Origin of the sequence: Streptomyces alboflavus (genome assembly GCF_000716675.1) — a bacterium.
Classification (GTDB): domain Bacteria; phylum Actinomycetota; class Actinomycetes; order Streptomycetales; family Streptomycetaceae; genus Streptomyces; species Streptomyces alboflavus.
Genome location: NZ_JNXT01000036.1, coordinates 1 through 56,400 on the forward strand (window position 1 = coordinate 1; position 56,400 = coordinate 56,400).

Here is a 56,400-nt window from a genome sequence, read left to right on the forward strand (position 1 = left end):
GGTGGGAGCCACGCCGCGCGCAGCGCGGCGCAACCGACCACCGGACCCGCACGCGAAGCTCCCGAGCGGAATGTTTGGGGTGAACGGGTGGGCGGGTGGGACGCACGTCGCGCGCAGCGCGGCGAAAAACGACCACCGGCCCGCACCCGAGACTCACCCCCCAGCGGGACGCGATACCGTCGCCCCCCGACGACGACCACGACCACCACCACCAGCCCGCGGCCGCAGGCCCCGCAGGCAGAGGGAGAGCGACCACGTGAGCAAGACCGTGCGGCCGGCCGACGAGGGCACCGACCCGTTCGGCACCGCCCGCCTGCGCCGCTCAGTCCTGGAGGCCTGGGCGGCGAGCCCGGCCCGGTTCCGCGAGGACGCGAACGCCGAGGAGGACATGGCCCTCGGCGGCTACCGCGACCGCCTGGTCGTGGAGCTGGCCCAGAACGCCTCGGACGCCGCCGCCCGCGCGGGCGTACCGGGCCGTCTGGCCCTCACCCTCCAGGACGGAGTCCTCGCCGCGGCGAACACGGGTGCCCCCCTGGACGCGACGGGCGTCGAGTCGCTGTCCACCCTGCGGGCCTCCGCGAAGCGGGAGGACCGCGACAACCGCCTGGACCGGCAGGACGGGCCGCGGGCCGCCGGGCCGGGCCGGCCCGGTGAGGACCCCGCCGCCAGGCGGACGACCGGCCGCTTCGGCGTGGGCTTCGCCGCCGTCCTCGCCGTCTCCGACGCCCCCGCCGTCGTCGGCCGCACCGGCGGTGTCCGGTTCTCGCTCGCGGAGGCGCGTGACCTGGCGGCCGAGACGGCCAGGTTCAGTCCGGGCCTTGGGGACGAGATCCGGCGCAGGGAGGGCCACGTACCGCTGCTGCGGCTGCCGCTGCCCGCGGAGGGCACTGCTCCGGCGGGGTACGACACCGTCGTGATCCTGCCGCTCAGGGACGCCGCAGCGGAGGACTTGGTGGCCCGGCTCCTGGAAGGGGTCGACGACGCGCTGCTGCTGGCCCTGCCGGGCCTGGAGGAGGTCACGATCACGGTGCCGGGCGGCCCGGTCCGCACGATGCGCCGCGCGGCCGACGGACCGTACACCGTCGTGGCGGACAGCCGTGACGGCACGACCCGCTGGCGTACCGTCAGCAGCCAGGGCACGCTGGCCCCCGAGCTGCTCGCGGACCGCCCCGTCGAGGAGCGGCAGCGGCCGTACTGGCATCTGACGTGGGCCGTGCCCGCGGGCCCGGACGGCGCCCCGGAGCGGCCCCGGACGAGCGCGGTCGTGCACGCGCCCACCCCCAGCGACGAGCCCCTCGGCGTACCGGCCCTGCTCATCGCGTCGTTCCCGCTGGACACCAGCCGACGGCACGCCGCGCCGGGCCCGCTCACGGACTTCCTGGTGGAGCGCGCGGCGGACGCGTACGCCGAACTCCTCGCCTCCTGGCGGCCGGTGACCGAGGGCGTCATCGGCCTGGTGCCGGGGCCGCTCGGCCAGAGCGAGCTGGACGGGGCGCTGCGGGGCGCCGTGCTCGACCGGCTGCCGCGCACCGCGTTCCTGCCGCCCGCCGTGCCGCCCGCGCGGACGGACGGCGCTGCCGGTGACGAGTGGCTGGACGCCGAGGCCGCCGCCGTCCCCGAGACGCTGCGGCCGCGCGACGCGGAGGTGGTGGAGGGCGCGGGCGCCGACACCGTGCGGGTCCTCGCCGAGGTGCTGCCGAGCCTACTGCCCGCGGGCCTGGAGCGGCGCGGTGAGCTGCGTACGCTCGGCGTCGCCCGGGTCCCGCTGACCGAGGCCGTCGACCGGCTCGCCGGTCTTGAGCGGGAGCCGTCCTGGTGGCGGCGGCTCTACGACACCCTCGCCGGGGTCGACCCCGATCGGCTGTCGGGCCTGCCGGTGCCGCTCGCCGACGGCCGCACCACCATCGGCCCCCGCCAGGTCCTGCTGCCCGCGCCGGGCACGAGCACCGCCGACGAGAGCGGCTCCGCGGCCCTGGCCAGGATCGGCCTGAAGGTCGCGCACGCCGACGCCGCCCACCCGCTCCTGGAGAAGCTGGGCGCCCTGCCCGCCACGCCCCGCGCGGTCCTGACGACCCCGCAGGTGCGGGCGGCCGTCGCGGGGTCCCTGGACGACGACAGCTGGTACGGCGACGGTGACGGGCCCGGCGGCGAAGGGGCCCTGGACGCCGAGGAGCTGGCCGAGCTGGTCCTCACGCTCGTACGGGACGCGGATCTCGCGCCCGGTGACGAGCCCTGGCTCGGGGCGCTCGCGCTGCCCGACGAGGACGGTGAACTCGCGCCCGCCGGGGAGCTGGTGCTGCCCGGCAGCGCGTTCGAGTCCGTCATGCGGGAGGGTGAACTCGCCGGGGTGGACGCCGACCTGGCGGAGCGGTGGGGGGAGCAGCCGCTCGCCGCGTGCGGGGTGCTCGCCTCGTTCGCGCTCGTACGGGCCACCGACGTCGTCCTCGACCCCGACGAACTGGAGCCCCGCGACGGTGACTTCGCCGAGCCCGACGACGCGGGTCTGCTCGACGCCGTCGACGTGTGGTGCGAGGACATCCTGGACCGGCTGCCGGACACCCCGGTGCCGCCGGTCGCGACGGAGGTCGTCGCCGTCCGTGACCTCGACCTCGTCGACGACGACGCCTGGCCGCGGGCCCTCGCCCTGCTGTCCCGGCCGCCGCTGCGCGACGCGCTGACCCAGCCGGTGCGGGTGCTGCTTCCGGACGGTACGACGGAGAGCGTGCGGTCCTACACGGCGTGGTGGCTGCGCGGTCACCCGGTGCTCGGCGGGCGGCGCCCGGCGGGCCTGCGGGCGGCGGGCGGCGACCCGCTGCTCGACGGCCTCTACGACGACGCCGACGCGTCCGGGTTCGACGACGAGCAGGTCCTCAGGACGCTCGGCGTGCGGACGTCGGTCGCCTCGCTGCTCGCGGAGCCGGGCGGGGCGGCCGAGCTGCTCGACCGGCTCGCGGACCCGGAGCGGACCGTTTCCGCGGCGCAGCTGCACGCGCTGTACGGGGCGCTCGCGGACCTCGACCCGGAGCAGGTGACGCTGCCGGACGAGGTGCGGGCGGTCCTGGGCGGCGGCCCGGACGGGGAGGTGGGGGAGATCGTGATCGTCGACGCGGCGGACGCGGTCGTCGCCGACGCGCCTGACCTGCTGCCCTTCGCCTCCGGCGTGCCGCTGCTTCCCGTCGCCCCGTCCCGCGCGGCCGACCTGGCCGAGCTGTTCCAGGTGCGGCGCCTGAGCGAGCGGGTGGCGGCGGAGGTCGACCCGGAGGGCGGGGTGGAGCACGAGGTGCCGGAGTCCGTGCGGGTGCTGCTCGGTCCGGCGACCCCGGCGACGTACCGGGAGTACGAGGAGCTGGTGGCCGACGGCGTCGACCTGGAGTGGCGCCGCACCTCCGACGGGGTCGTGCACGCGGCGACCGTGGAGGGCGTGGCCGCGGGTCTCGCGTGGGCGGCACGGCAGTGGCCGCGGCGGTTCGAGGTGGCGGCGCTCCTGGAGGATCCTTCGCGTACGGAGGAGCTGGCGCGGGACCGGTGGTTCGACTAGGGGCCGTGCACACCGGTCCCCGACATGAACTTCACCCCTCGTACAACCTATGGCCAGGGTTGTGGGTCTGATCTGCCGAGTCAATCAGACTCCTAGATCACCGGGACCTCGCGAGCGGGCTTCAACACCGCGCGGCCCCCTTCTCCACCTGGGGAAAACACATGCGTATCCGTGCCACTGTCGCCGCTGTGTCCGGCACCCTGGCTCTGTCCGCTCTCGCTGTTCCGGCCGCCCACGCGGGTGACGAGCCGGTGGCCCCCAAGGCGTCCGCCGCCGTCGCCGACGTCTCCGAGGCCGTGGGCGCGCAGCGTGCCGCCGCGGGCGACATCAAGGTCACCGACGTCACCGTCAACGGCGGCAAGGACGTCACGCTCGGCACGACCGCGAAGAAGAAGTTCAAGCTCTCCATCACGGCCACCGACCCGTCCGGGATCAAGCTCTCCAGCGGCTTCCTCTTCCTCGGTGACGACTCCGACGCCCCGACCGGGCTCATCACCCCGGCGACCGAGGCCGAGTACAACCCCACCTGCGTCGAGCTGGACGACACCACCAAGACCTGCACCGTGAACGTCACCGCGGACCCGGCGCGGCTCCGCAACGTGGGCGCCGGTGTCCGCTGGAACGTCTTCGCCGCCGTGACCAACAAGAGCGAAGAGCAGGTCACGATGGACGACCTCAAGTCGGACATCCGCATCAAGCGCGCGTCCCGCCTGACCGTCAACGCCTCCCCGGAGCCGGTGAAGAAGGGCAAGACCATCACGGTCTCCGGTGCCCTGACCCGCGCCAACTGGGACACGAAGAAGTACGCGGGCTACACGAAGCAGTCCGTGCAGCTGCAGTTCAAGAAGAAGGGCGCTTCGTCCTACTCGACCGTGAAGACGGTGAAGTCGGACAGCAAGGGCAACCTGAAGACCACGGTGAAGGCGTCGGTCGACGGCACCTTCCGCTACGTCTTCGCGGGTACGTCGACGACCCCGGCCGTGACCTCCGCGGGCGACGCCGTCGACGTCCGCTGACCTGGCCCTACAGCTCCCCCGGGCCCCAGGGCCCCCAGCTCGTCCGGGCCGCCGAAGGCCCCCGGTTCACCCTGCCCCGCGGCGCCGCCACCCCGGCGCGCCGCGGGGCCCGCACCACCCGAGGAACACCATGCGTACCCGCGCCACCGCCACCGTCGTCGCCGTCTCCGGCGCCCTCGCCCTGTCCGCACTCGCCGTGCCCGCCGCGCAGGCCGCCGACTCGGTCAAGGGCGACACCAAGATCACGAAGGTCGTCGTGAACGGCGGCAAGGACATCGTGGTCGGCACGTCCACCAAGAAGGTCACGGTCACCGTCACGGGCACCGACCCCAAGGGGATCAAGGACGCCATGGCCATCCTGTGGCGCGGCACGGAGTTCGAGCCGGGGCGCCTGACGGGCGTCATCGCCCCGGACGACGAGGCCAAGTGCACCAAGGTCGACGCGACCACCGGCACGTGCAAGGTCGTCCTCAGCGCGTCCCCGCGCGAGCTGGCGAACGGCAACGCGGGCCGCTGGAAGGTGATGGCCGGTCTGCTGGCCAAGGGCAGCGCCGAGAACCACGTCATCAAGGAGACGTACACGACCGTCTCCGTGAAGCGCGCCGCGAAGCTGACGGTCAACGCGTCCCCGGAGCCCGTGAAGAAGGGCAAGACCATCACGGTGGCCGGTGCGCTGACCCGTGCGAACTGGGACACGAAGAAGTACGCGGGCTACACCCAGCAGCCGGTGAAGCTGCAGTTCAAGAAGAAGGGCGCGAGCGCCTACTCCACGGTCAAGACGGTGAAGTCGGGCAGCAAGGGCAACTTGAAGACCACGGTGAAGGCGTCGGCCGACGGCACCTTCCGTTACGTCTTCGCGGGGACGTCGACCACCCCGGCCGTCACGTCGACCGGGGACTTCGTCGACGTACGCTGAGCCCCGCGCCCCACAAGGGGCGCGGGGAACTGCGCGACAAGCCCCCACCGGCCAGCGGGGAAGAAACCGCCCAAGGCCCAGGGGCCAGAGCTACGCCGCGAAGCGGCGGTCGACCCAGCGGAAGGCGAACTCGATCGCCGCCGCCGCGACCGCCGCGATCGCGACCGCCGCCCACGGCATCGTCGTGCCGACCAGCTTCAGGGCGAAGAAGTCCTGGAGCCAGGGGATGACGAGGACGAGCAGGAAGCCGAGGCCCATGGCGGCGACCAGGGCGATGCGCCACCAGGTGTAGGGGCGGGCGATGATCGCGAGGACCCACAGGGAGACCAGGAAGAGCGCGAGGGTGGCCGCGCTGGTCTCGGCCTCGCGGGCGCCCTCGCCGGTGTAGTGGTGGCGGGCCAGGAGGTACGTGGCGAAGGTGGCGACCGCCGCGATGATGCCGCCCGGCAGGGCGTAGCGCATGACCCTGCGGACGAAGTGCGGTTTCGCGCGCTCCTTGTTGGGGGCCAGGGCGAGGAAGAACGCGGGGACGCCGATGGTGAGGGTGGAGAGCAGGGTCAGGTGGCGGGGCAGGAAGAGGTACTCCACCTGGGAGCAGACCACGAGCAGGGCGATCACTACTGAGTAGACCGTCTTGACCAGGAACAGGGTCGCCACGCGCGTGATGTTGCCGATGACGCGGCGGCCCTCCGCGACCACGGAAGGCAGCGTCGCGAAGCTGTTGTTCAGGAGGACGATCTGGGCGACCGCCCGGGTCGCCTCGGAGCCCGAGCCCATCGAGACGCCGATGTCGGCGTCCTTCAGGGCGAGGACGTCGTTCACGCCGTCGCCGGTCATCGCGACCGTGTGGCCCTTGGACTGGAGCGCCCCGACCATGTCCCGCTTCTGCTGCGGGGTGACGCGGCCGAAGACGGAGTTGGCGTCGAGGGCCTCGGCCATCTCGTCCTGGTCGGTGGGGAGCTGCCGGGCGTCGACGGTGTTCTCGGCGCCGGGCAGGCCGAGCTTGCCCGCGACGGCGCTGACGGAGACCGCGTTGTCGCCGGAGATGACCTTCGCCTGGACGTTCTGCTCCTCGAAGTACCGCAGGGTGTCGGCGGCGTCGGGGCGCAGGCGCTGTTCGAGGACGACGAGGGCGGTGGCGTGGGCGCCGGCCGCGATGTCGGGGGCGTCGAGGTCGCCCGCGGCGCGGGCCAGGAGCAGGACGCGCAGGCCCTGGTGGTTCAGGTGCTCGATCTCGTCGAGGGTCGGGTCGCCGGTGGGCAGCAGCACGTCGGGGGCGCCGAGCAGCCAGGTGGAGTTCTCGCCGTCGCCCTCGCTGAAGCTGGCGCCGCTGTACTTGCGGGCGGAGGAGAAGGGCAGCGACTCCGTGCAGCGCCACTCGTCGCTGTCGGGGTAGGCGTCGATGATGGCCTGGAGGGAGGCGTTGGGGCGCGGGTCGGACTCGCCGAGGGCGCCGAGGACCTTGCGTACGTAGGCCTCGTCGGAGCCGTTCAGGGGGCGCAGCTCGGTGACGTCCATGCCGCCCTCGGTGAGCGTGCCCGTCTTGTCGAGGCAGACGGTGTCGACGCGCGCGAGGCCCTCGATGGCGGGGAGTTCCTGCACCAGGCACTGCTTGCGGCCGAGGCGGATGACGCCGATCGCGAAGGCCACGGAGGTCAGCAGGACCAGGCCCTCGGGGATCATCGGGACGATGCCGCCGACGGTGTAGGCGATCGACTCCTTGAAGTTGTCGTCCTTCACGACCAGCTGGGAGATGATCAGGCCGATCGAGGTCGGGACCATCAGCCACGTCACGTACTTGAGGATCGTGGAGATGCCCGAGCGCAGTTCGGAGTGGACGAGCGTGAAGCGGCTGGCCTCCTCGGCGAGCTGCGCCGCGTACGCCTCGCGGCCCACCTTCGTGGCGGTGAAGGCGCCGCCGCCCGCGACCACGAACGAGCCCGACATCATCTTGTCGCCGGGCTTCTTCAGGACCGGGTCGGCCTCACCGGTGAGCAGCGACTCGTCGACTTCGAGGCCGTCGGCCTCGACCGTCTCGCCGTCGACCACGATCTTGTCGCCGGGGCCGAGTTCGACGAGGTCGCCGAGGACGATGTCGGAGGTGGAGATCTCCGCGGCCACGCCGTCGCGCCGGACCGTGGGCTTGGCCTCGCCGATGACGGCGAGCCCGTCGAGGGTCTTCTTGGCGCGCAGCTCCTGGATGATGCCGATGCCCGTGTTGGCGACGATCACGAAGCCGAAGAGGCTGTCCTGGATCGGCGCCACGAACAGCATGATCACCCAGAGCACGCCGATGATGGCGTTGAAGCGGGTGAAGACGTTGGCGCGGACGATCTCGGTGGTGGACCGGCTGCTGCGGACGGGTACGTCGTTGATCTCGCCGCGGGCGACCCGCTCGGCGACCTCGGCGGCCGTGAGGCCGGTGGCCCGTGCCGTCGGCGGCGCCACCGGGTGGACCGGGTCCAGCTCGGCGCCCGCGTCGATATGCGTCATGCAGACGACGGTACGGGGGGAGTGGGGGGTTCACCCCTTGAGTACCGGAAAGATCCGACCACGGTAGGACGGGGTTTGCCCTCAGGTCGTATGCCGTACTGCCGACGTACTACACCGGCTCGGAATCCTCCGACTGCACCGGCTCGGCGGTCTCCGCGGCCGCCTGCGCCCGCTTGATCGCCGCGTCGCGCGAGCGGACGTACCAGATGCCGATGAGGCCGAGGCCGCCGCCGGCGAGGCACGTCCACACCCACCAGGTGAGGTCGCGGTCGTCGAACCAGCCGTAGAACGGCATCTGCACGACGAAGAGGACGAACCAGATGATCGTGCCGCCGGTGATGGTGGCGACGATCGGGCCCTCCAGGGGCTCCGGCGCCTCGTGCTTGGGTGTCCACTTCGCCATGACCCCTAGCTTAGTCGGGGCCGATTCCGGCCTCCGGCGCGCGCCCGCGCCCCTTGTGCCACAAGGCTCTACGCGCGGAGATGGCCATTTCTCGTTCATGTATTCATACTGAAACGGCTTCTTAATGGCCAGTTGCTTTCGTACGAAGACACAAGCTCGCGCAGGCGAAGACATCATCTCGTGCAAGCCAGGCCCATCCCGTTCACAGGCCCATCCCGTTCAACAGAGGTCATGAGGTCCCGCATGTCCCCCTCGGCCAGCGCTCCGGTCGACGCCAAGCAGCCCCCGAATTCCCCGCAGGGCGGGCTCGACGGCTTCTTCAAGATCTCGGAGCGGGGCTCGACCCTGGCCAGGGAAGTACGGGGCGGCTTCGCCACCTTCTTCGCGATGGCCTACATCATCGTGCTGAACCCGATCATCCTCGGCAGCGCCAAGGACATGTACGGCCACCAGCTCGACAACAAGCAGCTGGTCACCGCCACCGTCCTCACGGCCGCGTTCACCACGCTGCTGATGGGCGTCATCGGCAACGTCCCCATCGCCCTCGCCGCCGGTCTCGGCGTGAACACCGTGGTCGCCCTGCAGCTGGCGCCCCGGATGTCCTGGCCGGACGCCATGGGCATGGTCGTCCTCGCGGGCTTCGTGGTGATGCTCCTGGTGGCCACGGGCCTGCGGGAGCGTGTGATGAGCGCCGTGCCGCTGGGCCTGCGCAAGGGCATCGCGATCGGCATCGGCCTGTTCATCATGCTGATCGGCCTCGTCGACGCGGGCTTCGTCTCGCGCATCCCCGACGCCGCGCACACCACCGTGCCGCTCCAGCTCGGCGGCGACGGTCACCTCAACGGCTGGCCGGTCCTGGTCTTCGTCCTCGGCGTGCTGCTCACGCTGGCGCTCCTGGTGCGGAAGGTGCCGGGCGCGATCCTGCTGTCCATCGTCGTCATGACGGTTCTGGCCATGATCATCCACGCGGTCGCGGATGTGCCGTCCTGGGGTCTGACGACGCCGGAGTGGCCCGGCAACCCGGTCTCCACGCCCGACTTCGGCCTGGTCGGTGAGATCAGCCTGTTCGGCGGCTTCGGCAAGGTCGGCGTCCTGACCGGCGTGCTGTTCGTCTTCACCGTGCTGCTCTCGTGCTTCTTCGACGCGATGGGCACGATCATGGGCGTCGGCGACGAGGCCAAGCTGACCGACGACAAGGGGAACTTCCCCGGCATCAACAAGGTCCTGTTCGTCGACGGCATCGCCGTCGCGGCGGGCGGCGCCTCGTCCTCCTCGGCCACCACCTGCTTCGTGGAGTCCACGGCGGGCGTCGGCGAGGGCGCGCGGACCGGCCTCGCCAACGTCGTCACCGGCGGTCTGTTCGCCGTGGCGCTGTTCCTCACGCCGCTCGCCACGATGGTGCCCTCGCAGGCGGCCACGCCCGCGCTGCTCGCGGTCGGCTTCCTGATCCTGTCCGGCTCGATCGGCGCGATCGACTGGAGCGACTACACGATCGCGATCCCGGCGTTCGTGACGATGCTGATGATGCCGTTCACGTACTCGATCACGAACGGCATCGGCATGGGCTTCATCGCCTTCACCGTGCTGCGGCTCGCGGCCGGGCGGGGCCGTGAGGTGCCGGTCGCGATGTACGCGGTGTCCGCCGTGTTCGCCTTCTACTACCTGATGCCGGCGCTCGATCTCACGTAGCCCGCCGCGGGGGCGGGGCCGGGGGCGGGGGCCCCGGCGGTGCCTCTGGGTGCCCCCTAGGCGTAGAACTTCTCCGTCGCCTCGACGGACGACTTGAACCGCTCGTCGAAGTCATCACGGATGAGCGTCCGGGCCACATAGTCCTGGACGCTCATTCCTCTTTTCGCGGCGTGCTGCCGGATCCGGTCGAGCAGATCGCCGTCTATCCGCAGGCTGAGCACTGTCGATGCCATGCGTACAGCGTTGCCGCCCTCGCGTGGGGGACGCCCGGCTTTCCGAATCCAGCTCACTCATTTGGGTGACGAAAGGGTTCTGTGTGCCAGATCACGGGCAACCCGGGCTTCCCCGGCCGGTAACCGAGTGGTCTTTAGTTAGGGTAATGAGTTACGCTAAAGAACATGCCGGACCTCTCCCATGGCGACAACGCTGCCGCCGTGAACTCGCTGCGCTCCGCCGTGATGCGCCTCTCCCGTCGACTCAAGCACCAGCGGGTCGACGAGTCGCTGAGCCCCACCGAGATGTCGGTGCTCGGCACCCTCGCCCGCTGTGGCAGCGCCACCCCGGGCGAGCTCGCCCGCAAGGAGCATGTGCAGCCGCCGTCGATGACCCGCATCGTCGCGCTCCTCGAAGCCAAGGGCCTGGTCAGGCTCGAACCGCACCCGGAGGACCGCCGCCAGAAGGTAGTGACCCAGACGGAGCAGGCCGAGGCCATGCTCGAGGAGAGCCGCCGCAAGCGGAACGCCTGGCTCGCGAACCTCGCCGCCGACCTCGACGAGGACGAGTGGGAGGCCCTGCGCGCCGCCGCTCCGGTCCTGGAGAAGCTGGCCCACCTCTGACCTGACGCCAAGGAGGCGAACCTTTTGAGTACGGGATCCGGAGCAGACTCCGCCCCCGCACCAACCGCCCTCGACACCACCCGTCCCCACAAGACCTCGATGTTCAGCTCGCTGCGCATCCGGAACTACCGGCTGTTCGCAGCGGGAGCCGCCGTCTCCAACACCGGCACCTGGATGGCCCGCATCACCCAGGACTGGCTGGTGCTCAGCCTCACCGGGTCGTCCGCCGCCGTCGGCGTGACGACCGCGATGCAGTTCCTGCCGATGCTGCTCTTCGGCCTGTACGGCGGCGTCATCGCCGACCGGTTCGCCAAGCGGAACCTGCTCTTCCTCACCCAGGGCGCCATGGGCATGGGCGGCCTCTTCCTGGCCGCGATGACGCTCTCCGGCCACGTCCAGGTCTGGCACGTCTACGTCACCGCGTTCTTCACCGGCCTGGTGACCGTCGTCGACAACCCGACCCGGCAGTCCTTCGTGTCCGAGCTCGTCGGCCCCGACCAGCTCCGCAACGCCGTCTCGCTGAACTCCGCGAACTTCCAGTCCGCGCGCCTCATCGGACCGGCCGTCGCGGGCCTCGTCACGGCCGCCGTCGGCCCCGGCTGGGCGTTCCTCGCCAACGGCCTGTCCTTCCTCGCGCCGCTGACCGGACTCCTGCTCATCCGCACCGCCGAGCTGACCCGCAGCCCGCTCGCGCCGCGCGGCCGCAAGGGGCAGCTCCGCGAGGGCCTCAACTACGTCTCCCGGCACCCGGAGCTGATCTGGCCGATCGTCCTCATCGGCTTCATCGGCACGTTCGGCTTCAACTTCCCGATCTGGCTGAGCGCGTACGCCGACGACGTCTTCCACGGCGGCTCCGGCATGTACGCCCTGTTCACCACGCTGATGGGGGCGGGGTCCCTGATCGGGGCGCTGCTCGCCGCGCGGCGGCGGTCCTCGCGCCTGCGGATGCTCGCGGGCGCGGCCGGTCTGTTCGGCGTCGCGCTGATCGCCGTCGCCGCGGTGCCCAGCGCCTACGTCTTCGCCGCGCTGCTCGTGCCCGTCGGCGCGATCGGGCTCACCGTCAACGTCACCGCCAACTCCTCGGTGCAGATGGCCACCGACCCCGAGATGCGGGGGCGGGTGATGAGCCTGTTCATGATGGTGTTCGTGGGCGGTACGCCGCTGGGCGGGCCGCTGTTCGGCTGGCTCACCGACGCGTACGGCGTGCGGGTCAGCTTCGCGCTGGGCGGGCTGATCGTGGCTGTCGCCGCGCTCGGGGTCGGCTTGATGTTGGCGCGCGCGGCCAACCTCCGGTTGAAGGTGGACCTGCGGCGGGGCCGCACCCACGTGGAGTTTGTCGCCCGGGAGCGGGAGTTGGCGCCTGCGGCGTAGCGGATGGTGGGGGGACTGCGCGTTCTCGTCGGGCTGCTGCCCCGGTGGGGGCTGGGCGCGCGGTTCCCCGCGCCCCTTACGGGGCGCCCCCACCTGGGCCGGGAGTCAGACCCGGCGTTCCAGGACCTGACCCGGCCACGTGCCGTCCTTCGCCGTGAAGGACTCCGTCCGCACGAAGCCGTTGCTCTCGTAGTACGCGACGAGGCGGCCCTCGTTGCCCGCGTAGCAGTCGACCCGGAGCAGGGAGATGCCCTTCCTCCGGGTCTCGGCCGCGGCGTGGGCCAGGAGGGCGCGGCCCACGCCCAGGCCGCCGAAGCGGTGGTCGGTGGCCAGGTAGTGGACGTACTGCTCGGGCTCGGCGACCGGGGGAATGTAGGAGCCGGGGCCGTCGGTGAGCATCAGCATCCCCGCGGGCTCCCCGCCGACCTCGGCGATCCACGGCGAGCCGGTGGCCACGTACTTCTCGATCGCCTCGACGACCTTCGGGTTCCGCGACAGCGGCTCGGTGCCCCACTGCTTCGTGTGGCCCCGGGAGACCAGCCAGGCGACGGCGCTGTCGAGGATGCCGAGGAAGGCGGGGACGTCGGCGGGTCCGGCGGCGCGGATGCGTACGGAGTCGGAGCGATCCGTATCCGAGTGACCCGCACCGGAGCGATCTATATCGGGGTGATCCAAGTCGTCCATGGAGGCAGGCTAGTCGCATGAGACTTTTCGCGGCGGTGCTGCCCCCGGAGCAGGTGGCGGACGAACTGGCCGGTGTGGTGGCGGGGTTGAGGCGGCTGCCGGGCCCCGACGGGGTGCGGTGGTCCAGCCGGGAGAACTGGCACTTCACGCTGGCGTTCCTGGCCGAGGTGGACGAGGAGGTGGTGCCGGGGGTGTGTGAGCGCATGGAGCGGGCGGCGCGGCGCACGGCGCCGTTCGCGCTGTCGCTGCGCGGCGGTGGTCACTTCGGCGGCCGGGCGCTGTGGGCCGGGGCGGGCGGCGCGGTCGCCGAGCTGCGGATCCTGGCGGGCCGGGCGGAGGCGGCCGCGCGGAAGGCGGGCGTCACGATGACCGAGCACCGGCCCTACCGCCCGCACCTGACGCTGGCCCGCTCGCGCGGCGACGCGGACTTCACGCCGTACGTGGCGGCCCTGAGCTCCTTCACCGGCACCCCCTGGACCGTGTCCGAGCTGGTGCTCGTCCGCAGCAACCTGCCGACGAGCGGGGTGCCGGGGGAGCGGCCGCGGTACGAGGCGGTGGGGCGGTGGCCGCTGGGAGGCGCCGCGAAGGACGCGGACGCGGCCGGTTAACCTCGATGGCGTGAACCCCAAGACCAGGAACCGGATCATGGCCGGTGTGCTCGTGCTGATGTTCGTCGTCGTGGCGCTCGCGGCGGCGCTCGGCCAGTAGCCGGGGCCGCCGCGGGCGTGCGTCCTGCCGTTGTCGCCGGAGTGAGGGCCTCTCACCGGAGCGACGGCCCCTTCACCAGGCGAAGGCCTCCGGGGACGGGCCCGGGCCCGGGAAGATCTCGTCGAGTGACAGCAGCACGTCCTTGCTCAGCTTCAGCTCGACGGCGCGCACGGCCGAGTCGAGCTGCTCCGCGGTGCGCGGGCCGACGATGGGTCCGGTGACGCCGGGGCGGGTGAGCAGCCACGCCAGAGCGACCTCGCCGGGGTGCAGGCCGTGCTTGTCGAGCAGGTCCTCGTACGCCTGGACCTGTGCGCGCGTCGCCGGGTCGGCGAGGGCGGACGCGGCCCGGCCCGAGGCGCGGCGGCTGCCCTCGACCTCCTTCTTCAGGACGCCGCCGAGCAGCCCGCCGTGCAGCGGCGACCAGGGGATGACGCCGAGGCCGTAGTCCCGGGCGGCGGGCAGGACCTCCATCTCGGCGCGGCGCTCCGCGAGGTTGTAGAGGCACTGCTCGGTGACCAGGCCGTAGCTGCCCCGGCGCGCGGCCAGCTCGTTCGCCTGGGCGATCTTGTAGCCGGGGAAGTTGCTCGATCCCGCGTAAAGGATCTTGCCCTGCTGGACGAGGACGTCGACGGCCTGCCAGATCTCCTCGAACGGGGTGTTCCGGTCGATGTGGTGGAACTGGTAGATGTCGATGTAGTCGGTCTGCAGGCGCTTGAGGGAGGCCTCCACGGAGCGGCGGATGTTGACCGCCGAGAGCTTGTCGTGGTTCGGCCAGGGGGCGACGCCGTCCGGCGTCATGTTCCCGTACACCTTCGTGGCGAGGACGACCTTGTCGCGTCGGTCGCCGCCCTGCGCGAACCAGGTGCCGATGATCTCCTCGGTGCGGCCCTTGTTCTCGTGCCAGCCGTAGGTGTTGGCGGTGTCGAAGAAGTTGATGCCCGCGGCGAGCGCGGCATCCATGATCGCGTGACTCTCCGCCTCCCCGGTCTGCGGCCCGAAGTTCATCGTGCCGAGAGTGAGGCGGCTGACCTTGAGTCCGGTGCGTCCCAGCTGCGTGTACTTCATGGGGTCTTAGCCAACGGGGTGGAGTGTGCTCTAGGCAAGGGGGTGGGGGGGAGGGGGTGGTCAGTCGCGGGGGAAGTGAGTGGTGGTGAGGGTGAGGTCGAGGAGGCCGTGGGTGACGCGGATCTCCTCGCCGAAGGCGACCGTGAGCCGACGCGCGTAGTCGGTGCCTGTGGGGGCCGAGTAGAGGTGGCAGCGTGCCGTACTCGGGTCGACGACGAGGTAGAGCGGGATCTTCGCCGTGGCGTAGGCGGTCAGCTTGGGGCCATAGTCCATGTAGTGGGTGGCGCGGCTGACGACTTCGGCGACGATCTCGATGTCCCGGCTGCTCCAGGGCGAAGCCGCGTCCGCCCGGTAGCGGACCACGTCGGGTACGAGGATGTCCGCACACCCCGGCAGGGCGACCTGGAAGGCTCGGACGCCGGATTTCCGGGGAGGGCCCACGCCCAGCTGGGCGGCCAGGATCCGGATGATCCGAATGTGGTTCGCCGGCTCCGGCGCGATGACCCCACAGTCGTCGACGATCTGTACGCGGTAGCCCCGGCGTGCCCAGACCCTCCACATGAGCGCCCGGTGTAACTCCACGGCCTCGATCATGGTTCTCCCCCTCCTTGGCCGGGACCGCCGTATGCGGCCCCGGAGGCACAACGGGGCGGCGGCCCGCGACGTCACGCCCCGCCCAGCCACCCCGCCGCGTCCAGGCGGAACGCCTCCGGGGGTACGACCGCGCGCAGGTCGTCCTCCAGGGCCGCGAGGCGGTGGGCGCCGACCGTGTGGGCCCACTCCGCCCGCAGCTCGTCGAAGACCGCCGCCGAGCGGGCCAGGGCGTCCAGGCCGTGCGGGGTGAGACGGACCAGTTTGCGGCGGGCGTCGGCCGGGTCGTCGGCGCGCTCGGCGTAACCGAGGGCGACCAGGCGGTCCACGGTCTTGCCCGCCGCCTGCTTGGTGACGCCGAGCCGCCGCCCGATCTCGCTGGCGCTCGCCCCGCCCGCGCCCACGGCCTGCATCGCGAAGCCGTGCGCGGGGCGCAGGTCGGGGTGGCCCTGGCGGGCGAGGTCGGCGTGCAGACGGTCGATGAGGGTGCGGAAACCGGCGAAGAGGAGGAGGGGCAGCTCGTAGCCGGGGCGGTCCGGGGGCGACCCCTTCCCCTTTTCGACAACCTGGTTTACCTTTTCATCGTCAACCATGTTGTCCATTTTAGGGGGATGGAATGTTCGCCGCACACACCGTGGAGACCGCGCCAGAAGGATCCCGGGCAGCTATGGAGGACGTCGTACGCGCCTTCGGCGTGCTGCCGGACGCCGTCGCCCGGCTCGCCGCCTCGCCCGAACTGCTCACCGGATTCCTGGAGTTGAGCGCGAAGTTCGAGCGCACGACGCTGGACCCGCTGGCCCGCGAGACCGTCATCATGACGATCGCCGTGCGCAACGACTGCCATGTGTGCGTCACCCTGCACACCGGCAAGCTGCACAAGCTCGGCGCCGACGCGGCGCTCGTGGCCGCGCTCCGGGCGGGCGGCGAACTGCCCGAGGAGCACGAACACCTCGAAGCCGTACGACAGTTCACGCTGCGGGTCCTCGAGCGCGCCGGCGGCGTGGACGACGCCGACGTGAAGGCGTTCCTCGCGCACGGCTACACGGAGCGGAACGCCCTGGAGGTCGTCATGGGCATCGGCGCGTACACGATGTCGACCCTCGCAAACCGGCTGACGGGGGCCGTCTGAGCGACAGCCCGGTGAGCGGCCCGGCGACTGGTCAGGATTCGAGAAGCGCCGGTCACCGGGCCGCAGTTAAATATCAGCCATGGACATCACCATTCACACCACGGCCCTTCCGCACACCGACCCGGACGCCTCCGTCGCCTTCTACCGCGACGCCCTCGGCTTCGAGGTCCGTACCGACGTCGGCGAGGGCGCGATGCGCTGGATCACCGTCGGCCCCGCCGGTCAGCCCGACATGTCCATCCTGCTCGCGCCGCCCGCCGTCGACCCCGGGATCACCGAGGACGAGCGCCGCGTCATCGCCGAGATGATGGCCAAGGGCACGTACGGCTGGATCCTGCTGGCCACCCACGACCTCGACGGCACCTTCGCGAAGGTCCAGGCCGCCGACGCCGAAGTCGTCCAGGAGCCCACCGAGCAGCCCTACGGCGTGCGTGACTGCGCCTTCCGTGACCCCGCGGGCAACCTCATCCGCATCCAGGAACTCCAGCGCTGAGAGGGGTGCCCCATGTGCCGTCCCGAGTGGTCACGTGCGCTGACCGCCGCGTACGTCGCAAGTGAGATCAGCGGGTCCAGTCAGTCCAGCCAGTCCTGTGAGAGGGGAACCGTCATGGCTGCCGAGAAGCACGAAGGATTCACCGAGGACGAGCGGAGCGCCATGAAGGAGCGCGCCAAGGAGCTGAAGACCTCCTCGCGGCGCGGCCCGCGCTCGGCCAAGGCGGCCAAGGCGGACGGCGAGACCGACGTGCTCGCGAAGATCGCCGAGATGCCGGAGGCGGACCGGGTGCTCGCGGCCCGTGTCCACGAGATCGTCAAGGCGAACGCGCCGGAGCTGACGCCGAAGCTCTGGTACGGCATGCCCGCGTACGCCAGGAACGGCAAGGTCCTGTGCTTCTTCCAGGCCGCGCACAAGTTCAAGTCGCGCTACGCCACGCTGGGCTTCAGCGACGAGGCGACCGGGCTCGACGACGGCACCATGTGGCCGACCGTCTTCGCCCTGACGGAGCTGACCGCCGCCGACGAGGCCCGCATCGGGCAGCTCGTCAAGACGGCCGTCGGCTGAGATGGCCGTCGGCTGAGGCGGCCGTCGGCTGAGATGGCCATCGGCTGAGGCGGCCGTCGGCTGAGGCGGCCGCCGGACGTGCCCCGTCCTCAGCTGTAGGTCCCCCACCGGCGCCCCACGGTGTCGTACGCGTACCGGGGCAGGCCCTTGATGGCGCTGGTGCGGAACGGGCGGCCGTCGTCGTCGACGCGCACGGTGCCCTTGCGGCCCTGGGACGACCAGTCCAGCTCCAGGTACCAGCGGCAGTCGCACGAGCTGGTCGCGGCCGTGACCAGCAGGACCTCGGGGTCCTTCGCCGAGACGCGGTAGGGCATGCGGACGGCCGGGATGGGTGTGCCGGAGTCGTTCCCGGCGACCGCGCGGGCGAGGGGGCGGTCCTTGTCCAGATCCACGGCGAAGGACCGGGGCGTGACCGCGCCGCCGCATCCCCCGTCCATGGCGTACGCGTTGCCCTCGACCGGCGCCGTACGGCCGACCACGCGCACGCGCAGCGCCTCCAGTACGACGGCTGTGTCGCCGCGGCCCTGCACCGACAGTTGGACGAGCGTCTCGCCGCCGTGCACCGCTCCCTGTGTCGCCGCCCAGGGCGCGGCGTCCTGCGGGACCGGGGGAGGGGGGACCTGGCTCGGCGGCTTGGCGACGACGTAGTCGTGATCGCAGCCGAGCTTCCAGGCCTGGGAGTTGACGGACCAGGTGAGGGGCTGCCCGGCGGGCTTCTCGCCGCGGGGCGGGGTGGAGGTCGCGCCGGGCGGGCGAGAGGTGCCCTTCTTCTCCGCGTTCTCGGAATTCTCGGGGTGCTTGGAGTTCTTGGAGTTCTTCGGGGCGGTGGAGCCGGAGGGCCGCTCGGAGGCGGGGGCGGTGCCGCTCGGGTCGGGCGCGCCGCCCCGCCGCTCCGGCGCCGCGGCCTCCGTCGTACCGGCGCCCCGGCCGGGGCCGTCGGCGGACGCCCGCCGCCCGTCCGGCAGCACGGAGAAGGCCCCGAGCGACGCGAGGACGGCGCAGGCGGAGGCCAACGCGACGACGAGGCGTCTGCGGCGGTACCAGGGGCGGTGCGGGGGCGGGTCCGGGAGCGGGGGCGAGTTCGGGGGCGTGGGTGCGTCGGGCGGTCCGGGCGGTCCGGCTTCGGGGTCCGATGCGACGACCGGGCTGCCGGTGGGCTTCGGCGCCGTGTCCGGGGCGGCGACCGGGGCGGTGACCGGGCCGCCGTCGGCCTTCGGCTCCGTGCCCGGGGCGGTGGTGACCTCCACTCCCGCGTCCGGGGCGGCTGTGCCCTCCGTCGCCGCGTCCGCTCCCGCCGTACGAGGCCGACGGCGGGCCTCCACTGCCAGGAGCCAACGGCGGTGGAGTTCCAGGCGTTGTTCCGAGGTCGCCCCGCACAGGGCCGCGAAGCGTTCCACGGGGGCGAAGTCGAGCGGCACCGCGTCGCCCGCGCAGTAGCGGTGCAGCGTCGAGGTGTTCATGCCGAGGCGGCGGGCCAGCGAGCCGTAGCTCCGGTCCGTGCGTTCCTTCATCTCCCGCAGCAGCGCCGCGAACTCCGCCACCGCGTCGATGCCGTCGCCGTCGTCCTGTGCCGACACGGGTCCCCCGTCCTCGTACGACCCCGACCGGCCCGGGACGGTATCCCAGGCACCCCATGTACCTGCACGTCAGACGGGCTGGGATGGTTCCACCGCCGCAGGTTGTTGCGCCCGGACGCCGTGACCGCTGATGCTCTTGGTGCCGCACCGACCAGGCCCGCACCGATCAGACCCGGGCCGATCAGACCCGGGCCGACCGGTCGACCTCTTCGCGGCATCCACATCCACGCACTCACCCTCGGGGGAACTCCCATGTCCCTGCGCATCCGTACGAGCGCCTGCACCGCACTCGCCGTCGCCGCCCTCGCGGCGGGCACGGTCCTCACCGCACCGTCCGCCGGCGCCGCGCCGAACGCCGCCGCGCCCAAGTTCCTGTCGGCGTCCCAGCTGCCGCCGCACGCGTCGTCGTCGTGGACCGCCGGGCCGGTCAAGGAAGGGTTCCCGGAGGGCCTCGGCACCTGTGTGAGCACGGAGGGCGTGCCCTCCTTCGACTACCGGCACCGGGAGTTCCGCACCGACCTGGACACCAACGCCGTGCAGCTGACCGTCGTGACGGGCTCGGCCGCCCGGGCCAAGGCCCTGGCGAAGCACTACGACGACCTGATCCGCACCTGCGCCGACCGCATCGAGCAGGGCTCGCCCGACGTCGAGGCCGAGGGCCGGGACTACGGCAAGCTGCCGGTCGAGGAGGGCGCCCGCGTCCGTGGCGTGCACACCGAGTCGTCCGGGGGCGCCACCGACATCGCGCTGCTGTCGGTCGGGCGGGACGGCAGGACCGTCACCGTCGTGCAGTGGGCGCAGCTGGGCGACTTCGGGGACGCGCCCGTGGCCGCCTTCAAGAAGACCACGACCACGGCCGTCAACAAGCTGTACTGACCGGCGGCCACCGAGGGGTGGTGCCGGGGCCGTCCTCCCGTCACGGGGGCGGGAGGACGGCCCCGTATCCGTCATGTCCCCGGGGCGGGGACCGTGTGTCCGTCATGTCCCCGGGGACCGTCAGGAAGCGGGCTAGCCCAGGGAAGCCCACTGCTTCCAGTACGGCGCGTCGCCGAATGCGACGCGGTTGGCGAACGTCCCGTCGCCCTTGCCCGCGTTGAGCCACAGGCGGCCGCTCGTGTCACGCGCCAGCAGGTCGTGCTTGCCGTCGCCGTTGACGTCACCGGCGCCTATGACGTCCTTGTACGAGGCGCCCCAGTCCTTGAAGACGCGGACGCGGTCCTTCAGCTTGCCGGTGCGCAGGCCGTCGTAGCGCCACAGCTCGCCGGACTTGTCGCGGGCGAGGACGTCGCCTGTGCCGTCGCCGTCGAGGTCGCCCGCGCCGACGACGTGGGTGTATCCGGTCCAGGCCGAACGGATCTTCACCCGGGGCTTGAAGCCGCCCGCGCTTCCTGTGCCGCCCGTGCCGTCGTGGGCGTACAGATACACATTCCCGGTGGCCTTGTCGCGGGCCAGCAGGTCCGGGCGGCCGTCCCCGGTCTGGTCGCCGCTCGCGAGGAGCGTGTCGTACTTGCTCCAGTCCCGGGCGAGCCGCTTGTACGGCGAGTCCGGGTTGGGCAGGCCGCCGCACACCGGGGTGTAGAGGCGGGCCTCGCCGCCGGGCAGCCGCACGACCAGGTCGTTGCAGCGGTCCCCGTCGGCGTCGCCGAACGGCACGACGCGCGTCCTGTCGTCCCAGGGGGAGGCGTAGAACGTCTCCGTGGGGTTGGTGGCATCGCCCGTGTACAGCTTCATCGAGGCGCTGAACGACAGGCCCACGACGTCCCCGCGGGAGTCGTCGGCGTAGTCGTGCCACTTCGGCTTGGCGCGGGTGCCCGTGGTCGCCGTGTACGCGCCGCGCTTGCCGTCGACGGTGTGCTGCGCCCACACCGCGACCGGGCGGCCCTTGTCGTCGGCGGCCACGAGGCCCGCGCTGGTGCTGTACTTCGTCAGCGCGCTCAACGTGCGCGGCTTGGCCGGGTCACCGCCCTCGACGGTCTGCGCGACGAAGTCCCTGCGGACCGTGCGGCCGAGCTCGAAGCGCCGCTGGGTGTACGTGACGACGACCGCGCCGTCGCCCGTCGCCGCCGCGCCCAGCGAGTCCGCGTCGACGTACGGGGCGAGCTTGCGGGTCGCGCCCCAACTGCCCTTGCGGGCAGGGCGGTTGGCTGCGCCCACGGTGTCCTTGCCGATGAAGCCGACCGCCGTGACGTCGCCGTCCGGGGTGGTGACCAGCTCGGCGGGCGCGTACGCCCGTGCCCCCACGCCGGTCTGCTCGACCGCGCCCCACTCGGCCGCTCCGGCCGCCTTGCGGGCGTAGTCGCCGCCCGCGAGCAGGTGGAACCCGCCCTTCGGGTGGGCGGCGAACGCGACCTTCTTCGGCTTCTCGCCGAGCTGCGGCAGGTCGCGCGGCGTGCTCCAGGAGGAGCCGTCGGCGGCGGGCTTCTCCAGGTACTTGTAGTGCCACTTGTACGCCGACGGGTCCGGGTCGACGCCGTCGCCGGTGTAGTAGCTGTTGCCGCCCCAGATCACGCCGACGGTGCCCGCGGGGTCCACGGCGACGCGCAGGTCCCACAGGACGTAGTCGTAGACGTTGTCGTCGCGGACGATCGGGTCGGGGAGCCGGTCGAGGGTCCTGGGCGCGGACCACTGGCCGTCGGGTCCGGTGCGGTCGACGACCGTCAGGCGGTGCTCGGCGTCCATCCACGCGACGGCCTGGTGGCCCTCGGCGTTGGCGGCGAACGTGGTCACCTGCGTGCGCGCGTGCACCCAGTCTCGGGCGAGCGTGCCGGTGGCGACGTCCTCGGCGGGCCCGAACTCCTTGCCGTCGGCGGCGAGTCGGGACAGCTTCAGGGTGCGGCTGCCGCCGTCGCCCGCGTCCGTCCACGACAGCAGGGAGAGCGCGCCGTCGTCGGTGCGCTGGAGCGTGGCGCCGTCCGGTGCGGGGACGGCGGTGCCCCAGGTGGTGCTGCCCGCGGGCCGCACCGCCAGGACCGTCTTGCCGTCCTGCGTGAACAGCCCGGCGACCGTGCCGCCCGAGGTCGCCTTCAGGTCCACGACGCCGCTGACGCCGGGCAGTTGCGTGGGTGCGGCCCAGGGGCCGAGCCCGGCCGGGACGGCGTTCGCGGGCGTGGGCGCGGGCGCCTTGGCGGCGGTGGTGGGCGCGGTGGGTGTGGCCGCCTGGGCGCCGGGTGCGGCGGCGCCGAGGGCGAGGGCGGAGATGAGGGCTCCGCCCAGGAGTGCCGAGCTGCCGGTCCCCTGGGCTCGCCCGGCCCTGTCGGCTCTGTTGAGTCTGCTGCTTCTTCTCTTGCTTCTGCTGGTCATGGTCAGCCCGCCATCCGGTACCCGAAGTTGCCGCCGGTCGCGGGGCCGCCGACCGTGCCGAGGTGGAAGCTGGTGGCGCCCTCGCCGGTGACACCGGAGGCGCCGGTGGCGAGCTTCCAGACGCGGCCCTTGAAGCCGTCCTCGCCGTTGCCGCCGACGTACACCTCCGTGGCGCCGTCCGTGCCCGAGCCGACCACGGCCACCGAGGCGCCGAAGTGGTCGTCCTTCTCCGAAGTGCTCGGTATGCCACGGGAGTTCTGCGTGAACGACGCGGCGCCCGTCGTGGTGATTCCGTCCGCGCTGCCGCGCAGCACCGTGATCGCGCCCGAGCCCGTGGCGGCCGGGTCGGAGCCGGTCTCGTACGAGGCGCCGACGATCAGGTCCCCGTACCCGTCGCCGTCGGTGTCGCCGATGGCGAGCGACGAGCCGAACTTGTCGCCCGCCTCCTCGACGCCGGGGACGCCCGCGCTGGCCTGCGTGTACGCGCGGGACTTCACGGTGGTGCTGACGCCGTCCTTGCCGCCGTACGTCACGTACACCTTGTTCTGGCCGGGGTAGCCCGTGACCAGGTCCTGGTAACCGTCCTTGTTCAGGTCGCCGAACGCGGAGGGCATGGAGTCCTCGCGCTTGTACGGGCCGGGGAACTCGCTGCCCTTCACCAAGCCGTCCGGGGAGCCCTTCAGGACCACGCCGCCCGGCGTGCCGCTGCCGAGGTTGGCGCTGCCGCTGGCCACGATGTCGGCGGTGCCGTCGCCAGTGAGGTCGCCCACGTAGACCGTGCCGATGAGGAACTTGTCCAGCGTGCCGGTGTCCCGGTGCCACACCCCGGCGGGCTTGCCCGTGGTGCGGTTCAGCGGGCCGAGCAGGGTCGTGACGCCGTAGGAGAGGCCGTTGTTGGCGCGGCTCACGAAGTCGTCGACGCCGTCGCCGTTGACGTCACCCACGCCCATGCCGCCGCCGAGCAGCCTCGGGGAGGTCGCGGTGTAGTCGCCGGACGGCAGGGCGGTGCCCTCGCCGGTGATGCCGTCCTTGCTCCCCCACAGCACCATGTTCTTCTGGAGGTAGTGCACGACCAGGTCGTCGTACCCGTCGCCGTCCAGGTCGCCCGCGGCGCTGACCTCGCGCCACTTCCCGTCCGCGACCGGCTCGCCCGGGACGCCCGGCGTGGCCTGGCTGAGAATGCCCGCCGTCTCGTACTTCAGGCCCGTCGCCGAGCCGTACGCCACGGTGACGACGCCCGCGCGCTTGATGTCGCCCACGGTGGCGGTGTGGGCGCCGATGGCAAGGTCCTGGTAGCCGTCGCCGTTGAAGTCGGCCTTGTCGCCGCCCTTGGCGGCTGCCGAGTCTCCCCGCTCGGCCGCCGTGCCCGCCTGCTTGCTCGATGTGTTGTCCGCCGTCGGTGCGGCCAGAGCCGCGGGTGCCAGCCCTGTCGTCCCGACGAGTGCGGCCGCGCATACGGCGGCCGCGGTGAGCGCTCTGCGGCGCATGTGGTCCCCCCACTTCCCATGGCGGACCGGGCGAACCGGAGGTCCGGATGCCCGGAATAGTCGCCAAAAGATCAAATCCAGCCAGATGATAAGCGGAGATGGGCGGGAACGCTCACGTCCGTTTCCCGTACATCAGGCGCCGCAGCAGTGTCTCCGCGGGGCCGCGCTTCCCCCGTATCTCCAGTGCGTACGCCCCCGCGACCGTCACCAGCCACACCCCGAAGGCGAAGAGCACCATCGTCGCGCTGGTCAGATGCTCGCCGAGGCCGAGGCCCCAGGCGGCGAGGATCGGGGCGAAGAGGAGGGAGTGGGTGAGGTAGCAGGAGAGGGAGCGCTTGCCGACCGCGGAGATCGCTGTGACCGCGGTGGCGACCGGGGCCGAGGTGAACGTCGTCGTTGGCGTGGCCGCCGTGGCCGCCGTGGCCGCCGTGGCCGCCGTGCTCGCCGTGGCCGGCGTGGCCGACGTGGGTGTGGTCGCCGTCGCCGGACCCGGAGTTGCCTCCCGCGGCCAGTCCTGCCGCTCCCGCCGCCCCCGCCGCTCCTGCCGCCGCGTCCACCAGTGCACGAACAGGGCCACCAGCGCCACATAGCCGAGACCCGCCGCACTGCCTGTGACGTCCCGCAGCGCCATCAGCGCACCCGTCTCGCTCTGCGCGTCCGCCGATACGTCCAGCGCCCCCACGTGCGCCAGCGCCGCGGGCAGTCCGCCCAGCCAGCCGATCGCGATCCCGATGATCGCCGTGCCCCGCAGCAGCCTCAGGTGCTCGCCCGGCTCCTCCAGGATGCGGCGCCGTGCCGCCCAGAACCCCAGCAGGAAGATGAAGCCGCCGCCCGTCACAAGGACCAGTGGTGCGGCCGCGCCCACCAGGAACAGGCCCGTCATCATGCGCGTGCCCGCCGCCGCGAGCCAGCTCTCCTTGCCCGCCGCGTACGCCTCGCTGCCCGCGTCGGCCCCCGCGTCCCCCAGCGAGCTCAACTCGCCCTGGAGCGCTGCCGTCACGACCGGCTGCGCCGCCGCCGCGACGCTCACCGTCACGGATATCCAGATCCACCACTTCAGCGCCCGGTCCCCGCGCCGCAGGAACAGCCAGCCGAGGCCCAGGCTCAGCAGCCCGTAGTACCCGACGATGTCCCCCGCCATCAGCAGGCCCGCGTGCGCCAGCCCTATGACGATCATCCACAGGCTCCGCTTGCGCAGCAGCGCGGCCGCCTTCCGCTCCGGCGTCCCGGTCGCCGTCTGGCGCAGATACAGCTGCATCATTCCGTACCCGAACAGGAATGCGAACAGCGGATAGATCCGGAGGTCCAGGCCCACGATCATCGCGAACTGCACCGTGTGATCCAGCCAGCCCCCGTTCGTCGGCTGCCACCCCGACGGCCCGTAGTCCGAATTCCACAGGTGGAAAGCCGTGTTCGACATCGCGATGAACAGCAGCATCAGCCCTCTGGCGAGGTCTGGTGCGAGGGCGCGCTCGGCGGCGCGGACCCCTGTCGGGCGGGGGGCCACAGGTCGGTTCGCCTCGGCGGCAGCGGTGTCGAAGGTCATGCTTCGACGCTATTGCTGGCCCCTGGGCCTGGCGTCAGCCGATCGGCTATCTACGGCTACCCAAAGGTGAGTGTGCGGCGAGGAAGGCGGTCCAGGTGGCGGGGTGGAGGTGGAGGATCGGACCGGTTGGGTTCTTGGAGCCAGTGGGCGCCGAAAGACCGCGTGCGCGTAGCCCGCCTTTGCGGGATGGCCCGAGGGCGCGTGGTCCGTCTGGCGGGCGCTGCCGACTCGGGAGGGACCGCACGGCACGAGACCCATTGCGCGCATTCTTCACGGTAGCTCCACGACCTGGCCGTCGCCGACGGGGATCCGACGCCGCTCACCGACCCCACGCAGGCCGCAGAGTTGGCGTCGCAACTCGGAGACGACCGGACCGGCGGCACGTACTACAAGGACGGACGCCTCGTAGTCGCGGTCACCGACCCGGCAGCCGCGCAAACCGTCCGGGATGCGGGTGGAATCCCGAGGCTCGTGACCCGTAGTGCAGCCGAACTCACCTCCATCCAGAGGGAGCTCGACGAGTTGGCCGGAATTCCCAACACGGCCTGGGGTGTCGAGGCGAGCAGCAATCAGGTTTCTGTGGAGATCTTCGACGGTGTCTCCGCTGCCGACCGAGCGCGCATCGAACAGGTGGCGGAGGCGCACCCCGGTGCAGTGCGCATCGACAGGCTCGACGGCAAGATGGAGACCGCCACCACCCTCCGCGGCGCCAATGGGATCACCTCCAACGGCTCGGTCTGCAGCGCCGCGTTCAACACCAAGAACTCATCGGGGAAGGTGTACACGCTCACGGCCGGGCACTGCGTACCTGGTACCGGCAACGTGTGGCGCGTCGCGCACGACAGCACCCGCATCGGCACGCAGACCGCGTACCGAGCCCAGGGCGGCGATGCCAATCGTGGAGCGGACTGGGCGACCATCAAGAAGGACAACGCGAACCTCACCACGCACGGGACTGTGAGGTACTGGGGCGGCGTCTACAAGCAGATCGACAACTCCCGGTTCGCGGCTGAGAACGAAGACGCAGACCGGATCGGACGCACCAGTCAGGACAAGGTCGGCCACATAACCAAGACCAGTGTCACCGTCACTTACGACGACGGAACCACGATGTACAACATGTACGAGTCCAGCCACTGCGCCAAGCGCGGCGACAGCGGAGGGCCTCTCCTCCACGGTAAGACGGCCCTCGGCATCGTTTCCGGTGGCAACCACGTAGACGAGCCCTGTGGGGACTCCGACGGGCAGGACGACCGCCGTACCATCTCCACGAAGGTGCAACTGGTGTTGAACGAGCGCGGCCTCCGCGTCTACTGACGCGTTTCCTCCACTGCTGTCGCAGCCGGTGAACCCATCCAGGGCCAACTACGTCCGAGGGGTGTCACTGTCGTCACACCGTCGTGTTCCGGAGGTCGAAATGCGTATCAGGGCGTCCCGCACCACGGTCCTGCTTGCCTTGGTGGCCGCGTCCGTCACTGTGGCGGGCACTCTCTCCGGTTGCGGCAGCGAGAAGAAGGAGGCCGCCGACGGCTCGGAGGTCGGGGACCGCGCCCGGCAGGTCGCTGCGGCATGGGACGGGTCTAACGCCGCCGGGGCATGGCAACACGGCTACTTCCCCATGGGGGAGGCCGTCCAACTGCCGAAGGGCGGCCTACGCGGCCACGCCGATCAGCGGGCCTATCGAAACGAGACGTACATTCTGCGAGGCGAGTTGCCCGCCACCGCACCGAAGGGCGGTCGGGTGACCTGGGCGAACGGCGGATCGCTCACACGCCCTCTGGCAGAGGCGGACAAGGCGTACAAGGCTCTGGCCCGCGCCCGCGTCGACGGACCACACCTCACCGTGACCGGGGCGAAGCTGGGCAGGATGACGCTGCCGACCAGCCGCGGGCCGGCGAAGGTTCCTGCCTGGCTCTTCACCCTGGAAGGCTACGACTCTCCCCTCAAGAGAGCCGCTGCCATCCCGTCGAAGCTTCCCGCTCCGCCGGTCGAACCAGTCCGTGACCTCCCCGGCGGCCCGCTCGACCAACTGGTCCGGATTGCGGCTGACCGCCGCGCGGTGACTGTGGTCGCCCTTCACGGCGCCTGCGACGACGGGCCCAAAGTCGACGTGCTGGAAACGCGCGGCAGCGTAGTCCTGTCGGCCTCCGTCAAGAACCCGGAGGAGGGCGACTGCACCAAACAGGCGAAGAAGAGGCGGGTGACGGTGCGGCTGGAGCGCCCTCTGGGCGACCGCGTTCTGCTCGATGCGCACACGGGTCGACCGTTGGCGTACGGGCAGCCGCAGGGGCCTTCGCCCAGTTGGAGCTGAGCGTTTCCAGTACATCGCTCAGGTGAGACGTCTTTGCGCGGAGAGGAAGGCGGTCCAGGTGGCCCGCCCTATGCGGAGGATCGGACCGGTTGGGTTCTTGGAGTCGCGTATGTGGACGGCGGCGGTCGCGTCGAGGGTGGGGCAGGGGGCCACTTCCACGCACTCGCCGCCCTGCTCACTGCTGTAGGACGACTTGGCCCAGGCGAGGGCCACCTCCAAGCACTCCCCGCCTTGGCTGCCGCTGTAGCTGCTCTTGAACCAGTTCAGGTCAGTGCTCATAGGGCCTTTGCCACCTGCTCGATGAATTTGGCGGACTCTTCGGGGCTGAGAGCCTGAGCTCGCAGAATGCCATAGCGTGCGAACAAGTTGCCGAGCTCAGGGTGTTCGCTGACGAAGTACCCGCCACTCGGCCCCTCGACGTATGCGAGTTGGTTGCGCTCGGAGGTCTCCAGCAGAATCATCGGCCCGTCCAGCCCGGCGTGCTCCTCACGCTTGTGCGGCATCACCTGAATCTCGACATTGCGCCTGTGGCCAACATCGAGCAGATTCTCCAACTGCCCTTTGAGTGCCTGTCGGCCGCCGAGCGGCCGAGTCAGCGTGATCTCCTCCAGCACGAAGCCGACGATTGGTGCGGGCTTACGCCACAGAACCTGCTGACGCTCAAGTCGGGCCGCAACGCGCGCTTCGATCTCGTCGTCCTCCATGGGCGGGCAGTGGGTGCCGAAGATCGCACGCGCGTAGTCCTCGGTCTGGAGAAGCCCCGAGATCACGTGGTTCGCGTACATGTAGATGGCGACCGCCCTTGCCTCCTCCTCGGCGTACTCCTCGAACCACGCAGGGAACCGGCTGGCCTTCAGGTTCGCGCCCGCGGCCAAGAGTGCACCCTGTGCACCCAGCACGTCGTCCGCGATCTCCACGAACTGCCCCTTGGGCGCCCGCTCTCCCCGCTCCACCATGGCCACTTGGGACTTGGAGTACTTCACGTATGCCCCCAGGCTGTCCTGGGTCATCCCGGCCCGCTCCCGGAAGAAGCGCAGCAACGCGCCGAACATCTTGAGGTTCCCCGACCCTCGTTCACCGGAGTGCACAGCGACCTCCTCAGGTGCACAACACAGCACAGCCTCCACCAGGCCCTGGTCACAGTATGTGAGCGCCCGTGATCATGTGCTCCATGAACCTGGAAAATCCCCCCACCCTCGTCCACCCCTGGATCCCGGCCCACGGCCACGCCCTGCGCCACACCGGCGTCCTCTTCGACGCGATCCGGATCCCCGGCGAACTGGGCGACCAAGTCGCGTACGAACTGATCCAGTTCACCGACTTCAAGGCGGGCCCGATCATCCGCGAGACGGCGGGCGCCCGGAACATGTACTTCGTCCTGCGCGCGGGCACAGCCGCCCTGCACGTCTGGCGAGGTGGCGCCCGCGCGCTGGGCCGCGACGGCCGGGGCGTCGCCTTCGTCGGCGTACCCGCCCTGGACGGCAACACCTGGCCACTTGACTGGCGCTCGCTGCCGACCTGGGAAGCGCCGTTCGTGGAGGGGGAGTTGCTGCAACAAATGGTGGATCGGGTGTTGGCTACGGTACGGTGACCGCGCAATCACGCTCTGTGCGGTAGCGCGCATGGAGCGGTCCCCGGAGGTGCTAGCAACACCGCCCGAGGACCTACACCACCGAGTGGATCTGGAGTCCATCGGGATGCTTCGGCATGCTATCGCGCCCTTGCGGCGCTACACGAAGGCCAAGCGACTCCTCGCCGACGGCGGCTACTTGCACGAGTGGCGGTGGCAAGGCGAGCGGGGGCGCTGGATCACGGAACAGTTGCTGGCGAACGTCACCCTCACGCGTGAGGAGGCGGGGGTGGTTCGGGAGGGAGGTTGCCCGGAGATCCAGGAGATCCAGGAGATCCCGGCGCCCCCGGATCCGCCGGTGTCGCCGGTGTCGCCGAGTGCGCGGCGACGGACGGTCGGTCGGCCGAGGGGTCGGGAAGTCGGTGGCTCTTACCCGGACAAGAACGTGGGGGAAGAACCTTCCCCCCTCCCACCCGAACCCGGTCCCGAACCTGAACCTGACCCTGAACCTGAAGCGCAGGCCGAGCCGGAAGTCGCCGAAGCCGAGCGGGTGTTGCTGTCGCTGCGGCACGTCAGCCAGGAGCTGCTGCTCGGGGTGCGGGAGGCCAGAGGGCTCGCGGACCAGGCGGCGGAGTGGCTGCGTCGGGGTGTGTCGGCGGCCGAGCTGCGGCTCGCGCTGACGGCCGGGTTACCTGCGGAGGGCGTGCGGTCGGCCGCCGGGTTCGTACGTCATCGGCTGGAGCGGAAGCTTCCGGCGGCGGTGGAGGTGGCGGCCGCGCCCGGGGCGGGAGTTGGGGTGCTGGTGACGTGCGAGGGGCCCGGGGATGAGCACGTGTTCCGACGGGTGGGGGAGGAGCGGGAGTGCGGGCGGTGTCGGGTGGGGGCGGCAGCGGGACAGGTGGGGGTTGTGAGGGGGGTGGTGTGGAGGGAGCGGGTTGCGGGGCTGGTCGGGGGTGTGGGGTGAGGGATCAGTCCGGGGCGCTGTTGGTGAACTGGCTGCGGAGGGCCTCCGCTTCATCCGTGCGCCCCGTGGCAGCCAGCAGGTTGGCGAGGCCGGGCGCGGCATAGGGGTTGCCTCGGTCGAGTGCCTGACGGTAGAGCGTTTCGGCTTCCTCGGCGCGATCGGTCAGTCTCAGGAGGAGCGCGAGGTTGGTCGTGGCAGTGAGGTCGCCCTTTTCGTGCTCCTGGCGACAGAGGGTTTCGGCTTCTTCGGTACGGCCGGTCTGCGCCAGGAGTACGGCGAGATTGGCCGTGGCGTAGAGATGGCCCTTTGCGTGGCCTTGGCGGTAGAGGGTTTCGGCTTCTTCAGTGCGGCCGGTCTCGTCCAGGAGTACGGCGAGGTTGACTGTGGCGTCGGGGTGGCCCTTCGCGTGGGCTTGGCGGTAGAGGGTTTCGGCTTCTTCGGCGCGGTCGGTCCCCTCCAGCAGGAGCGCGAGGTTGCACATGGCACGCCAGTCGCCCTTCTCGGCCAGTGGCCGCACGGCCGCCTCCGCGACCTGGAGCGCACCGCCCTGGTAGGCGCTCGTCGCGACGGCGAAGCGCTCGGCGTCATCGCCCGCGTACGCGAGCGCAGCCTCCCGTACCCAGTCCGGCACCGCCGCCTCCGCCCCGTCCACGAGATAGTCGAACGCCGACCACCACCCCTCCTTCACCGGCACCAACGGACTCGTCACCCCCAGCCGCACCCGCGAAGCCCACGCGAACGCCTCCTCGATCCCTTCCGGCCGCAGCACCGAACCACCCGCGTCCGCCAGGGACCGCTCGTGCACCTCCACCAGCAACCCTTGCGAGTACGGTCCTCGCAACCCAGCCCGCGACAGATCCACGGCCGCCGTCACGAGCGCCGCCCCACGCGCATGCCCGCACGCTCGGCGCGCACGCTGCCACTCCCGCAACAGCACCGGCCCGGCCGCCATGTACTCGGCGATTCCGTACGTCCCGTGGCGCGCGACCGCATCCGCGATCCGCGAGTCGTCACTGTCCCGGGCGCGGGACAACTCTCCCTCGCTCCATAGCCGCTCCAGGTCGACCGCCTCGGCCTTCCTCAGTACCCGAGCCCCCAGCCCGGCCCAACTCTGCGTGGCGCCCCCGGCATCGGCGCCGCCGTCCTCGCCCACACTGAACGTCTCGTACGGCTTCAGCCGCATCGTCGCCACCACCGGCACCCGCAGCCGTACGAACTCCGCGAGCACCTCCGGTTCAAGCCCCTCCGGCCCGAGGTACTGCTCCAGGTCGTCCAGCCACACCACGCACCGCAGATCCCCGTGATCCCCGGAGCCCTCCAGCACCTCCGGAGCAGGCCGCAGCTTCGCGCCCACCGGGGGCGCCAACACCCGGTACCCCGGCAGGAGTTCCCGCACCGCCTCGAACGCCGCCCGCGTCTTCCCCGCCGTGGAATCCCCTACCACCAGTACGAGGCCGCCGTCCTCCGCCGCCTCCTGGATCCGCTCCCGCAACTCCCCGTCGACGTCCCGCGCGACGTACGGCGGCAACTTGCTGCCGTCCTCGCCGGGCCGCGCCCGATGCGCCCCGGCGTCCAGGGCGTCCCAGTCGCGGGCGACCGGCCAGCGGTCGGGGTCCTGCAAGTACCGCTGCTGCGGCGCCCCCGCCCGTTCCCCGCCGAACGTGACGGACCCGATCGACTGCGCCTGGATGACGTCGCGCTGCTCGCCGCCGGAGATGTGGTTGTCGCCCGTCATGCCTACCTACGGTAGTCGGGGAGGCGTGCCCAACTTCCCTGTTCCGGTAGGAGATTCGGGCTGGTGGTTCAGTCGGTCGTGAAGTCGGCCATGTGGTCGGCGGCCCATGTCGTGAACGGGCGTGCCGGGTGGCCCGTCAGCTCCTCGACCGTGGAGGTCAGGGCTACCGGCTTGCCGTCGTTGGACTCCCACCAGTTCAGGAGCGCGTCCGCGTACTTGCCGGGGATGTACTCTGCCATTTCCTCCTTCCACTCCTCGCGTGTGACCCGCTTGATCGAGGCCGGGCGGCCCGTGACCGTGGAGAGCTGGTCGATCTGCTCGGTGAACGACAGCGACTCGGGGCCACTCAGGGTGAACGTGCCGCCATGGTGCCGGAGTTCCCGGATGACGGCTCGGGCCGCCTCCGCCACGTCCAGCTCGTGGATCGGGTCGTTGTGCGCGTCCGGGAACGGCAGGCTCACCGGGCGGCCGGCCTTGATGGGCCACGCCCAGGCTGAGGCGTTCGAGGCGAAGGAGCCCGGGCGGAGAATCGTCGTGGTGATCCCGGACGCCAACAGGGCGTTCTCCACGGTCAGGTGGGACGCGGCGAGCGGGTCGTCCTCGGGGGCGGGGCCGAGGACGCTCGACGAGGACAGCAGGACGATGTGCTCGACTCCGGCCTGTTCGGCGTGGGTGACGAAGTCGGTGACGCGGTCGGGGGAGGCGTAGAGGAAGACCGTCTTCACGCCGGTCAGGGCGGCGGGGAAGTCGGCCGGGTCGGTGAGGGCGAGGCGGGTCGTGGGGACTCCGGAGGGCGGGGCGAGGTCGTCGGGGTGGGCCGAGCCGAGGCGCAGGGGGAGGCCGTCGGCGTGGAGGAGGGCGGTGAGGCGGGTGGCTACGGCGCCGCGGGCGCCGGTGATGAGGATCATGGGGGATGGTTCCTTTGGGGTGGTGAGGGCTGAGTGGGCCGGGCAGGCCGGGCTGGGCCTGGGTGGGCCGAGCGGGCCGGGCCGGGCAGGCGAGTCGGGCGGGCCGGTGGCCCAGGCGGGCCGGTGGCCGGGGCGGGCCGTGAGGCCGACGAGTGCCTTGGTCGTCGTACCGCCGCCAGGAAACCGTGACGATTGCCGTTCGTCACGAACGGCGTTCGTTGTCGTGCCTCCAAGCTAGGTAACGAACGCTGTTCGTGTCAAACGGCGTTCGCCCGCAGCTACGCTTCCCCCATGACCACCCCGCCGACCAGCCGCCGCGCGCGCCCCGCCAAGGCCCCCCTGAGCCGCGACGTCATCGTGCGGACCGGCCTGGAGATCCTGGACCGCGACGGCCTGGACGCCCTGACGATGCGCCGCGTGGCCAAGGAACTCGACACCGGCCCGGCCTCGCTCTACGTCTACGTAGCCAATCGCGACGACCTCATGACGGCCATGCTGGACGCGGCCCTCGCGCAGGTCCCTGTCGCCGCGGAGGGCACCTGGCAGGAGCGGCTCCGGGCGCTGATGGCCGCCGCTACGGAGGCGATGAGCCGCCATGAGGGCCTGGCGGCCGTGGCCCTCGGGGCGATCCCCACCGGCGACAACGCGCTGCTCGTCCTGGATCGCATGCTCGCGCTGCTCAAGGAGGGCGGCCTGGACGACACGACGGCCGGGTGGGCCGTGGACCTGCTCTTCCTCCACGTCGCCGCGGCGGCGGCCGAGCAGAGCGTGTACAACACCAAGGACATCGGCAAGGTGGACGCCATCACCGCGGCGGACCGCCGCTACGCGTCCCTTCCTGCCGACGAGTACCCCATGATCACCGCACTCCGCGCGTCCCTGTTCGCCCACGGCGACCGCGGCACATGGCACCTGAACGTCCTGATCAACGGCATCCTTCACACGCCCGCGCGCTGAGGCGCGCGCCTTCGCGCTCCCCGGTGGGGGTAGCGCCGGGGCGACGGCGGCGGTAGTACGCGATGGCGAGGGCGATGATGGCGGGCCCCCACACGGCGGTCGGCGAGATGCACACGGTGGCGAGCGCCTGCCAGGCGCTGTTGGAGTACTCGACGGTTTCGGTGACGCCGAACAGCGTGAGCCTGCGGCGCTCGCCGATCGGCACGCCGGTGAACAACGCGGTGAGGATCAGACCGCCGACGACGGCGGGCACGAACGCCGCGAGCGGCCGCACGCGCTTCCCGCCGATGACCGGGATCCAGGCGGGCGCCACCTCTCCCCATCCCCGCACGAGCCCGATGGCCAGGATCGCGGTCACCTCGCTCAGCACGCTGAGCGCCACCACGTACGGGACGCTCACCCAGTACGGCGGCATGCCCAGATCCTGCGCCTGCCCCATCTCGAAGTGCACCGCGAACGGCAGCCGCCACAGGCATGACGGCAACAGAAGCAGCGGAAGCGCGTACGCAAGCCGCGTCGCCCAGCGCGGAACGGGCCGCTCCGTGTCCGGGACCTGCGGGCGGGTGTGAATGATCTTCAGCGTCATGGGTCCAGCGTCGCGGGGCGGTCGCGGTGAGCAATCGCCTACAGGGGTGAAGGCGCTCCGCCGCGCGGGGGAGGTGTGTGTCGCCCTGGGGCGTGCGTTCTCGCCGGTCGACGGCCAGGTGACGCTGTGCCTCCGTGGTCGGGATCTCCATATGGGAACTCGCCCTGCGGACTCGTACGTTCAATGGCTTGAGCGGCTTGAGCGGCTTGAGCGGCTTGAGCGGCTTCAGTAGCTTCAACAGCTTTCTCGCTGCCACGTCCAGCGGCGCTCTCGTTGCCGCCAAGTGCGGTGCCGGGCGTGCCCGCCCGCTTCCGGTACCGGCCCGGCGTCACCCCGAACTCCCTGTTGAACGCGTGCGACAGGGCGTACGGCGAGCCGTAGCCCACCCGGCGCGCGATCGCGTCCAGGGGCGCCTCGCTGTCCCGCAGCAGCGCCGCCGCCCGCGTCATCCGCCACCAGCTCAGGTACGCCATCGGCGGGCGGCCGACCAGCGTCGTGAACCTGCGGGCAAGCGTGGCCCGGGAGACGCCCGCGCGGGCCGCGAGGGTCTCGTTCGTCCAGGGGTGGGCCGGGTCCCTGTGCAGCACGCGCAGGGCCGTCGCCACCGCCGGGTCGCCGAGCGCGCACGCCCAGCCCGGCGTCCCCGCCTCCGCCCGGTCGGCCAGCCACGCCCGGATCAGGTAGACGAGGAGCAGGTCCAGGAGGCCCGGTACGGCGATGTCCGTCCCGGGGCGCGTGCCTGTCGTCTCGTGCGCCAACAGGGCCAGCGCCGAGTGCAGTTCGGGGTGGCGGTCCGGGGCGGCCGGGAGGTGGACCACGTCGGGCAGCTCGGTGAGGAGGGGGTGGGCGCGGGCGCGGTCGAGGCGGTACTTGCCGCACATCAGCTCTGTGGTGGGGGTTTTCGGGTCGGGGGTGCCTGATCCGGGGGCACCCGGGCCGGGGGCGCTCGGCTCGTCTCGGCCCGACCAGCTCTCGAAGTTCACCGCCCGCCTCGCCGCCGCCGGCCCCTCCGCCGCCGCGTCCGCGAGTACGTGCTCCGAGCCGTGCGGAAGCAGCACCACATCGCCCCGGCCCAGCGCGACCGGGCGGCGGCCCTCGTCGAGGAGGAGCTGGCAGCTGCCCGCCAGGACCACGTGGAAGCCTGCTCCCTCGTACGCGGACAGCCGGGCGCACCAACTGCCCGCCGCCCGCACCCGGTTCGCCGACGGGGCGCCGACCCGGACCGCCGCGATCGCGTCGCTCACCACGTCCATGCGGTCAGCGTACGCGGAGAGTGAGACGTTTGCGTATGTGCATGAGGCCTTCGCGCATTGAGGCGCTCATGGCCGTCTCCTAGCGTGGGGTGCGGCGGTCGAAGACCGACGCGAGGCTGATGGAGGGCGGGGTCATGGAGCGGTTCATGCTGGGGGACGTCGAGGTGCTGCGGGTCGAGGAGCTGCGCGGGCGCTTCGGGTCCGGGCGGGTGCTCGTGCCCGACTGCCCGCCCGAGGTGTGGGACGCCCATCGGAAGTGGCTGGAGCCGGACTTCTGGGAGCCCGAGGACGACCAGGTCGTCGGCGTCGTACAGACGTGGGTGCTGCGCAGCGAGGGGCGGACGATCCTCGTCGACACGGGGGTCGGCAACGGGCGGCGGCGGCCCGGATCGCCGCACTTCGACCAGCTGGAGACGGACTACCTGGGGCGGCTCGCGGCCGTCGGCGTACGCCCCGAGGACGTGGACGTCGTCGTCAACACCCATCTGCACGGGGACCACGTCGGCTGGAACACGCGCGCGGAGGACGACAGTTGGGTGCCCACATTCCCCAACGCCTCGTACCTCATGCCCGCCGCCGACCACGCGTACTTCTCGCCGGAGGGCGCCGCCGACCGGCCCGTGCCCCGCGACGACGCCGGGCGCGCCCGCCGCGAGGAGCAGCGGAACATCTTCGCGGACAGCGTGGAGCCGGTGGTGCGGGCCGGGCAGGCCGTGCTGTGGGAGGGCGGCCACCGCGTCGACGGGCACCTCACCCTCGAACCCGCCTCCGGCCACACCCCGGGCTCCGCCGTGCTGCGGCTCGCCTCCGGCGCGGACCGGGCCGTCTTCGTGGGCGATCTGCTGCACACCCCGGTGCAGATCCTGGAGCCGGAGTGCAGCAGCTGTCTGTGCGAGGACCCGGTGGGGGCGGCCGCCAGCCGTCGGCGGGTGCTGGAACGGGCCGCTGACGAGGGGGAGTTGCTCGTGCCCGCGCACTTCGGGGGGTCCGGGGTGGCTGAAGTGCGGCGGGAGGGCGGGAAGTTCGGGATCCGGGGGTGGGGGGAGCAGGGCTCGGGTGCCGGGAGCGGGCGGGGATCAGGGGTGGGGGCGTAGGGCCCCTAGTGTGTTCCCCTGAGCGATCTCCGGGGGATTCCTGATGGAGCGGGGTGGGCCCGGCTGATGAGCTGGATCCATGAATCACAACTCGCTGCGCTCACCCTCTCGTCGTCGCCCGGCCGTCCTCGGTGTGGTCCTCGGTGCCGTGTGCGCGCTCACCGCTGCCGCGCCGGGCTTCGCTGCCCCCGCCGACAGGCCGCACCGGCCGCCGCCGTCCCCGGCACACGCGCTGCCCCCGGCACACGCCCCGACCCAGGCCGCCCTCGACCGGATCGTCGAGCAGGGCACCCCCGGCGTCATAGCCCAGGTCAGGGAGGGGCACCGGGCGTGGCACGGCCGCGCCGGTGTCCGCGACCTCACGACCGGGCAGCCGCGCGGAAGTGACGAGAGGTTCCGCATCGCCAGCCTGACCAAGACCTTCACGTCCGTGGTGCTGCTCAAGTTGGAGGCCGAGGGCCGCCTGTCCCTGGACGACAGCGTCGAGAAGTGGCTGCCGGGCATGGTGCGCGGCAAGGGGTACCGCCCGAAGGCCATCACCGTGCGGCACCTCCTGAACCACACGAGCGGGATCTTCGACTACAACATGGACGAGGGCTTCCGCGCCAAGTACGCGGGGGACGAGTTCGACAAGAACCGATACAGGCGGTGGAAGCCCGCGCGACTGGTCGACATCGCGCTCGCCCACCCGCCCAACTTCCAGCCGGAGCAGGGCAGCAGGCCCGGCGCACCCGGTAAGTGGGACTACTCGGACACCAACTACATACTCGCCGGAATGATCATCGAGAGGGCGACGGGCGACACGTACAAGAAGGCGGTCGACCGGCTCGTCATCCACCCCCTCGGCCTGCGCGGCACCAGCGTGCCCGGCCACTCGCCCAAGCTGCCCCGGCCGCACGCGACGCACTACTCCACGCTGTTCGAGGACCCGCCGCACGCGAAGGTGCGTGACGTCACGGAGTTCAGCCCCACGGTCGCCTTCGCCGCCGGGCAGCTCATATCGACCACGGCCGACGTGAACACGTTCATGGCGGAGCTGCTGGGCGGCCGGCTCCTGCAGCCCGCCCAGCAGCGGTCCCTGCTCGCCGCCGTCCCCGTCGACGGCGACAAGGGGCACGGCGGCCCGGAGGACGTCTACGGCCTCGGCATACGTCATTTCAAGCTGAAGGAGGGCTGCTGGGCCTGGGGCCACGGCGGCATGATCCCCGGCTCGGCGAGCCGCACGGTGGCCTCGGCGGACGGACGGCATGTGCTGACCATGAACCGCAACGGGGACTGGGGCGAGCAGAAGGGGGAGGACGCGGTGGTCGAGGCGGAGCTCTGCGGGAGCTGAGGGCGGGCTCCGGGGGAGCTGACGGCGGACTCCGCGGGAGCTGAGGGCAGGCCCCGCGGGCTGGGCTCCGCTCGGGCCGACGAGCCCCCGGGCGCTGCGGGCCGCTTACTCCGGAGGTCCGCCTACTCCGGAGGTCCGCCCAGCCCCCACGCCTCCCACATCGCCGCCGCGAACGCCGCCGCCAGCTTCCGCTCGCCGTGTTCGTTGGGGTGTGTGCCGTCGTAGGTGTCGAGGTGGATGTCGTACTCGGAGGGGGGTGAGGCCAGGAGCAGGGCGGAGGCGGAGGTGTCCAGGTCGGCGACCGTCTTGGCGAGGAGTTCGTTGAAGCGGGCGACCTCGGTGGCGAAGTCGGGGTCGTCCTCGGCGCGGACGTTCGGTATGACCGGCAGGACGGCGAGGGCGACGCGCGGGTTGGCGCGGCGGGCCTCGGCGACGAAGCGGGCCACGTTCGCGGCGGTCTGCTCGGCGTTGGTGTAGAAGCCCAGGTCGATGAGGCCGAGGGAGACGAGGAGGACGTCCGCGCGGTCGGCCTTGACGGCGTCGGCGATCAGCGGGGTCAGATGCTGCCAGCCCTCGCCCCAGCCGGCCAAGTGGCGGCGGGGGAAGTCGGGTTCGGCGTACTCGTACGACGTGGGGGCCTCGGTCGCCTTGTCGTACAAGGTCTCCCGAGGGCCGACGATCTTGAAGGGGGCGCCGTGGGTGGCGCACAGGTGGCGCCACATCCAGTAGCGCCAGGTGTGTTCCCCGGCGCTACCGATGGTCATCGAGTCGCCGACGAACATGAACCTGAGCATCCGCTCATCATCGCGGTACCGGGGGGTGTCCGGCCGCCCCGCCGCGTGTGAGGCTGAGCACGCCGCGCGACCCCGGGGCCGGGTGCGCCGCGCGGATGGCACGCTTGGGGCCATGCGCACGCTTCCGCCTGTGGTCCCCGGTGCCGTCGCCACCGCCGCCGTCGCCGTGTCCACGGCGCTCGCCCTCACGGTCCTCACCGCCCCGGCGGCCCACGCCGACGACGGCAAGGGGGGCAAAGGGAACGACGGGTTCAGCATCAAGGACCCCCGGATCACGGAGTCCAGCGGGCTCGTCGCGTCCCGCGCGCACCCCGGGGTGTACTGGACGCACAACGACCAGGACAAGGGCGCGTTCCTGTACGCGGTGGACAGCGCCACGGGGAAGACCGTGGCCACGGTCACGATGACGGGGGTGGGCAAGCCGCGCGACATCGAGGCGATCTCGATGGGGCCCGACGGTGATCTGTACGTCGGCGACATCGGCGACAACCTCGGCGGCAAGTGGTCGTTCGTGTGGATCTACAAGCTGCCCGAGCCCAAGCAGCTCAAGGACCAGTCGATCCGCGCGAAGCAGTACGTCGTGAAGTACTCCGACGGGCCGCGCGACGCCGAGTCGATGATGGTCCACCCGAAGACCGGCCGGGTCTACATCGTGGACAAGAAGGAGGACGGCGAGGGCAGTCTCTACCAGGGCCCGCCGCCCGCGCGGATGTCCACGTCCCGGACCAACGTCTTCCAGCGCGTGGCCGACGTCGACCTGTGGGCGACCGACGGAGCCTTCTCCCCCAACGGCAAGCAGCTCGCCCTGCGCGGCTACCTCGGCGGCGTCACCTACCGCTGGGAGGGCGACGGCAAGATCAAGCGCGAGGGCCGCCTGAGCGTGCCTCTCCAACGTCAGGGCGAGTCACTGACGTACAGCCCGGACGGCTCTCGCCTCATGTTCGGCACGGAGGGCCAGGAGAGCGACGTCGAGGCGAGGGACGTGGAGGGGGCGGGGGCGCCTTCGGGGTCGGCGGGCGGCGGCTCGGGGTCCGACAGTGACGACGGGGGTGCGTTCGGCGGCGGGTACAAGGGTGGTGCGCTCGCCATCGCCGCCGTCCTGGTGGCGGTGTTCGGGCTGAAGCGGCTGTTCGGGAAGAAGGGCGGCTAACCCGCGGACTCCCGCTGCCGCCGTTCCACCAGGACCTCCAGGCCGTCCAGGATGCGTTGGAGGCCGAATTCGAAGTGGTCGAAGTCGGAGCCGAAGGCGTCTTCTGAGAGGGCTGCGATCAGGGGGAAGTCGCCGCTTTCCATGATGCGTTCGAGGACGGGGCGCTGGGCCTCCCAGAAGGCCTCGTCGGAGAGTTGTGAGTCGGCTGCGGCCTGGGCCGCGTGGACGTGGTTGCGGGCGACGCCGGAGACGTAGCCCTCGACCATGATCAGGACCGAGATCAGCTCGGGGTCGGTCAGGCCCATCGGCTTGATGTAGGTGAGGACCCGCTCCAGGCCGCCGACCGCGCTCGGGCCGAGCACGGGGCGCGCCTGGTTGACCTGGAGCAGCCAGGGGTGGCGTCGGTACTGCGCCAGCGTCGCGCGTCCGTACGCCGCGACGGCCGTGCGCCAGCCGCCGTGGAAGGCCTCCTCGTCGTCGCCGGGCGCCTGCACGTGGTTGAGCATCAGGTCGAGCAGCTCGGCCTTGCCGGGGACGTAGCGGTAGAGGGACATCGTGCCCGTGCCCAGCTCCGTGGAGAGGCGGCGCATGGAGACCGCGGCGATGCCCTCGGCGTCGGCGAGCCGCACCGCCGCGGTGACGATCCGCTCCAGCGTCAGGGCCGGTTTGGGTCCGCGCGTGGGGCGCTCGCCGCCGCCCCACATCAGTTCCAGGCTGCGTGTGATGTCGCCGCTGCCGCTGGTCTCCGTCGTCGCCATGGATCTCACGATAAGCCCTTGGGCAGAAACTGAGTACGGTGTACTCTTAATTGGGTACGGTGTACTCACAAGGGTGGGAGTTGGAGGGGCAGTGAGCGACAGTGACTTCGGCGGGCAGGGCGACGCCGGCGAGTACGCGGTCCGGGCCCGCGGTCTGGAGAAGCGGTACGGCGACAAGTTGGCCCTGGACGGCTTCGACCTGACCGTGGCCCACGGCACGGTGCACGGCCTGCTCGGTCCGAACGGCGCGGGCAAGACCACGGCGGTGCGCATCCTGTCCACGCTGATCCGGCTCGACGGCGGCAGCGCCACGGTCGGCGGCGCGGACGTCCGGCGCGACCCCCGTGTCGTACGCGGCCGCATCGGCCTGACCGGGCAGTACGCAGCGGTCGACGAGATCCTCAGCGGGCGGCAGAACCTGGAGATGTTCGGCCGCCTCTTCCACCTCGGCGGCAAGCGGGCCGCGCGCCGTGCCCAGGAACTCCTGGAGCAGTTCGGCCTGGAGGCCGCCGCCGACAAGGGCGCGGGGACGTACAGCGGCGGCATGCGGCGCCGCCTCGACCTCGCCGCCTCCATGATCCTCGCCCCGTCCGTCCTCTTCCTGGACGAGCCGACGACCGGCCTCGACCCGCGCGGCCGCAGCGAGGTCTGGGACTCCGTACGATCACTGACGGAGGGGGGAACGAGCGTTCTGCTCACCACGCAGTACTTGGAGGAGGCCGACAAGCTCGCCTCCCGCATCACCGTCATCGACCAGGGCCGCGCCATCGCCGACGACACCCCCGACGGCCTCAAGGCCACCGTCGGCGGCAGCCATCTGGAAGTCGTCGTCGCCGAACCCGCCGACCTGCCCGCCGCCGTCAGGGCCGTCGCCCGCGTCGCGGACGGCGTGCCCGAGACCGTCGACGCGGAGCGCCGCGTGCAGGCCGCCGTCAGCGACCGGGTGGGCGCGCTCACCGACGTCGCGCGCACCCTCCAGGACGAGGGGATCGCGGTCGAGGACATCGGGCTGCGGCGACCGAGCCTCGACGACGTGTTCCTGCGGCTGACGGGGGGCCGGCCCGCGGGGGAGCCGGACGAGCAGGAGCAGAGGCAGCAAGGGCAGGGGCAGCAAGGGCAGGGGCAGGCGCAGGGGTTGGACCGGACGGGAGCCGCGGCATGAGTGACGTGATGACGACGACGATGAGCGGTGGGGGTTCCGGGGGCGGCCAGGCCGGCGGTCTCGCCGTCGGGGCCGAGCGCGGGCGGGCGTACTGGGCCGTCGCCGACACCCTCAACATCACCCGCCGCTATCTGACCCACTTCCAGCGCCAGCCCATCATGATCGCCTGGCAGCTCGGCTTCCCCATCATCAGCGTGCTCCTGTACGGCTTCGTCTTCGGCGAGGCCATGAAGGTGCCCGGCGGCGAGGGCGACTACAAGCAGTTCCTGATGCCCGGCATGTTCGTGATGACCATGGCCTTCGGCTTCATGAACACCGCGATGGGCGTCGTCACGGACGCCTCCAAGGGCGTCATCGACCGCTTCCGCTCCATGCCCATGGCACCCTCCGCGGTGTCGGCCGGGCGCGGTCTCTCCGACCTCGTCGTGGCCTGCGCGGAGCTGACGATCCTCACGCTCACGGCCCTCGCGATCGGCTGGCGGCCGGGCAACGGCGCCCTCAACGCGGTGGGCGCGTTCGCCCTGCTCCTCCTGCTGCGCTTCAGCCTGATCTGGGTCGGCGTCTGGCTCGGCCTGCTCGTGCCGAGCGCGGAGGCGGCCGGCGGTCTGTACGCGGTGGCGTTCCCGCTGACGATGGTCTCCAGCGTGTTCGTGGCGCCGTCCCTGATGCCGGACTGGCTGGGGCCCGTCGCCGCCTGGAACCCGGTGTCGTCCACCGGCACGGCGGCCCGCGAACTCTTCGGCAACCCCGGCGCGGGCGGGTCCAGTTGGATCGAGCAGAACGCGGTGCTCATGGCGGTGGTGTGGCCGCTGGTGCTGACGGCGGTGTTCCTGCCGATGGCTGTGCGGAGGTTCAAGCGGCTCAGCCGGTAGGGGGCGCTGCGCTCGGCGTTCGGGGGGGGCGGGCGCTGAGGGTTCGGAGGTACGGGGACGGCCCGGGTGCGCTTGGAGCGTGCCCGGGCCGTTCTCGTGTGCGGTGTGTGGTGTGTGGTGTGTGGTGTGCGGCGCGTGGCGTGTGGTGTTACAGCTTCTCGATCACGTAGTCCACGCACTTCGTCAGCGCCTCGACGTCCGCCGGGTCGATCGCCGGGAACATCGCCACCCGCAGCTGGTTGCGGCCCAGCTTGCGGTACGGCTCCGTGTCCACGATGCCGTTCGCGCGCAGTGCCTTGGCGACGGCCGCCGCGTCGATCTCGTCGGCGAAGTCGATCGTGCCGATGACCTGCGAGCGCTTCGCCGGGTCCGTGACGAACGGGGTCGCGTACTTCGACTCCTCCGCCCAGCCGTACAGCGTCCGCGCCGACGTCGCCGTGCGCCGCACCGACCAGTCGAGGCCGCCCTGGCCGTTGATCCAGTCCAGCTGCTCGGCGAGCAGGAACAGGGTCGCGAGCGCGGGGGTGTTGTACGTCTGGTTCTTGCGGGAGTTGTCGATGGCCGTCGGCAGGCTGAAGAACTCCGGTACGTGACGGCCGCTCGCGTGGATCCGCTCGGCGCGCTCGATCGCCGCCGGGGAGAACGCGGCGACCCACAGGCCGCCGTCCGACGCGAAGGACTTCTGCGGCGCGAAGTAGTACACGTCGCTCTGCGCGATGTCCACGGGCAGGCCGCCCGCGCCCGACGTCGCGTCCACCAGGACCAGGGAGCCCGCGTCGGCGCCCGGGACCCGCTGGATCGGGGCCGCCACACCGGTCGACGTCTCGTTGTGCGTGAACGCGTACACGTCCACGCCCTCCTCCGCCTCAGGGTCGGGGTGCGTGCCCGGGTCGGCCGTGACGACGGTCGGCTCCGCCAGCCACGGGGCCAGCTTCGCCGCCTTCGCGAACTTCGAGCTGAACTCGCCGAAGGACAGGTGCTGCGACTTGTTCTCGATCAGGCCGTGCGTCGCCACGTCCCAGAACGCGGTCGAGCCGCCGTTGCCGAGGATCACCTCGTAGCCCTCGGGGAACTGGAACAGCTCGCGCACGCCGTCGCGGACGCGGCCCACCAGGTTCTTCACCGGCGCCTGGCGGTGGGACGTGCCGAGGAGGGAGGTGCCGGTCGCGGCCAGGGCGTCCAGGGCCTCCGTCCGCACCTTGGAGGGGCCCGCGCCGAAACGGCCGTCGGCGGGCTTGATGTCAGCGGGAATCTGGATCTCAGCCACGCAGGGGAGCCTAGCTGTTCTGGGACGTGGGGGGTCGGGCTCGTCCATCCCGCGAGACGTTGCCCGGTGCGGGTGGTGGGTGGGTTCCCGCGCTACCGCGCGGGTTTTCTCTCCCGCCCGCCCGCCCGTTTCCAGTCGGCCGCAGGCTCCGCGCCCCCGGCCCGCCCCGCCGTCGACCTCCGGTTCGGGGCGGCCGTGCCTCCCGGTGCCGGGTTCGGTCGTTCGGCGTCGCTGAGGTCGGGGGGCTTCCTCTTCCGCTGTGGGCAATCGTCCCGCAGGGCGATAGGGGTCTCCCCTGCTCGAGCGGAGCCGAGAGCTTGGGGAAGGGTGGGCACAGCCCCGGACGACTGTGGCGTTGATGTTGGCGGTGAGTAGGGGTGCAGCGGTGGGCAACCTGTGGGGCATGGGTACTGGGAACGAGTTGGAGCAGGCGCTGCGGCGCGAGGTGCGCGGTGACGTGGACTTCTCCCTCACGGGGCGGGCGTTGCACACAATGGACGCGTCGAACTACCGGCGCGTCCCGCTGGGCGTCGTCGCCCCGCGCGACGCGGCCGACGTGGCCGCAGCCCTGGCCGCCTGCCAGGAGCACGGCGTGCCGGTGGTGGCCCGCGGCGGCGGGACGTCCATCGCGGGGCAGGCGACCGGGACCGGAGTCGTCCTGGACTTCACCCGGCACATGGCGCGGATCCTCGACCTGGACCCGGACGCCCGCACGGCCCGCGTGCAGCCCGGCCTCGTACTGGACACCCTGCGGAGCGCCGCCGCCCCGCACGGGCTGACCTTCGGGCCCGACCCGTCCACGCACAGCCGCTGCACCCTCGGCGGCATGATCGGCAACAACTCCTGCGGCTCCCACTCCGTGGCCTGGGGCACGACCGCGGACAACGTGCGGGCGGTGACGGTGGTGCGGGGCGACGGCGCGCCCCGGACGCTGGAGCGCGGCACCTGGGACGGCGCCCCCGACGGACTCCGCGCCCTGGTCGACGCCGACCTCGCCCTCCTGCGCACCGGCTTCCCCGACCTCCCGCGCCGCATCTCCGGCTACGCCCTCGACGCCCTCCTCCCGGAGCGCGGCCCCGACCTCCCCCGCTTCTTCTGCGGCAGCGAAGGCACCCTCGGGATCCTGACGGAGGCCACCGTCCGCCTCGTCGAGGCGCCGCGCGCCCGCGCCCTCGCCGTCCTCGGCTACACCGACGAGAGCGCCGCCGCCGAGGCCGCCCCCGGCCTGCTCCCGTACCGGCCCCTCACCGTCGAGGGCATGGCCGCCGACCTCGTGCGCGACCCGCGCGGCCTGCCCAAGGGCGGCGCCTGGCTGTTCGTGGAGACGGGCGGCGGCACGCCGGGGGAGGCCACGGCGGCTGCCGAGGCCGTCGTGCGCGGCGCGGACTGCGTGGACGCCGTCGTCGTCACCGACCCCGCACGGCAGCGCACCCTGTGGCGGGTCCGCGAGGACGCCTCCGGCACGGCCACCCGCATGCCCGACGGCACGGAGGCCTGGCCCGGCTGGGAGGACTGCGCGGTGCCGCCCGCCCGCCTCGGGCCCTACCTCCGCGACTTCCGCGCCCTCCTCGGCGAACACGGCCTGCGCGGCACCCCGTACGGGCACTTCGGTGACGGATGCATTCACGTCCGGATCGACTTCGACCTGCTCACGAGCCCCGGCATCGCCCGTTTCCGGCGCTTCTCCGAAGACCTCGCCGATCTTGTCGTCGGGCACGGGGGCTCTCTCTCCGGTGAGCACGGTGACGGGCAGGCCCGCGCGGAGTTGCTGCCGAAGATGTACGGGGATGAACTCGTCCGCCTCTTCGAGCGCGTCAAGGACCTCTGGGACCCGGCAGGTCTCCTCAACCCCGACATGCTCGTCCGCCCCGCCCCCCTCGACACCAACCTCCGTTTCGCGCCCCTGCCCCGCGAGCCCGTCGACGTCGCTTTCGGCTACCCGCACGACGGCGGGGACTTCTCCGCCGCCGTCCGCCGGTGCGTCGGCGTCGCCAAGTGCCGTACGACGACGGCCGCGTCGGGCGGCGGCGTGATGTGCCCGTCCTTCCGCGCCACCGGCGAGGAGGAGCACTCCACGCGCGGCCGCGCCCGGCTCCTGCACGAGATGCTCGCCGGGGAGGTCGTCGAGGACGGCTGGCGCTCCACCGAGGTGCGCGACGCCCTCGACCTGTGCCTGTCCTGCAAGGGCTGCCGCTCCGACTGCCCCGTCGGCGTCGACATGGCCACGTACAAGGCCGAGTTCCTGCACCACCACTACGCGGGGCGGCGCAGGCCCGCCGCGCACTACGCCATGGGCCGCCTGCCCCGCTGGCTCCGCCTCGTCGCCGCGACGCGCACGGCCCGCGTCGCCAATCTCCTCGCCGCCGTCGGCCCGCTGGCGGCCCTCGCCAAGCGCCTCGGCGGGATCGAGCCGCGGCGGGCGCTGCCGCGGGTGGCGCCGGTGACGTTCCGGCGGTGGTGGCGTCGGCGTGGCTCCCCTGGGTCCCACAGCTCCGTCGGCACCGTCGCCCTGTGGCCCGACACCTTCACCGACCACCTCTCGCCCGCCGTCGCCCGCGCCGCCGTCCGCGTGCTCGAAGCCGCGGGGCTGACCGTCGTGCTGCCCCCGGACGGCGTGTGCTGCGGGCTCACCTACGTCTCCACGGGCCAGCTCGACCAGGCCCGCGCCGTGCAGCGCCGCACCCTGGAGCTGATGCGCCCGCTCCTGGCTGCGGGCACGCCCCTGGTCGTCCTCGAACCGAGCTGCGCCGCCGCCCTGAAGACGGACCTGGTCGAGCTGGCCGCGCCGGACGAGCCGGGGGCGCGCGATCTGGCCGCTTCGGTCCGTACGTTCGCGCAGGCCCTGGAGGAGTACGCCCCCGACTGGCGGCCGCCGCGCCTGGACCGGCCCGCCGTCGGCCAGACCCACTGCCACCAGCACGCCGTCCTCGGCGACGAGGCCGAACGGCGCTTGCGCGCCGCCGCCGGACTCGACGGCGAGCTGTCCGGCGGCTGCTGCGGCCTCGCGGGGAACTTCGGCTTCGAGAAGGGGCACTACGACGTGTCGACGGCCTGCGCGGAGGAGCAGCTGCTGCCCGCCGTCCGGCAGGCACCGCCCGGCGCGGAGGTCCTGGCGGACGGCTTCTCGTGCCGCACGCAGCTGGAGCAGCTGGCGGGGGTGCGGGGGCGGCATCTGGCGGAGGTCCTGGCGGAGTCCCTGGACGAAGAGTGAGCTTTCCCCGGGGACGGCCGCGCCGTGATCTTCGTAAGCCGCGAAAGGGTTTCACATCCCTGACGTAGTCCATTACCTTGGACGGTGAAGTCCATGAGCGTGGACTGTACGGCTGGTCGTCGCGGCGGCGACGGCGAGAAAGGCGTGGCGTGAACATCTCTCGTACGGACGGCACGGCGGCGCCCGAGGGCATGGCCGCCGCCGAGGCGCCGGTGACGGTCGGGCAGCCCGAGGTGGCGGGGGCGGCCGAGGGCGCGACCGGCAGCGGGGGCGCGTCCGGTGGCCCCGGCGGCCGCCGCGCCGCACTCGGACCCGTCGGCCTCGTCCTCGCGGGCTGTGTCTCCGTCCAGTTCGGCGGCGCCATCGCCGTCAGCCTGATGCCGCGCGCCGGAGCACTCGGCGTGGTCACCCTGCGCCTCTTCTTCGCCGCGCTCGTGCTGCTCGTCATCTGCCGCCCGCGCCTGCGCGGCCACTCGCGCGCGGACTGGGGCACCGTCCTCGCCTTCGGCGCGACGCTGGCCGCGATGAACGGCCTCTTCTACCAGGCCGTGGACCGCATCCCGCTGGGCCCGGCCGTCACCCTCGAAGTCCTCGGCCCGCTCGCCCTGTCCGTGATCGCCTCACGCCGCCTGGTGAACATGGTCTGGGCGGGGCTCGCCCTGTGCGGCGTCTTCCTGCTCGGCGGGGGCGGTGCCGGTGGCTTCGGGGCGCTGGACAAGGTCGGGGTGGCGTACGCGCTGGCGGCGGGTGCGATGTGGGCGACGTACATCGTCTTCAGCGCTCGCACGGGCCGCCGCTTCCCGGCGGCGGACGGCCTGGCCCTCGCCATGGCCGTCGCGGCGATCCTCGTCCTCCCCCTGGGCATCGTCGAGTCCGGCTCGAAGCTCACCGTCCCCAGCACCCTGGGCCTCGCCGCCGCCGTGGCCGTCATGTCCTCGGTCCTGCCCTACACCCTCGAACTCCTCGCCCTGCGCCGCCTGCCCGCGTCCACGTTCGCCGTGATGATGAGCCTGGAACCGGCCATCGCCGCCGTCGCGGGCTTCTTGATCCTCAGCCAGTCCCTCACCCTCGTCGAATCCCTCGCGATCGGCCTGGTCATCGCGGCGAGCATGGGGGCGGTGCGAACGCAGGTCGGGCGAGGCAAGGCGAAGACGGCGCCCTGAGCCGGGACTTACCATCGAAGTGCAGCAGCCTGAGCTAACGCACTGGGGTGACCGTGAGCAACTGGGCCGACTTGACGAACGGTAAGCGGATCAAGCACCTGCGGGGCTCGGATCTGACACAGCAGGGGCTCGCCGAGGCCGCAGGACTCTCCCTCGCGCTGATCCAGAAGGCCGAGCAGGACCGGGGCGAGCTGTCTGTCGGTTCGCTGCTGAAGCTTGCGCACGCCTTGAACACGGACGTGTCCGTGATCCTGGGGCAGCAGGCCCCCCGCCGGGGCATGGACCAGGGCGACCGCGCCGCACTGCGACGGCTCTCCGACGCCGTGCACGAGAGCGCCCTCGGCGAATGGGAAGGCATCGAGGACCCGAGCACCGTCGAGGAACTGGGCGAGGCCCGCAATCGCGCGTGGGACGCCTATTGGGCGAGTGACACGGCGAAGGTGAGCAGTTACGCGTCGAAGGTCCTCATGGAAGGGCAGGTGCGGTACGCCAGTGCCACCGGCGACGAGCGTGAGCGGCTGGGATCCATCCTGGCCAGCACGTACCGCGTGGCGGCGTCGTGCTCGAACGGATTCGCGCGGCGAGACCTGGCGCTGAGCGCGCTGACGTCGGCGAAGCACTTGGCGAAGGACGTCGATGACCCCGTGATGACGGCGCTCCTTGAGTCGACGCTGTCATGGATCTACCTGCGCGGCGCCAAGCTGCCCCGTGCCGTGGCCGTGGCAGAGCGTGCGGCCCTGGCGATCGAGCCGTCGTTCAGCAGCGGGTCCCGCCCGCAACTGCTCGCGTACGGCCGCCTGATGATCTCAGCCGCCGTGGCGGCGTCGAGGCACGAGGACGAGAGCGCGGCCGACGACTACATCTCGCAGGCGCACGCGGCGGCGGCGCGGCTCGGCCGGGAAGAGAAGCTGTACGGAACCAGCTTTGGCCCAACGGCCGCGAAGACCGAGGCCGTTGGGATCCACGTGGCACTGGGGAACTACGGCCGTGCGCTCAAACTCGCATGCCAGCCCGACATGAAGAAGCTGCCCGCGTCCATGTCGAAGGTGGCCCGCAACCGCTACAAACTCGACGTCGCCCTCGCGCAGTGCGCCGCCGGACTCCACGACCAGGCCGGAGACACCCTCGTCGAGGTGGGCCTCGACGCCCCGGAGTGGGTCAGGCACCAGGCGTTGCCCGGCGTCATCGGAAAGCGCCTCGCGAAGGTGTCCACGGCCCGCGTACGGACCATCAGCGAACTGATCGGCGTACCCCTGATCGCCTGAGCCCTACGGAGCGTACGAGTGGGCGCCCGGCAACCTCGCGCGGTCGTACGCCACATCACTTCACTCCGCGTGATCGCCCGGGCACGCTTTCCGCATGGTCGGCATCGAGAGCGGACAGCAGAGGCAGGGGCGGACGGGGACCCACCGCACCGAGGGAGAGCTGAGGCGGCGTGCGGGACTCGCCGACGCCGCGGCGGGCGTCGCGCCCGGGGCGGCCGACGTGCCGGCTCGGGCCGCGAGGATAGAGCGCTTCCGCTGCGTGATCTACCTGTGCGGTGCCGCGCACACGGACATGACGGCGCCCCGCGCGGAGTGCACCGAGTACGCCGAGGCGTTCGGGTGGGAGATCACGGACGTCATCGAGGAGCACGCGGGGCTGCTGCCGCCGCACGGGCGCCCCGGACTCGGGCGGGCCGTCGCATGCGTCAACTCCCGCACGGCGGGAGCGGTGCTCACGGCGTGGCGCTCGATGATCTCGCCGGTCGCGCAGGAATTCGACGAGGTGGCACGCGAGATCGAGCGGGCAGGGGGCTTCCTGCACGTCAAGGAACCGGCGCGCGGTGGGCCGGGCGGCGTGACGACGGGCAGGGATGCTTCGTGAACGTCCACGAGAACAGAGCACTCTCCGACTGGCTGGCGCACGCCCACCCCGTCCCGGGCCAAGCGCACGCGGAGTGGTCGCACCACGGCATCGCGCTGCTCCCGCTCGGCCGCCGCTTCGACGCGGTGCGCGTCCCCGCCGAGCGCATCCACGCCGCCGTGGGCAGCGACGAACCGCGGACGGTGGCCGCCTCCCTGGCCGACTGGCTGCACGGTCCCGTGATCCGTGACACCCGCAGCGGCAGCTGACCGTACTACGTCCTGGTCGCCCCGACCGCCGACTGGGACGGCGCCGAGGAACGCCTCACCACCGGCGTCCACCTCGGCGTTCCGCGCCCCGGCTCCCTCTCGATGCTCGCGGCCTGGGTGGTCCCGCCCCAGCACCCCGGCAGCCTCTGCGACCCGGCGCACCTGCGGGCCCTGCTCGCGACCGCCGACGCCCTGAGGCCGGTCGAACCATGAGGCCGCCCCGCTTCACCCCGCCCCCACCCGACGATGAGTCGTCCCGCCTCTATGCCGCGTACATGCAGCACCTTCGCCAGTGCCCGCAGGATCACGTCACGACCCAGTGCGCCGAGGGGACTCGTTTGCGGAGGGCATGGCGCGAGGCGCAAGCCGCCTCCTTGCGGGCCATGCAGACGCGCATCACGTGAAGCACCGTTCTGAGAGACCGGAATACTACGACCGCCCGGTGCCGGGCTCCCCGCACCACCACTTGTAGGGTACGGGTACGTACCCGTACCCTCTTGGTGTGGAAAGGAGAGCGTCGATGTCCGATGCCAATGTCCGCATCCCTGAGGAAGCCAAGGATCGTCTCGCGGCGATAGCGGCTGCCGAGGGCCTGTCGCTGCGCGCGTACCTGGCCCGTCTGGCCGAGACGTTGCTCACCCCGGCTGAGCGGGCCGAGCGGGCCGAGAAGGCCCTGGCCGAGCTGAAGAGCTGGAACGGCTACGCGCCGACCGCGGCCGAGCAGCGGGACCTGGACGGTGAGCTGGACCGGCGTCTGGCCCGGGTGGCCGCCCGGTGAGCGATGCCATGCACATCGTCCTGGATGACACGGCGATGGCCGCAGCAGGCAGGGGTAACGTCCTTGCTTCGCGCCTGATCCACCGAGCTCACGCCGAACCCGGCTGGTTCTTGTATGCCCCGGCATGTGCGCTCGTCGAAGCCGACCGGGCCCGGCCCGGCACGGCCGAACACCTCGCGGCTCTGCCCGGCATCACCGTCCTGGACCTCGACTTGCCCGCCGCGTTGGCGGTGGCGCGACAGGAGACCTGGTCCGCGGCGCACAGCCAGTACGCGGCACAGCCGACCGCGGATCGTCCCGACGGTGCCATCGTGGCCACCACTGCTCCCAGTCGCTGGGCGGGCGAGCCGGTGCGCATTCTGGATCTCACCCCCTGACTCACACCACCCTGACGGTGCCCCCGGCCAGATCTGGCCGGGGGCACCGTCGTCCCCGGCCTCCCGGCGTCCTCGCCCGCCCAGGCGTACGCCACGCACCGGTGCCACGCCGCTGTGGCCGGAAAGCAACCCGCCTCGCGAAAAATAACCAAGCACGCTTGCTTGTTTCTGTTGCCGCTGCCATGCTCCAGGACACGCCGTCGTCCCCGAGGGGAGCGCCCCGTGTCCGACGTACCCAAAGCCGCGCCCGCATCCGACGCCGCCAGCACCGTCACCGTCGTCCTCGACGACCTCCGCGACGAGAGCGCCGAACTCGACGGTCTCGTCGGGGAGTTGAGTGCCGAGCGGTGGGCGGTGGACACCCCCGCCGCGGGCTGGACCATCGCCCACCAGATCGCGCACCTCGCCTGGACCGACCAGGCCGCCCTGCTCGCGGTGACCGACGCCGACGCCTTCGCCGCGCACGCGGCCGTCGCGCTCAAGTCGCCCGACACGTTCGTCGACGACGGCGCCCGGGAAGGGGCCGCGGTGCCACCGGGCGAGCTGCTCGCCTCGTGGCGGGAGGGGCGCGAGGCGTTGCAGCGCGCGCTGCGGGCCGCGCCCGCCGGAGCCCGCTTCCCCTGGTACGGGCCGCCCATGTCCGCCGCCTCCGTGGCGACCGCGCGGATCATGGAGACCTGGGCCCACGGCCAGGACGTCGCCGACACCCTCGGCGTCCGCCGCACCCCCACCGACCGCCTCCGGCACGTCGCCCGCATCGGCGTCCGGGCGCGGAACTACGCGTACGCGGTACGCGGACTCACCCCGCCCGCCGAGGAGTTCCGCGTCGAACTCCGCGCGCCCGGCGGCGACCTGTGGACGTACGGGCCGGAAGACGCGGCCCAGCGCGTCACCGGGCCCGCCCTCGACTTCTGCCTCCTCGTCACCCGTCGGGTCCATCGCGACGATCTGGCGGTGCGAGCGGAAGGCCCCGACGCCGAGCACTGGCTCACCATCGCCCAGGCGTTCGCGGGCCCGCCGGGAGAAGGCCGGGCGAGTGCGAAGAGTGCCGAGGAGGGCGGGGCGTGAGCGCCGGGGCCACCGCGCGAGGCGGACGAGGCGCCGCCGACCCGCGCACCCCCCTGCGTATCGGCAACGCCTCCGGCTTCTACGGCGACCGCCACACCGCCGTGAAGGACATGCTCACCGGCGGCCCCCTCGACGTCCTCACCGGCGACTACCTCGCCGAGCTGACCATGCTCATCCTCGGCAGGGACCGCCTGAAGGACCCGGACCGGGGGTACGCCAAGACGTTCCTGAAGCAGATGGAGGAGTGCCTGGGGGAGGCCGTCGACCGAGGCGTGCGGGTCGTCACCAACGCGGGCGGACTCAACCCGGCCGGACTGGCCGAGCAACTGCGGGAGCTGGCGGAACGCCTCGGCCTCGACGTGCGCGTCGCCCATGTCGAGGGCGACGACCTCGGCCCCCGCTTCCGCGACGCCCTCACCGCCCACGCCTACCTCGGCGGCTTCGGCATCACGGAGGCGCTGCGCGCGGGCGCCGACGTCGTCGTGACCGGCCGCGTCACCGACGCCGCCCTCGTCACCGGGCCCGCCGCCGCCCACTTCGGCTGGGGCCCCGGCGACCACGACCGGCTCGCGGGCGCCGTGATCGCTGGGCACATCCTGGAGTGCGGCACCCAGGCCACCGGCGGCAACTACGCCTTCTTCACCGAGTTCGACGCCGGGACGCTGATCCGGCCCGGCTTCCCGCTCGCCGAGGTGCACGCCGACGGCTCCTGCGTCATCACCAAGCACGACGGGACGGGCGGGACCGTCGACGTCGGCACGGTCACCGCGCAGCTCCTGTACGAGACGTCCGGCGCCCGCTACGCCGGGCCCGACGTCACCGCCCGCCTCGACACCGTCCGCCTCACCCAGGAGGGACCCGACAGCGTCCGCGTCGACGGCGTGCGGGGCGAGGCGCCGCCGCCCACCCTCAAGGCCGGGCTCACCCGGATCGGCGGGCACCGCAACGAAGTCGTGTTCGTCCTCACCGGCCTCGACGTCGACGCGAAGGCCGACCTCGTGCGCGCCCAGATCGAGGACGCCTTCGCACGCTCCAAGTCCCGGCCCGCCGACGTACGGTGGGAACTCGCCCGCACCGACCGCGCCGACGCCGACACGGAGGAGACCGCCAGCGCCCTGCTGCGGCTCGTCGTGCGCGACCGGGACGCGGACGTGGTGGGCCGCGCCCTCAGCGGCGCCGCGATCGAGCTGGCCCTCGGCAGCTACCCCGGCTTCCACGTCACCGCCCCGCCCGGCAGGGGCACCCCGTACGGCGTGTTCGAGGCGGTGCACGTCGACGCGGCCTCCGTACGGCAGGTGGCGGTGACGCCGGACGGGCTGCGCGTGGACATTCCGGCGGCCACGGCGGGCGGGACGCGGGAGTTGGTCGACGTCGAACCGCCGGAGCTGCCTGAGCCGTTGACGTACGAACGGACCCGGCGGCTGCCGCTCGGGACCGTCGCCGGAGCCCGCAGCGGCGACAAGGGCGGGGACGCCAACGTCGGCGTGTGGGTGCGCACGGACGACGCCTGGCGGTGGCTCGCCCATCACCTGACCGTCGACAGGTTCCAGAGCCTGGTCCCGGAGAGCCGCGAGCTGAAGGTGACCCGGCACATGCTCCCCAACCTCCGCGCCCTCAACTTCCACGTCGAGGGCATCCTCGGCGCCGGAGTCGCCTCACAGGCCCGCTTCGACCCGCAGGCCAAGGGCCTCGGCGAGTGGCTGCGCGCCCGCCACCTCGACATCCCGGAGGTACTGCTGTGACCGTGCTCGCGTCCGCGCTCGACCCGGCGAGCCCCGAGTACGCCGACCACCGCGCCGCCATGCTCGCCAAGCTGGCCGAGCTCGACGCCGAGCAGGCCAAGGCGCTGGAGGGGGGCGGCGAGAAGTACGTCAAGCGCCACCGCGACCGGGGCAAGCTGCTCGCGCGGGAGCGCATCGAGCTGCTGCTCGACCCGGACACGCCGTTTCTTGAGCTGTCGCCGCTCGCGGCGTGGGGGAGTGAGTATCCGGTCGGGGCGTCCATGGTGACCGGCATCGGAGTCGTGGAGGGCGTGGAGTGTCTGATCACCGCCAACGACCCGACGGTACGCGGCGGCGCCAGCAACCCCTGGACGCTGAAGAAGGCGTTCCGCGCGCACGAGATCGGGCACGCCAACCGGCTGCCGTCCCTCCACCTGGTGGAGTCCGGGGGCGCCGACCTGCCGTCGCAGAAGGAGATCTTCATCCCGGGCGGCGCCCTCTTCAAGCACCTCACGCAGGCGTCGGCCGCCGGGATCCCGACGATCGCCGTGGTCTTCGGCAACTCCACGGCGGGCGGCGCCTACGTCCCCGGCATGTGCGACCACGTGATCATGGTGAAGGAGCGCGCGAAGGTGTTCCTCGGCGGGCCGCCGCTGGTGAAGATGGCGACCGGCGAGGAGAGCGACGACGAGTCGCTGGGCGGCGCCGAGATGCACGCCCGCACCTCCGGCCTCGCCGACCACCTCGCCGAGGACGAGCACGACGCGCTCCGCCGGACCCGTCGCGTCGTCGCCCGCCTCAACTGGCGCAAGGCGCACGCCGACCCGGCCGCCCCCGTCGAGCCGCCGAAGTACGACGCCGACGAACTCCTCGGCGTCGTCCCCGGCGACCTGCGCACCCCCTTCGACCCGCGCGAGGTCATCGCGCGCGTCGTCGACGGCTCCGACTTCGACGAGTTCAAGCCGCTGTACGGGACGAGCCTGGTGACGGGCTGGGCGCGCCTGCACGGCTACCCGGTCGGCGTCCTCGCCAACGCCCAGGGCGTGCTGTTCTCCGAGGAGTCGCAGAAGGCCGCCCAGTTCATCCAGCTCGCCAACCAGCGCGACATCCCGCTGCTGTTCCTGCACAACACCACCGGCTACATGGTGGGCAAGGAGTACGAGCAGGGCGGCATCATCAAGCACGGCGCGATGATGATCAACGCGGTCAGCAACTCGCGGGTGCCGCACCTGTCGGTCCTCATGGGCGCCTCCTACGGCGCCGGGCACTACGGCATGTGCGGGCGCGCCTACGACCCCCGGTTCCTGTTCGCCTGGCCGAGCGCCAAGTCCGCCGTCATGGGCCCGCAGCAGCTCGCGGGCGTCCTGTCGATCGTGGCGCGGCAGTCGGCGGCGGCCAAGGGCAAGCCGTACGACGACGACGCCGACGCGGCGCTGCGCGCGATGGTGGAGCAGCAGATCGAGTCGGAGTCGCTGCCGATGTTCCTCTCGGGGCGGTTGTACGACGACGGCGTGATCGACCCGCGCGACACCCGCACCGTCCTCGGCATCTGTCTGTCCGCGCTCCACACGGCTCCCGTCGAGGGCGCGCGCGGCGGCTTCGGCGTCTTCAGGATGTGAGGAAAGGTGACTGAATCACCCATGATCTCCAAGCTGTTGGTCGCCAACCGGGGCGAGATCGCCTGCCGTGTCTTCCGTACGTGCCGTGCGCTCGGCATCGCCACGGTCGCCGTGCACTCCGACGCCGACGCGGACGCGCCGCACGTACGCGAGGCCGACGAGGCGGTACGCCTGCCGGGGGCGGCGCCGGCCGAGACGTATCTGCGCGGCGAGCTGATCGTGAAGG

The 56,400-nt window shown here is 72.0% G+C and carries 51 protein-coding genes and 1 pseudogene (1 of these 52 only partly in view); 32 read left to right on the forward strand and 20 right to left on the reverse strand.

Features of this window, described 5'->3' with window-relative positions; translation table 11 throughout:
* Positions 1-256 precede the first annotated feature (256 nt).
* The 3 genes from OO63_RS24920 to OO63_RS24930 all read left to right on the forward strand — a co-directional run bounded on the left by OO63_RS24920 (position 257) and on the right by OO63_RS24930 (position 5,470).
* On the forward strand, positions 257-3,538 hold the full coding sequence (locus OO63_RS24920; protein WP_030361465.1) for a hypothetical protein: 3,282 nt from the start codon (positions 257-259) through the stop codon (positions 3,536-3,538).
* A gap of 161 nt (positions 3,539-3,699) precedes the next feature.
* Entirely contained in the window at positions 3,700-4,554 is an 855-nt protein-coding gene (locus OO63_RS24925) for a hypothetical protein (RefSeq protein ID WP_030361466.1), read from the forward strand.
* Between the two features lie 130 nt (positions 4,555-4,684).
* A complete protein-coding gene (locus OO63_RS24930; protein WP_030361467.1) occupies positions 4,685-5,470 on the forward strand; it encodes a DUF5707 domain-containing protein in 786 nt (261 codons plus the stop codon).
* 90 nt (positions 5,471-5,560) lie between these two features.
* On the opposite strand, the gene OO63_RS24935 is transcribed toward OO63_RS24930, so the two are convergent.
* Together OO63_RS24935 and OO63_RS24940 are read right to left on the reverse strand one after the other, a co-directional pair.
* Complete coding sequence (locus OO63_RS24935) at positions 5,561-7,963, reverse strand: cation-translocating P-type ATPase (protein ID WP_030361468.1); 2,403 nt, start codon at positions 7,961-7,963, stop codon at positions 5,561-5,563.
* A 109-nt stretch (positions 7,964-8,072) separates the two neighbouring features.
* Positions 8,073-8,366: a DUF2530 domain-containing protein gene (locus OO63_RS24940; protein WP_030361469.1), complete on the reverse strand. Its 294-nt coding sequence runs from the start codon at positions 8,364-8,366 to the stop codon at positions 8,073-8,075.
* A gap of 243 nt (positions 8,367-8,609) precedes the next feature.
* Here OO63_RS24940 and OO63_RS24945 point away from each other — a divergent pair, with 243 nt between their 5' ends.
* A complete protein-coding gene (locus OO63_RS24945) occupies positions 8,610-10,055 on the forward strand; it encodes an NCS2 family permease (RefSeq protein WP_030361470.1) in 1,446 nt (481 codons plus the stop codon).
* A 56-nt stretch (positions 10,056-10,111) separates the two neighbouring features.
* Here the strand turns inward: OO63_RS24945 and OO63_RS43760 are convergent, their stop codons facing one another.
* Positions 10,112-10,288: a ribbon-helix-helix protein, CopG family gene (locus tag OO63_RS43760; RefSeq protein ID WP_078619340.1), complete on the reverse strand. Its 177-nt coding sequence runs from the start codon at positions 10,286-10,288 to the stop codon at positions 10,112-10,114.
* 165 nt (positions 10,289-10,453) lie between these two features.
* Here OO63_RS43760 and OO63_RS24950 point away from each other — a divergent pair, with 165 nt between their 5' ends.
* On the forward strand, positions 10,454-10,891 hold the full coding sequence (locus OO63_RS24950; RefSeq protein WP_030361471.1) for a MarR family winged helix-turn-helix transcriptional regulator: 438 nt from the start codon (positions 10,454-10,456) through the stop codon (positions 10,889-10,891).
* Between the two features lie 24 nt (positions 10,892-10,915).
* The gene (locus tag OO63_RS24955; protein WP_030361472.1) at positions 10,916-12,262 is read left to right on the forward strand and encodes an MFS transporter; all 1,347 of its coding nucleotides are present in this window, start codon (positions 10,916-10,918) and stop codon (positions 12,260-12,262) included.
* Between the two features lie 105 nt (positions 12,263-12,367).
* On the opposite strand, the gene OO63_RS24960 is transcribed toward OO63_RS24955, so the two are convergent.
* Entirely contained in the window at positions 12,368-12,946 is a 579-nt protein-coding gene (locus tag OO63_RS24960; RefSeq protein WP_078619341.1) for a GNAT family N-acetyltransferase, read from the reverse strand.
* 17 nt (positions 12,947-12,963) lie between these two features.
* On the opposite strand from OO63_RS24960, the gene thpR reads away from it, so the two are divergent.
* Positions 12,964-13,554 carry an RNA 2',3'-cyclic phosphodiesterase gene (gene thpR / locus OO63_RS24965; protein ID WP_030361474.1) on the forward strand — a complete coding sequence of 197 codons (591 nt, stop codon included), beginning with the start codon at positions 12,964-12,966 and terminating at the stop codon, positions 13,552-13,554.
* Between the two features lie 172 nt (positions 13,555-13,726).
* Here thpR and OO63_RS24970 read toward each other — a convergent pair whose 3' ends face one another.
* The 3 genes from OO63_RS24970 to OO63_RS24980 form a co-directional block, all read right to left on the reverse strand.
* Positions 13,727-14,719 carry an aldo/keto reductase gene (locus OO63_RS24970; protein ID WP_030361475.1) on the reverse strand — a complete coding sequence of 331 codons (993 nt, stop codon included), beginning with the start codon at positions 14,717-14,719 and terminating at the stop codon, positions 13,727-13,729.
* Between the two features lie 60 nt (positions 14,720-14,779).
* A complete protein-coding gene (locus OO63_RS24975; RefSeq protein ID WP_234311344.1) occupies positions 14,780-15,313 on the reverse strand; it encodes a Uma2 family endonuclease in 534 nt (177 codons plus the stop codon).
* Positions 15,314-15,384: 71 nt separating this feature from the next.
* Positions 15,385-15,903, reverse strand: coding sequence for a MarR family winged helix-turn-helix transcriptional regulator (locus tag OO63_RS24980; RefSeq protein WP_397622267.1), 519 nt, complete (start codon positions 15,901-15,903; stop codon positions 15,385-15,387).
* Positions 15,904-15,977: 74 nt separating this feature from the next.
* On the opposite strand from OO63_RS24980, the gene OO63_RS24985 reads away from it, so the two are divergent.
* From OO63_RS24985 to OO63_RS24995, 3 genes are all read left to right on the forward strand, one after another.
* Entirely contained in the window at positions 15,978-16,439 is a 462-nt protein-coding gene (locus OO63_RS24985) for a carboxymuconolactone decarboxylase family protein (RefSeq protein ID WP_234311345.1), read from the forward strand.
* A 79-nt stretch (positions 16,440-16,518) separates the two neighbouring features.
* Positions 16,519-16,932, forward strand: coding sequence for a VOC family protein (locus OO63_RS24990; RefSeq protein ID WP_030361479.1), 414 nt, complete (start codon positions 16,519-16,521; stop codon positions 16,930-16,932).
* Positions 16,933-17,046: 114 nt separating this feature from the next.
* Positions 17,047-17,499: an iron chaperone gene (locus OO63_RS24995; RefSeq protein WP_030361480.1), complete on the forward strand. Its 453-nt coding sequence runs from the start codon at positions 17,047-17,049 to the stop codon at positions 17,497-17,499.
* A gap of 89 nt (positions 17,500-17,588) precedes the next feature.
* Here the strand turns inward: OO63_RS24995 and OO63_RS25000 are convergent, their stop codons facing one another.
* The gene (locus OO63_RS25000) at positions 17,589-19,076 is read right to left on the reverse strand and encodes a helix-turn-helix domain-containing protein (protein ID WP_030361481.1); all 1,488 of its coding nucleotides are present in this window, start codon (positions 19,074-19,076) and stop codon (positions 17,589-17,591) included.
* Positions 19,077-19,328: 252 nt separating this feature from the next.
* Between OO63_RS25000 and OO63_RS25005 the strand changes: the two genes are divergently transcribed.
* Positions 19,329-19,952, forward strand: a complete 624-nt coding sequence (locus tag OO63_RS25005; protein ID WP_030361482.1) for a hypothetical protein — start codon at positions 19,329-19,331, stop codon at positions 19,950-19,952.
* A gap of 132 nt (positions 19,953-20,084) precedes the next feature.
* On the opposite strand, the gene OO63_RS42405 is transcribed toward OO63_RS25005, so the two are convergent.
* From OO63_RS42405 to OO63_RS41540, 3 genes are all read right to left on the reverse strand, one after another.
* Positions 20,085-22,376 carry an FG-GAP-like repeat-containing protein gene (locus tag OO63_RS42405; protein ID WP_030361483.1) on the reverse strand — a complete coding sequence of 764 codons (2,292 nt, stop codon included), beginning with the start codon at positions 22,374-22,376 and terminating at the stop codon, positions 20,085-20,087.
* A 2-nt stretch (positions 22,377-22,378) separates the two neighbouring features.
* The gene (locus OO63_RS25015; protein ID WP_051811160.1) at positions 22,379-23,863 is read right to left on the reverse strand and encodes an FG-GAP repeat domain-containing protein; all 1,485 of its coding nucleotides are present in this window, start codon (positions 23,861-23,863) and stop codon (positions 22,379-22,381) included.
* A gap of 112 nt (positions 23,864-23,975) precedes the next feature.
* Positions 23,976-25,409, reverse strand: a complete 1,434-nt coding sequence (locus tag OO63_RS41540) for a DUF418 domain-containing protein (protein WP_051811161.1) — start codon at positions 25,407-25,409, stop codon at positions 23,976-23,978.
* Between the two features lie 345 nt (positions 25,410-25,754).
* Here OO63_RS41540 and OO63_RS25025 point away from each other — a divergent pair, with 345 nt between their 5' ends.
* Together OO63_RS25025 and OO63_RS25030 are read left to right on the forward strand one after the other, a co-directional pair.
* On the forward strand, positions 25,755-26,726 hold the full coding sequence (locus OO63_RS25025) for a S1 family peptidase (RefSeq protein ID WP_078619343.1): 972 nt from the start codon (positions 25,755-25,757) through the stop codon (positions 26,724-26,726).
* 100 nt (positions 26,727-26,826) lie between these two features.
* Entirely contained in the window at positions 26,827-27,720 is an 894-nt protein-coding gene (locus OO63_RS25030) for a hypothetical protein (protein ID WP_030361487.1), read from the forward strand.
* An 18-nt stretch (positions 27,721-27,738) separates the two neighbouring features.
* Here OO63_RS25030 and OO63_RS25035 read toward each other — a convergent pair whose 3' ends face one another.
* Together OO63_RS25035 and OO63_RS25040 are read right to left on the reverse strand one after the other, a co-directional pair.
* Positions 27,739-27,999 (reverse strand): DUF397 domain-containing protein, encoded by a 261-nt coding sequence (locus OO63_RS25035; protein WP_030361488.1) that lies wholly within the window; start codon positions 27,997-27,999, stop codon positions 27,739-27,741.
* Positions 27,996-28,808 carry a helix-turn-helix domain-containing protein gene (locus OO63_RS25040; protein ID WP_234311346.1) on the reverse strand — a complete coding sequence of 271 codons (813 nt, stop codon included), beginning with the start codon at positions 28,806-28,808 and terminating at the stop codon, positions 27,996-27,998. The genes OO63_RS25035 and OO63_RS25040 overlap by 4 nt, the downstream gene beginning before the upstream one ends.
* Positions 28,809-28,891: 83 nt before the next feature.
* Here OO63_RS25040 and OO63_RS25045 point away from each other — a divergent pair, with 83 nt between their 5' ends.
* Together OO63_RS25045 and OO63_RS44855 are read left to right on the forward strand one after the other, a co-directional pair.
* Complete coding sequence (locus OO63_RS25045) at positions 28,892-29,311, forward strand: hypothetical protein (RefSeq protein WP_030361490.1); 420 nt, start codon at positions 28,892-28,894, stop codon at positions 29,309-29,311.
* Positions 29,312-29,342: 31 nt separating this feature from the next.
* Entirely contained in the window at positions 29,343-30,254 is a 912-nt protein-coding gene (locus OO63_RS44855) for a hypothetical protein (RefSeq protein WP_199819535.1), read from the forward strand.
* 4 nt (positions 30,255-30,258) lie between these two features.
* Here the strand turns inward: OO63_RS44855 and OO63_RS45560 are convergent, their stop codons facing one another.
* On the reverse strand, positions 30,259-31,989 hold the full coding sequence (locus tag OO63_RS45560; RefSeq protein WP_051811163.1) for a tetratricopeptide repeat protein: 1,731 nt from the start codon (positions 31,987-31,989) through the stop codon (positions 30,259-30,261).
* Positions 31,990-32,057: 68 nt separating this feature from the next.
* Positions 32,058-32,897 (reverse strand): SDR family oxidoreductase, encoded by an 840-nt coding sequence (locus OO63_RS25060; protein WP_030361493.1) that lies wholly within the window; start codon positions 32,895-32,897, stop codon positions 32,058-32,060.
* 291 nt (positions 32,898-33,188) lie between these two features.
* Between OO63_RS25060 and OO63_RS25065 the strand changes: the two genes are divergently transcribed.
* Complete coding sequence (locus tag OO63_RS25065; RefSeq protein WP_030361494.1) at positions 33,189-33,854, forward strand: TetR/AcrR family transcriptional regulator; 666 nt, start codon at positions 33,189-33,191, stop codon at positions 33,852-33,854.
* Here the strand turns inward: OO63_RS25065 and OO63_RS25070 are convergent.
* Together OO63_RS25070 and OO63_RS25075 are read right to left on the reverse strand one after the other, a co-directional pair.
* The gene (locus OO63_RS25070; RefSeq protein WP_033264439.1) at positions 33,823-34,440 is read right to left on the reverse strand and encodes a hypothetical protein; all 618 of its coding nucleotides are present in this window, start codon (positions 34,438-34,440) and stop codon (positions 33,823-33,825) included. The two genes, OO63_RS25065 and OO63_RS25070, sit on opposite strands and share 32 nt — an antisense overlap.
* A gap of 296 nt (positions 34,441-34,736) precedes the next feature.
* Positions 34,737-35,693, reverse strand: a pseudogene (locus tag OO63_RS25075) (AraC family transcriptional regulator); the annotation flags it as partial.
* Between the two features lie 134 nt (positions 35,694-35,827).
* On the opposite strand from OO63_RS25075, the gene OO63_RS25080 reads away from it, so the two are divergent.
* Both OO63_RS25080 and OO63_RS25085 read left to right on the forward strand, forming a co-directional pair.
* Positions 35,828-36,787: an MBL fold metallo-hydrolase gene (locus tag OO63_RS25080; RefSeq protein WP_078619353.1), complete on the forward strand. Its 960-nt coding sequence runs from the start codon at positions 35,828-35,830 to the stop codon at positions 36,785-36,787.
* A 79-nt stretch (positions 36,788-36,866) separates the two neighbouring features.
* A complete protein-coding gene (locus tag OO63_RS25085) occupies positions 36,867-38,120 on the forward strand; it encodes a serine hydrolase domain-containing protein (protein WP_078619346.1) in 1,254 nt (417 codons plus the stop codon).
* A 122-nt stretch (positions 38,121-38,242) separates the two neighbouring features.
* Here OO63_RS25085 and OO63_RS25090 read toward each other — a convergent pair whose 3' ends face one another.
* Positions 38,243-38,914, reverse strand: a complete 672-nt coding sequence (locus OO63_RS25090; RefSeq protein ID WP_030361499.1) for a GDSL-type esterase/lipase family protein — start codon at positions 38,912-38,914, stop codon at positions 38,243-38,245.
* A gap of 112 nt (positions 38,915-39,026) precedes the next feature.
* Here OO63_RS25090 and OO63_RS25095 point away from each other — a divergent pair, with 112 nt between their 5' ends.
* A complete protein-coding gene (locus OO63_RS25095) occupies positions 39,027-40,064 on the forward strand; it encodes an esterase-like activity of phytase family protein (protein ID WP_030361500.1) in 1,038 nt (345 codons plus the stop codon).
* Here OO63_RS25095 and OO63_RS25100 read toward each other — a convergent pair.
* Entirely contained in the window at positions 40,061-40,822 is a 762-nt protein-coding gene (locus OO63_RS25100; protein ID WP_030361501.1) for a TetR/AcrR family transcriptional regulator, read from the reverse strand. The genes OO63_RS25095 and OO63_RS25100 overlap by 4 nt on opposite strands.
* A 91-nt stretch (positions 40,823-40,913) precedes the next feature.
* Here OO63_RS25100 and OO63_RS25105 point away from each other — a divergent pair, with 91 nt between their 5' ends.
* Both OO63_RS25105 and OO63_RS25110 read left to right on the forward strand, forming a co-directional pair.
* Positions 40,914-41,984 carry an ATP-binding cassette domain-containing protein gene (locus OO63_RS25105; protein ID WP_051811164.1) on the forward strand — a complete coding sequence of 357 codons (1,071 nt, stop codon included), beginning with the start codon at positions 40,914-40,916 and terminating at the stop codon, positions 41,982-41,984.
* Positions 41,985-42,004: 20 nt separating this feature from the next.
* The gene (locus OO63_RS25110) at positions 42,005-42,856 is read left to right on the forward strand and encodes an ABC transporter permease (protein WP_051811171.1); all 852 of its coding nucleotides are present in this window, start codon (positions 42,005-42,007) and stop codon (positions 42,854-42,856) included.
* A 148-nt stretch (positions 42,857-43,004) separates the two neighbouring features.
* On the opposite strand, the gene serC is transcribed toward OO63_RS25110, so the two are convergent.
* Positions 43,005-44,123, reverse strand: coding sequence for a phosphoserine transaminase (gene serC, locus OO63_RS25115; RefSeq protein WP_030361504.1), 1,119 nt, complete (start codon positions 44,121-44,123; stop codon positions 43,005-43,007).
* Positions 44,124-44,526: 403 nt separating this feature from the next.
* On the opposite strand from serC, the gene OO63_RS25120 reads away from it, so the two are divergent.
* The 11 genes from OO63_RS25120 to OO63_RS25175 all read left to right on the forward strand — a co-directional run.
* The gene (locus tag OO63_RS25120; protein ID WP_030361505.1) at positions 44,527-47,334 is read left to right on the forward strand and encodes an FAD-binding and (Fe-S)-binding domain-containing protein; all 2,808 of its coding nucleotides are present in this window, start codon (positions 44,527-44,529) and stop codon (positions 47,332-47,334) included.
* A 191-nt stretch (positions 47,335-47,525) separates the two neighbouring features.
* Entirely contained in the window at positions 47,526-48,497 is a 972-nt protein-coding gene (locus OO63_RS25125) for an EamA family transporter (RefSeq protein ID WP_106983465.1), read from the forward strand.
* 53 nt (positions 48,498-48,550) lie between these two features.
* Positions 48,551-49,762 (forward strand): helix-turn-helix domain-containing protein, encoded by a 1,212-nt coding sequence (locus tag OO63_RS25130; protein ID WP_030361507.1) that lies wholly within the window; start codon positions 48,551-48,553, stop codon positions 49,760-49,762.
* Positions 49,763-49,856: 94 nt separating this feature from the next.
* A complete protein-coding gene (locus OO63_RS25135) occupies positions 49,857-50,363 on the forward strand; it encodes a recombinase family protein (RefSeq protein WP_051811165.1) in 507 nt (168 codons plus the stop codon).
* The gene (locus OO63_RS46925; protein ID WP_030361509.1) at positions 50,360-50,611 is read left to right on the forward strand and encodes a hypothetical protein; all 252 of its coding nucleotides are present in this window, start codon (positions 50,360-50,362) and stop codon (positions 50,609-50,611) included. The genes OO63_RS25135 and OO63_RS46925 overlap by 4 nt, the downstream gene beginning before the upstream one ends.
* A gap of 520 nt (positions 50,612-51,131) precedes the next feature.
* The gene (locus tag OO63_RS25150) at positions 51,132-51,389 is read left to right on the forward strand and encodes a hypothetical protein (protein WP_030361511.1); all 258 of its coding nucleotides are present in this window, start codon (positions 51,132-51,134) and stop codon (positions 51,387-51,389) included.
* 8 nt (positions 51,390-51,397) lie between these two features.
* On the forward strand, positions 51,398-51,766 hold the full coding sequence (locus OO63_RS25155; protein WP_033264450.1) for a PIN domain-containing protein: 369 nt from the start codon (positions 51,398-51,400) through the stop codon (positions 51,764-51,766).
* Positions 51,767-51,988: 222 nt separating this feature from the next.
* Positions 51,989-52,834 (forward strand): TIGR03084 family metal-binding protein, encoded by an 846-nt coding sequence (locus OO63_RS25160; RefSeq protein WP_051811166.1) that lies wholly within the window; start codon positions 51,989-51,991, stop codon positions 52,832-52,834.
* Positions 52,831-54,576, forward strand: coding sequence for an acyclic terpene utilization AtuA family protein (locus OO63_RS25165; RefSeq protein WP_051811167.1), 1,746 nt, complete (start codon positions 52,831-52,833; stop codon positions 54,574-54,576). The genes OO63_RS25160 and OO63_RS25165 overlap by 4 nt, the downstream gene beginning before the upstream one ends.
* Positions 54,573-56,174, forward strand: coding sequence for an acyl-CoA carboxylase subunit beta (locus OO63_RS25170; RefSeq protein WP_030361515.1), 1,602 nt, complete (start codon positions 54,573-54,575; stop codon positions 56,172-56,174). The genes OO63_RS25165 and OO63_RS25170 overlap by 4 nt, the downstream gene beginning before the upstream one ends.
* Before the next feature lie 21 nt (positions 56,175-56,195).
* Positions 56,196-56,400, forward strand: the beginning of a protein-coding gene (locus OO63_RS25175) for an acetyl/propionyl/methylcrotonyl-CoA carboxylase subunit alpha (RefSeq protein WP_030361516.1). It continues 1,670 nt past the right edge of the window; the window shows 205 of its 1,875 coding nt (coding positions 1-205); its start codon is at positions 56,196-56,198; its stop codon lies beyond the right edge, outside the window.

Coding starts and splice junctions, on each gene's coding strand:
- OO63_RS24925 (WP_030361466.1), top strand. CDS start 3,700: ATGCGTATCCGTGCCACTGTCGCCGCTGTGTCCGGCACCCTGGCTCTG.
- OO63_RS24930 (WP_030361467.1), top strand. CDS start 4,685: ATGCGTACCCGCGCCACCGCCACCGTCGTCGCCGTCTCCGGCGCCCTC.
- OO63_RS24935 (WP_030361468.1), bottom strand. CDS start 7,963: ATGACGCATATCGACGCGGGCGCCGAGCTGGACCCGGTCCACCCGGTG.
- OO63_RS24940 (WP_030361469.1), bottom strand. CDS start 8,366: ATGGCGAAGTGGACACCCAAGCACGAGGCGCCGGAGCCCCTGGAGGGC.
- OO63_RS24945 (WP_030361470.1), top strand. CDS start 8,610: ATGTCCCCCTCGGCCAGCGCTCCGGTCGACGCCAAGCAGCCCCCGAAT.
- OO63_RS43760 (WP_078619340.1), bottom strand. CDS start 10,288: ATGGCATCGACAGTGCTCAGCCTGCGGATAGACGGCGATCTGCTCGAC.
- OO63_RS24950 (WP_030361471.1), top strand. CDS start 10,454: ATGCCGGACCTCTCCCATGGCGACAACGCTGCCGCCGTGAACTCGCTG.
- OO63_RS24960 (WP_078619341.1), bottom strand. CDS start 12,946: ATGGACGACTTGGATCACCCCGATATAGATCGCTCCGGTGCGGGTCAC.
- thpR (WP_030361474.1), top strand. CDS start 12,964: ATGAGACTTTTCGCGGCGGTGCTGCCCCCGGAGCAGGTGGCGGACGAA.
- OO63_RS24970 (WP_030361475.1), bottom strand. CDS start 14,719: ATGAAGTACACGCAGCTGGGACGCACCGGACTCAAGGTCAGCCGCCTC.
- OO63_RS24975 (WP_234311344.1), bottom strand. CDS start 15,313: ATGATCGAGGCCGTGGAGTTACACCGGGCGCTCATGTGGAGGGTCTGG.
- OO63_RS24980 (WP_397622267.1), bottom strand. CDS start 15,903: ATGGTTGACGATGAAAAGGTAAACCAGGTTGTCGAAAAGGGGAAGGGG.
- OO63_RS24985 (WP_234311345.1), top strand. CDS start 15,978: ATGGAGGACGTCGTACGCGCCTTCGGCGTGCTGCCGGACGCCGTCGCC.
- OO63_RS24990 (WP_030361479.1), top strand. CDS start 16,519: ATGGACATCACCATTCACACCACGGCCCTTCCGCACACCGACCCGGAC.
- OO63_RS24995 (WP_030361480.1), top strand. CDS start 17,047: ATGGCTGCCGAGAAGCACGAAGGATTCACCGAGGACGAGCGGAGCGCC.
- OO63_RS25005 (WP_030361482.1), top strand. CDS start 19,329: ATGTCCCTGCGCATCCGTACGAGCGCCTGCACCGCACTCGCCGTCGCC.
- OO63_RS42405 (WP_030361483.1), bottom strand. CDS start 22,376: ATGACCAGCAGAAGCAAGAGAAGAAGCAGCAGACTCAACAGAGCCGAC.
- OO63_RS25015 (WP_051811160.1), bottom strand. CDS start 23,863: ATGCGCCGCAGAGCGCTCACCGCGGCCGCCGTATGCGCGGCCGCACTC.
- OO63_RS41540 (WP_051811161.1), bottom strand. CDS start 25,409: ATGACCTTCGACACCGCTGCCGCCGAGGCGAACCGACCTGTGGCCCCC.
- OO63_RS25030 (WP_030361487.1), top strand. CDS start 26,827: ATGCGTATCAGGGCGTCCCGCACCACGGTCCTGCTTGCCTTGGTGGCC.
- OO63_RS25035 (WP_030361488.1), bottom strand. CDS start 27,999: ATGAGCACTGACCTGAACTGGTTCAAGAGCAGCTACAGCGGCAGCCAA.
- OO63_RS25045 (WP_030361490.1), top strand. CDS start 28,892: ATGAACCTGGAAAATCCCCCCACCCTCGTCCACCCCTGGATCCCGGCC.
- OO63_RS44855 (WP_199819535.1), top strand. CDS start 29,343: ATGGAGCGGTCCCCGGAGGTGCTAGCAACACCGCCCGAGGACCTACAC.
- OO63_RS45560 (WP_051811163.1), bottom strand. CDS start 31,989: ATGACGGGCGACAACCACATCTCCGGCGGCGAGCAGCGCGACGTCATC.
- OO63_RS25060 (WP_030361493.1), bottom strand. CDS start 32,897: ATGATCCTCATCACCGGCGCCCGCGGCGCCGTAGCCACCCGCCTCACC.
- OO63_RS25065 (WP_030361494.1), top strand. CDS start 33,189: ATGACCACCCCGCCGACCAGCCGCCGCGCGCGCCCCGCCAAGGCCCCC.
- OO63_RS25070 (WP_033264439.1), bottom strand. CDS start 34,440: ATGACGCTGAAGATCATTCACACCCGCCCGCAGGTCCCGGACACGGAG.
- OO63_RS25080 (WP_078619353.1), top strand. CDS start 35,828: ATGGAGCGGTTCATGCTGGGGGACGTCGAGGTGCTGCGGGTCGAGGAG.
- OO63_RS25085 (WP_078619346.1), top strand. CDS start 36,867: ATGAATCACAACTCGCTGCGCTCACCCTCTCGTCGTCGCCCGGCCGTC.
- OO63_RS25090 (WP_030361499.1), bottom strand. CDS start 38,914: ATGCTCAGGTTCATGTTCGTCGGCGACTCGATGACCATCGGTAGCGCC.
- OO63_RS25095 (WP_030361500.1), top strand. CDS start 39,027: ATGCGCACGCTTCCGCCTGTGGTCCCCGGTGCCGTCGCCACCGCCGCC.
- OO63_RS25100 (WP_030361501.1), bottom strand. CDS start 40,822: ATGGCGACGACGGAGACCAGCGGCAGCGGCGACATCACACGCAGCCTG.
- OO63_RS25110 (WP_051811171.1), top strand. CDS start 42,005: ATGAGCGGTGGGGGTTCCGGGGGCGGCCAGGCCGGCGGTCTCGCCGTC.
- OO63_RS25120 (WP_030361505.1), top strand. CDS start 44,527: ATGGGTACTGGGAACGAGTTGGAGCAGGCGCTGCGGCGCGAGGTGCGC.
- OO63_RS25125 (WP_106983465.1), top strand. CDS start 47,526: ATGGCCGCCGCCGAGGCGCCGGTGACGGTCGGGCAGCCCGAGGTGGCG.
- OO63_RS25135 (WP_051811165.1), top strand. CDS start 49,857: ATGGTCGGCATCGAGAGCGGACAGCAGAGGCAGGGGCGGACGGGGACC.
- OO63_RS25150 (WP_030361511.1), top strand. CDS start 51,132: ATGTCCGATGCCAATGTCCGCATCCCTGAGGAAGCCAAGGATCGTCTC.
- OO63_RS25155 (WP_033264450.1), top strand. CDS start 51,398: ATGCACATCGTCCTGGATGACACGGCGATGGCCGCAGCAGGCAGGGGT.